The organism is Pseudomonas sp. 58 R 3 (assembly GCF_900006605.1).
GTDB lineage: Bacteria > Pseudomonadota > Gammaproteobacteria > Pseudomonadales > Pseudomonadaceae > Aquipseudomonas > Aquipseudomonas salomonii.
The window spans coordinates 1-55,104 of sequence record NZ_CVTT01000083.1; the positions used below are offsets into that span (position 1 = coordinate 1).

At 61.1% G+C, this 55,104-nt stretch carries 52 protein-coding genes; 18 read left to right on the forward strand and 34 right to left on the reverse strand.

The features are described from left to right. Both BFP92_RS26350 and BFP92_RS26355 read left to right on the forward strand, forming a co-directional pair. On the forward strand, positions 1-1,940 hold a 1,940-nt coding region (locus BFP92_RS26350; RefSeq protein WP_170875874.1), incomplete at its 5' end, for an RHS repeat-associated core domain-containing protein. Beyond that, positions 1,937-2,347: a DUF6896 domain-containing protein gene (locus BFP92_RS26355; protein WP_065931761.1), complete on the forward strand. Its 411-nt coding sequence runs from the start codon at positions 1,937-1,939 to the stop codon at positions 2,345-2,347. The genes BFP92_RS26350 and BFP92_RS26355, both read left to right, overlap by 4 nt. A gap of 59 nt (positions 2,348-2,406) precedes the next feature. Here the strand turns inward: BFP92_RS26355 and BFP92_RS26360 are convergent, their stop codons facing one another. From BFP92_RS26360 to BFP92_RS26395, 8 genes are all read right to left on the reverse strand, one after another. After that, positions 2,407-3,939, reverse strand: coding sequence for a sodium:solute symporter family protein (locus tag BFP92_RS26360; protein ID WP_065931762.1), 1,533 nt, complete (start codon positions 3,937-3,939; stop codon positions 2,407-2,409). Further along, positions 3,939-4,190, reverse strand: coding sequence for a hypothetical protein (locus tag BFP92_RS26365; RefSeq protein ID WP_065931763.1), 252 nt, complete (start codon positions 4,188-4,190; stop codon positions 3,939-3,941). The genes BFP92_RS26360 and BFP92_RS26365 overlap by 1 nt, the downstream gene beginning before the upstream one ends. Before the next feature lie 133 nt (positions 4,191-4,323). Then, positions 4,324-5,259, reverse strand: coding sequence for a choline kinase family protein (locus BFP92_RS26370; RefSeq protein ID WP_065931764.1), 936 nt, complete (start codon positions 5,257-5,259; stop codon positions 4,324-4,326). Next, the gene (locus BFP92_RS26375; RefSeq protein ID WP_065931765.1) at positions 5,256-6,212 is read right to left on the reverse strand and encodes an aminoglycoside phosphotransferase family protein; all 957 of its coding nucleotides are present in this window, start codon (positions 6,210-6,212) and stop codon (positions 5,256-5,258) included. Before BFP92_RS26375 ends, BFP92_RS26370 begins: the two co-directional genes overlap by 4 nt. Before the next feature lie 8 nt (positions 6,213-6,220). Beyond that, positions 6,221-7,501, reverse strand: coding sequence for a Zn-dependent hydrolase (locus tag BFP92_RS26380; protein ID WP_065931766.1), 1,281 nt, complete (start codon positions 7,499-7,501; stop codon positions 6,221-6,223). After that, entirely contained in the window at positions 7,479-8,237 is a 759-nt protein-coding gene (locus tag BFP92_RS26385; RefSeq protein ID WP_017134612.1) for a DeoR/GlpR family DNA-binding transcription regulator, read from the reverse strand. Before BFP92_RS26385 ends, BFP92_RS26380 begins: the two co-directional genes overlap by 23 nt. 221 nt (positions 8,238-8,458) lie before the next feature. Next, positions 8,459-9,859, reverse strand: a complete 1,401-nt coding sequence (locus BFP92_RS26390) for an amidase (RefSeq protein ID WP_065931804.1) — start codon at positions 9,857-9,859, stop codon at positions 8,459-8,461. Between the two features lie 131 nt (positions 9,860-9,990). Continuing rightward, on the reverse strand, positions 9,991-10,428 hold the full coding sequence (locus BFP92_RS26395; RefSeq protein WP_017134614.1) for a DUF3995 domain-containing protein: 438 nt from the start codon (positions 10,426-10,428) through the stop codon (positions 9,991-9,993). 92 nt (positions 10,429-10,520) lie between these two features. On the opposite strand from BFP92_RS26395, the gene BFP92_RS26400 reads away from it, so the two are divergent. Both BFP92_RS26400 and BFP92_RS26405 read left to right on the forward strand, forming a co-directional pair. After that, complete coding sequence (locus BFP92_RS26400; RefSeq protein WP_065931767.1) at positions 10,521-10,910, forward strand: DUF2946 domain-containing protein; 390 nt, start codon at positions 10,521-10,523, stop codon at positions 10,908-10,910. 94 nt (positions 10,911-11,004) lie between these two features. Further along, positions 11,005-13,131, forward strand: coding sequence for a TonB-dependent receptor (locus tag BFP92_RS26405; RefSeq protein ID WP_065931768.1), 2,127 nt, complete (start codon positions 11,005-11,007; stop codon positions 13,129-13,131). Positions 13,132-13,273: 142 nt separating this feature from the next. Here BFP92_RS26405 and BFP92_RS26410 read toward each other — a convergent pair whose 3' ends face one another. Together BFP92_RS26410 and BFP92_RS26415 are read right to left on the reverse strand one after the other, a co-directional pair. Then, positions 13,274-14,293 carry an ABC transporter substrate-binding protein gene (locus tag BFP92_RS26410; RefSeq protein WP_065931769.1) on the reverse strand — a complete coding sequence of 340 codons (1,020 nt, stop codon included), beginning with the start codon at positions 14,291-14,293 and terminating at the stop codon, positions 13,274-13,276. A gap of 132 nt (positions 14,294-14,425) precedes the next feature. Further along, positions 14,426-14,875, reverse strand: a complete 450-nt coding sequence (locus BFP92_RS26415; RefSeq protein WP_050547738.1) for a hypothetical protein — start codon at positions 14,873-14,875, stop codon at positions 14,426-14,428. 407 nt (positions 14,876-15,282) lie between these two features. On the opposite strand from BFP92_RS26415, the gene BFP92_RS26420 reads away from it, so the two are divergent. The 3 genes from BFP92_RS26420 (at position 15,283) to BFP92_RS26430 (ending at position 16,227) form a co-directional block, all read left to right on the forward strand. Further along, positions 15,283-15,546, forward strand: a complete 264-nt coding sequence (locus BFP92_RS26420) for a hypothetical protein (protein WP_065931770.1) — start codon at positions 15,283-15,285, stop codon at positions 15,544-15,546. Positions 15,547-15,682: 136 nt separating this feature from the next. Continuing rightward, complete coding sequence (locus BFP92_RS26425; protein ID WP_065931771.1) at positions 15,683-15,913, forward strand: hypothetical protein; 231 nt, start codon at positions 15,683-15,685, stop codon at positions 15,911-15,913. A 77-nt stretch (positions 15,914-15,990) separates the two neighbouring features. Further along, positions 15,991-16,227, forward strand: coding sequence for a DUF2789 domain-containing protein (locus BFP92_RS26430; protein WP_065931772.1), 237 nt, complete (start codon positions 15,991-15,993; stop codon positions 16,225-16,227). 6 nt (positions 16,228-16,233) lie between these two features. Here BFP92_RS26430 and BFP92_RS26435 read toward each other — a convergent pair whose 3' ends face one another. The 14 genes from BFP92_RS26435 to iolC form a co-directional block, all read right to left on the reverse strand. Beyond that, entirely contained in the window at positions 16,234-16,437 is a 204-nt protein-coding gene (locus BFP92_RS26435) for a hypothetical protein (protein ID WP_017136429.1), read from the reverse strand. A 114-nt stretch (positions 16,438-16,551) separates the two neighbouring features. Next, positions 16,552-18,147 carry a methyl-accepting chemotaxis protein gene (locus tag BFP92_RS26440; protein ID WP_065931773.1) on the reverse strand — a complete coding sequence of 532 codons (1,596 nt, stop codon included), beginning with the start codon at positions 18,145-18,147 and terminating at the stop codon, positions 16,552-16,554. Positions 18,148-18,328: 181 nt separating this feature from the next. Then, on the reverse strand, positions 18,329-18,733 hold the full coding sequence (locus BFP92_RS26445) for a TraR/DksA family transcriptional regulator (protein WP_003191666.1): 405 nt from the start codon (positions 18,731-18,733) through the stop codon (positions 18,329-18,331). Positions 18,734-19,157: 424 nt separating this feature from the next. Next, the gene (locus BFP92_RS26450) at positions 19,158-20,180 is read right to left on the reverse strand and encodes an ABC transporter permease (RefSeq protein WP_026013640.1); all 1,023 of its coding nucleotides are present in this window, start codon (positions 20,178-20,180) and stop codon (positions 19,158-19,160) included. 31 nt (positions 20,181-20,211) lie between these two features. Beyond that, positions 20,212-21,765: a sugar ABC transporter ATP-binding protein gene (locus BFP92_RS26455; protein WP_065931774.1), complete on the reverse strand. Its 1,554-nt coding sequence runs from the start codon at positions 21,763-21,765 to the stop codon at positions 20,212-20,214. 65 nt (positions 21,766-21,830) lie between these two features. Then, complete coding sequence (locus BFP92_RS26460) at positions 21,831-22,760, reverse strand: sugar ABC transporter substrate-binding protein (protein WP_065931775.1); 930 nt, start codon at positions 22,758-22,760, stop codon at positions 21,831-21,833. Between the two features lie 48 nt (positions 22,761-22,808). Next, the gene (locus tag BFP92_RS31860) at positions 22,809-22,985 is read right to left on the reverse strand and encodes a hypothetical protein (protein WP_163005443.1); all 177 of its coding nucleotides are present in this window, start codon (positions 22,983-22,985) and stop codon (positions 22,809-22,811) included. Positions 22,986-23,112: 127 nt separating this feature from the next. Continuing rightward, positions 23,113-24,141: a Gfo/Idh/MocA family protein gene (locus BFP92_RS26465; RefSeq protein WP_065931776.1), complete on the reverse strand. Its 1,029-nt coding sequence runs from the start codon at positions 24,139-24,141 to the stop codon at positions 23,113-23,115. Positions 24,142-24,299: 158 nt separating this feature from the next. Continuing rightward, positions 24,300-25,310, reverse strand: coding sequence for a bifunctional inositol 2-dehydrogenase/D-chiro-inositol 1-dehydrogenase (locus BFP92_RS26470; protein ID WP_056859439.1), 1,011 nt, complete (start codon positions 25,308-25,310; stop codon positions 24,300-24,302). Positions 25,311-25,328: 18 nt separating this feature from the next. After that, positions 25,329-27,260: a 3D-(3,5/4)-trihydroxycyclohexane-1,2-dione acylhydrolase (decyclizing) gene (gene iolD, locus BFP92_RS26475; RefSeq protein WP_065931777.1), complete on the reverse strand. Its 1,932-nt coding sequence runs from the start codon at positions 27,258-27,260 to the stop codon at positions 25,329-25,331. A gap of 88 nt (positions 27,261-27,348) precedes the next feature. Further along, on the reverse strand, positions 27,349-28,170 hold the full coding sequence (locus BFP92_RS26480) for a TIM barrel protein (RefSeq protein WP_058421811.1): 822 nt from the start codon (positions 28,168-28,170) through the stop codon (positions 27,349-27,351). A gap of 26 nt (positions 28,171-28,196) precedes the next feature. Then, complete coding sequence (gene iolB, locus BFP92_RS26485) at positions 28,197-28,985, reverse strand: 5-deoxy-glucuronate isomerase (protein ID WP_017136421.1); 789 nt, start codon at positions 28,983-28,985, stop codon at positions 28,197-28,199. Beyond that, entirely contained in the window at positions 28,985-29,875 is an 891-nt protein-coding gene (gene iolE / locus BFP92_RS26490; RefSeq protein WP_065931778.1) for a myo-inosose-2 dehydratase, read from the reverse strand. Before iolE ends, iolB begins: the two co-directional genes overlap by 1 nt. Before the next feature lie 122 nt (positions 29,876-29,997). Beyond that, positions 29,998-31,935 carry a bifunctional 5-dehydro-2-deoxygluconokinase/5-dehydro-2-deoxyphosphogluconate aldolase gene (iolC, locus tag BFP92_RS26495; protein WP_065931779.1) on the reverse strand — a complete coding sequence of 646 codons (1,938 nt, stop codon included), beginning with the start codon at positions 31,933-31,935 and terminating at the stop codon, positions 29,998-30,000. On the opposite strand from iolC, the gene BFP92_RS31545 reads away from it, so the two are divergent. Both BFP92_RS31545 and BFP92_RS26500 read left to right on the forward strand, forming a co-directional pair. Beyond that, a complete protein-coding gene (locus BFP92_RS31545; RefSeq protein ID WP_139114125.1) occupies positions 31,934-32,137 on the forward strand; it encodes a hypothetical protein in 204 nt (67 codons plus the stop codon). The genes iolC and BFP92_RS31545 overlap by 2 nt on opposite strands. An 82-nt stretch (positions 32,138-32,219) precedes the next feature. Then, positions 32,220-33,128 carry a MurR/RpiR family transcriptional regulator gene (locus BFP92_RS26500; protein ID WP_017136418.1) on the forward strand — a complete coding sequence of 303 codons (909 nt, stop codon included), beginning with the start codon at positions 32,220-32,222 and terminating at the stop codon, positions 33,126-33,128. Between the two features lie 53 nt (positions 33,129-33,181). Here the strand turns inward: BFP92_RS26500 and BFP92_RS26505 are convergent, their stop codons facing one another. After that, the gene (locus BFP92_RS26505; protein WP_065931780.1) at positions 33,182-34,603 is read right to left on the reverse strand and encodes a MocR-like pyridoxine biosynthesis transcription factor PdxR; all 1,422 of its coding nucleotides are present in this window, start codon (positions 34,601-34,603) and stop codon (positions 33,182-33,184) included. A 94-nt stretch (positions 34,604-34,697) separates the two neighbouring features. On the opposite strand from BFP92_RS26505, the gene BFP92_RS26510 reads away from it, so the two are divergent. Continuing rightward, positions 34,698-35,927 carry a multidrug effflux MFS transporter gene (locus tag BFP92_RS26510; protein WP_065931781.1) on the forward strand — a complete coding sequence of 410 codons (1,230 nt, stop codon included), beginning with the start codon at positions 34,698-34,700 and terminating at the stop codon, positions 35,925-35,927. A gap of 156 nt (positions 35,928-36,083) precedes the next feature. Here the strand turns inward: BFP92_RS26510 and BFP92_RS26515 are convergent, their stop codons facing one another. Next, positions 36,084-36,989 (reverse strand): hypothetical protein, encoded by a 906-nt coding sequence (locus tag BFP92_RS26515; protein WP_065931782.1) that lies wholly within the window; start codon positions 36,987-36,989, stop codon positions 36,084-36,086. Between the two features lie 411 nt (positions 36,990-37,400). Here BFP92_RS26515 and BFP92_RS26520 point away from each other — a divergent pair, with 411 nt between their 5' ends. Both BFP92_RS26520 and BFP92_RS26525 read left to right on the forward strand, forming a co-directional pair. Continuing rightward, complete coding sequence (locus BFP92_RS26520; protein WP_003219726.1) at positions 37,401-38,084, forward strand: response regulator transcription factor; 684 nt, start codon at positions 37,401-37,403, stop codon at positions 38,082-38,084. Beyond that, positions 38,062-39,456, forward strand: a complete 1,395-nt coding sequence (locus tag BFP92_RS26525; RefSeq protein ID WP_065931783.1) for a sensor histidine kinase — start codon at positions 38,062-38,064, stop codon at positions 39,454-39,456. Before BFP92_RS26520 ends, BFP92_RS26525 begins: the two co-directional genes overlap by 23 nt. Positions 39,457-39,586: 130 nt before the next feature. Here BFP92_RS26525 and BFP92_RS26530 read toward each other — a convergent pair whose 3' ends face one another. From BFP92_RS26530 to BFP92_RS26540, 3 genes are read right to left on the reverse strand one after another with little or no spacing between them, the layout of a single operon-like run. Continuing rightward, positions 39,587-39,997, reverse strand: coding sequence for an SRPBCC family protein (locus BFP92_RS26530; protein ID WP_065931784.1), 411 nt, complete (start codon positions 39,995-39,997; stop codon positions 39,587-39,589). Positions 39,998-40,024: 27 nt separating this feature from the next. Next, positions 40,025-40,822: an SDR family NAD(P)-dependent oxidoreductase gene (locus BFP92_RS26535; RefSeq protein ID WP_065931785.1), complete on the reverse strand. Its 798-nt coding sequence runs from the start codon at positions 40,820-40,822 to the stop codon at positions 40,025-40,027. Between the two features lie 17 nt (positions 40,823-40,839). Beyond that, entirely contained in the window at positions 40,840-41,844 is a 1,005-nt protein-coding gene (locus BFP92_RS26540; protein WP_065931786.1) for an aldo/keto reductase, read from the reverse strand. A 114-nt stretch (positions 41,845-41,958) separates the two neighbouring features. On the opposite strand from BFP92_RS26540, the gene BFP92_RS26545 reads away from it, so the two are divergent. Beyond that, on the forward strand, positions 41,959-42,849 hold the full coding sequence (locus tag BFP92_RS26545; protein WP_065931787.1) for a LysR substrate-binding domain-containing protein: 891 nt from the start codon (positions 41,959-41,961) through the stop codon (positions 42,847-42,849). Positions 42,850-42,965: 116 nt separating this feature from the next. Here the strand turns inward: BFP92_RS26545 and BFP92_RS26550 are convergent, their stop codons facing one another. From BFP92_RS26550 to BFP92_RS26560, 3 genes are read right to left on the reverse strand one after another with little or no spacing between them, the layout of a single operon-like run. After that, positions 42,966-44,258, reverse strand: a complete 1,293-nt coding sequence (locus BFP92_RS26550) for an NAD(P)/FAD-dependent oxidoreductase (protein ID WP_065931788.1) — start codon at positions 44,256-44,258, stop codon at positions 42,966-42,968. After that, positions 44,255-45,343 (reverse strand): polyamine ABC transporter substrate-binding protein, encoded by a 1,089-nt coding sequence (locus BFP92_RS26555; RefSeq protein WP_065931789.1) that lies wholly within the window; start codon positions 45,341-45,343, stop codon positions 44,255-44,257. The genes BFP92_RS26550 and BFP92_RS26555 overlap by 4 nt, the downstream gene beginning before the upstream one ends. Before the next feature lie 23 nt (positions 45,344-45,366). After that, positions 45,367-46,725: a glutamine synthetase family protein gene (locus BFP92_RS26560; RefSeq protein WP_065931790.1), complete on the reverse strand. Its 1,359-nt coding sequence runs from the start codon at positions 46,723-46,725 to the stop codon at positions 45,367-45,369. Positions 46,726-46,863: 138 nt separating this feature from the next. On the opposite strand from BFP92_RS26560, the gene BFP92_RS26565 reads away from it, so the two are divergent. Together BFP92_RS26565 and BFP92_RS26570 are read left to right on the forward strand one after the other, a co-directional pair. Beyond that, a complete protein-coding gene (locus BFP92_RS26565; RefSeq protein ID WP_065931791.1) occupies positions 46,864-47,760 on the forward strand; it encodes a helix-turn-helix domain-containing protein in 897 nt (298 codons plus the stop codon). A 295-nt stretch (positions 47,761-48,055) separates the two neighbouring features. Then, complete coding sequence (locus BFP92_RS26570) at positions 48,056-50,200, forward strand: TonB-dependent siderophore receptor (RefSeq protein WP_065931792.1); 2,145 nt, start codon at positions 48,056-48,058, stop codon at positions 50,198-50,200. Here the strand turns inward: BFP92_RS26570 and BFP92_RS26575 are convergent. Beyond that, complete coding sequence (locus BFP92_RS26575; protein WP_065931793.1) at positions 50,190-51,320, reverse strand: MFS transporter; 1,131 nt, start codon at positions 51,318-51,320, stop codon at positions 50,190-50,192. The genes BFP92_RS26570 and BFP92_RS26575 overlap by 11 nt on opposite strands. Positions 51,321-51,419: 99 nt before the next feature. Between BFP92_RS26575 and BFP92_RS26580 the strand changes: the two genes are divergently transcribed. Next, the gene (locus BFP92_RS26580; protein ID WP_065931794.1) at positions 51,420-52,190 is read left to right on the forward strand and encodes an AraC family transcriptional regulator; all 771 of its coding nucleotides are present in this window, start codon (positions 51,420-51,422) and stop codon (positions 52,188-52,190) included. Positions 52,191-52,209: 19 nt separating this feature from the next. Here the strand turns inward: BFP92_RS26580 and BFP92_RS26585 are convergent, their stop codons facing one another. Continuing rightward, positions 52,210-52,680: an Lrp/AsnC family transcriptional regulator gene (locus BFP92_RS26585; RefSeq protein ID WP_065931795.1), complete on the reverse strand. Its 471-nt coding sequence runs from the start codon at positions 52,678-52,680 to the stop codon at positions 52,210-52,212. Between the two features lie 123 nt (positions 52,681-52,803). On the opposite strand from BFP92_RS26585, the gene BFP92_RS26590 reads away from it, so the two are divergent. Next, the gene (locus tag BFP92_RS26590; RefSeq protein ID WP_065931796.1) at positions 52,804-54,048 is read left to right on the forward strand and encodes a methionine gamma-lyase; all 1,245 of its coding nucleotides are present in this window, start codon (positions 52,804-52,806) and stop codon (positions 54,046-54,048) included. 232 nt (positions 54,049-54,280) lie between these two features. Beyond that, positions 54,281-54,958 carry a helix-turn-helix transcriptional regulator gene (locus BFP92_RS26595; protein ID WP_170875875.1) on the forward strand — a complete coding sequence of 226 codons (678 nt, stop codon included), beginning with the start codon at positions 54,281-54,283 and terminating at the stop codon, positions 54,956-54,958. The last annotated feature ends 146 nt before the right edge of the window (positions 54,959-55,104 follow it).

The following is a 55,104-nucleotide window of genomic DNA, read 5'->3' on the forward strand; positions in this document are numbered from 1 at the left end:
ACGGCAGCCACGTTAAGTATCGCTACGACAATGCGCGCCTGCTGCTGACCTCCATCGAAAACGAGGCAGGCGAAACCTACCGGCTCGATTACCATCCCAGTGGCCTGATCCGGCAGGAAATCGGTTTTGACGGCCAGCGCACGGCCTATGTGTATGACCTCAACGGCAACCTGGCGGAGAAAACCGAACACGGCGACGACGGCAGCCAGCTCGTTACCCGCTACGAGCGAGACCACGCCGGGCGCCTCGTAAGAAAAACACTGCCAGACGGCAATGTTGTCGACTATGCCTACGACGGCCAAGGCAATCTCCTCAGCGTCGACGACGGCCACTGGGCGCTCGCCTACGAATACGACCCACAAAACCGCCTCACTGCCGAACACCAAGGCTGGGGCACATTGCGCTATGCCTACGATGCCTGCGGCCAACTTAAAAACCTGCGCCTGCCGGACAACAACCGCGTTACCTTCAACCACAACAAAGGCGGCCACCTTTCCACCGTCGAACTGAACGGCGAAACCCTCACCTCCCACCTGTTCAAAACCGGCCGCGAGCACCAACGCCAACAAGGCCAGCTCCTGAGCCACTACCACTACGACGACCAGAACCGCCTGCACGCCCACGCCGTCAGCCAACAGCAACACACCCTCTACCAACGCCAATACGACTACGACAACGCTGGCAACCTCACCCGCCTGCTCGACACCCGCAAAGGCGAACACCACTACCACTACGACCCCCTCGCCCGCCTGACCCGCGCCGACCACTCGCAAGACGTACAGGAACGCTTCGGCCACGACCCGGCCGGCAACCTGCTCATGCAAGACCGCCCCGGCCCGGACATCGTGGCGGGGAATCGGTTGATGATCCAAGGCGATCATCATTACGACTACGACGCCTTCGGCAATTTGATCCGACAGCGGCGTGGCAAGGGTCATCAGCTCGTTACGGAATACCGCTACGACTGCCAGCATCGGTTGGTGGGTATTACTCAACCAAACGGGCAAACCGCCAGCTACCGCTACGACCCGTTTGGGCGGCGGATCAGCAAAACCGTTAACGACATAACCACGGAGTTTTTCTGGCAAGGCGACAAGCTGGTAGCTGAACACCACGCGGATCGGCATCGCAGCTATCTATACGAGCCAGACAGTTTTCGGCCGCTAGCACTACTGGAAGGTTTTGGCCCAGAAGACACCAAGCCCTTCCACTACCAACTCGACCACCTCGGCACGCCACAGGAACTCACAAACCCCAAAGGCGAAATCGTCTGGTCCGCGCACTACCGCGCCTACGGCGAAATTTCCCGCCTAGACGTCAGAAAAATCGACAACCCGCTGCGCTTTCAGGGCCAATATTTCGATGCGGAAAGCGGGCTGCACTACAACCGCCATCGCTACTACAATCCGGATATTGGTCGCTACCTGACGCCGGATCCGGTGAAGCTGGCGGGTGGGATTAATGCGTACCGGTATGTGCCCAATCCAACGGGGTGGGTCGATCCGCTGGGCCTAAGTACTTGCCCTGGTGAGGACGGTTGCAAACCACAGATCAGTGCAGACGACCCAATCCACGTAGCCGCAGTGGATGAAGGGCTTCCGTCGACTCCGCTTATTCATGGAGTTAACGCGACTACGTTAAATCGCACACACAGCATTGAAGGAAAACGCTCAACCAAACGAGTTGAAGATATCGCCCGTAGTATGCGAAGTAACGGCTATGACGTAAAAAAGCCCATTGACGTAGTTGAACATAACGAGCGGAGGTATATTGTTGATGGTCACCATCGAGCTTCAGCCGCAAGACAAACCCATACACCGGTAACCATTAGGCTGATCGAAAACATAAATAGTCACGAAAGCTCGTTTAGCAGCGCTAAAGATGTGATAGATGCCTCAAATGCAGTTGGACTTGATCGATTGGAGAAACCCAGACGATGAAAACCCAGACCCTGGAAAATTTGATCACCGAATATTTAATACAGGTAAAAAAAGCAACAGATTTGCTCGAACGCTCATTCGGAACTAAAAATCTGCTAAGCCTTTGGCGATCCAAGAAGATCCCGCAAAGAGGGAACGTCACCAATGATGTGACTTACGAGCTGCATGGCATTGGCTGTAGAGTTTACCTGTCCGAGATATGTGTCGACTTTGATTACGGTCCGAATGATCGGGTAGACGGCTTCGATCCCTGGCGGTTATATACATACGCCTGCGAAGTACCGCAAAAATATAAGAAATACACCAACCAAAACAGGCTCGAGCGTGAGTTCGATGAGTATTTGAAAGAAGGAAAGGCCATAAAAATCAATGACTCTGCGTCTGACTTATACTTTTTGCGCAAGTGACTGTATGAAAACCCGTCATAGGAAAGAACGGGGCCACTCACCGCAGCCCCTATCCATTCTCAACTCATAACCGGCGCACCCTCCACCTGCACCCCACGCCCACTCGCCGCCATCTCAAACAACCCCTCCACCCGCGCTTGCTCCACCGCGCTCGGCTTGATCACCAGCGCACACACCAGAAAAATCGCGGCATTCACCACCAGCCCCACAATCCCGCTGGTCAACGACCCCAGCGCGGGGATGTCATCCGGGTACAGTGTGGTCAGCACAATCGCCACTACAATCCCCGCCAACATGCCGGCAATCGCTCCTTGCTTGTTGCCACGGCGGCTGAAGATGCCGAAGAACAGCGGCACGGCCAGTTGAATGATGCCCTGGTAGGAGATCTGCGCGAGTAATTGCAGGCGCGAATAATCGAAGGTCAGGTAGGCCAGCACCGAGGCGGCGACGATAAACACCACCATGCCGGCCTTGGCCAGTACGGTGAGTTGGCGGTCGGTGCGTGGGGTGTTCCAGGTGGCCAGGTCGTTGGCGAACTGGGTGCCGCAGACCTGCACGCAGCCGTCGACGTGGCCGATGCTGGCGGCCAGTACGATGACAATGGCCAGCGCCAGCAGCCAGGGCCCGCCAATGTCGAACAGCGAGAGGAACCAGCCTTGTTGCGGGTGGGCCAGCACGTTGGGGTCCTGGCTGATGGCGGCGGCGAACAGCATGAGGATGCCGTAGAAGCCGCCTACCAGCAGCATGGTGTACAGCGTGCCCTTTTTCACCGCGCGCACGCCGCTGGCGGTGTAGATGCGCTGGAAGCTCATCGGCCAGCACATCGAGCCGATCACGCCGGTGAAGATCAGGCTGAACATGTACATCGGGCCATAACCGCTGCCGGTGGCGCCGGGGATTTGCAGCATTTTTTCCGGTAATTGCGCGAGGTTGGAAAACGCGGCCTGATCGCCGAACAGCAGGAACACGCAGACCCCGGCGCACACCACGTAGGCGATCAGGCCCTGGAACATGTCGGTCATGATCAACCCGCGCATGCCCATGCTCACGGTCCAGTATTGGCGGATCAGTACCACCGCCACGCCTGCGAACAGGCAGGTGGTGACGCCCCAGCGGCCAAAGCTGGCGAACTGGAACAGCATCGCCAGGGCCTGGATGCCCATCACCACCCAGGGAAACACCGAGATGATGCCGATAATCGAGGCGACCCGTTTGACCGCCGGGCTGCCGAAGCGCATGCCCAGCAGGTCCGGCTGGGTGCGCAGGTTGAAGCGTTTGCCCCAGGTCCAGGCGCGGCTGGCCATCAGGTACATCGCGGTCACGCCCAGGGTCGCATAGACCATGCCGTAGAAACCCAGGGCGCCGCCGACGCTCAGCGCAAAAAACGCGGTGAAGGTCGAGCCCGGCCACCAGGAGTTGGTGTAGCACATGGCGATATACCACGGCCCATAGGAGCGCCCGCCAACGGCGTAATCGGAAAAACTGGTGCTTTCGCGGTTGGTGGCATAGAGCACGGCGATCATCCCGGCCAGGAACAGGCAAATCACACCGAAGGTAATCAACAAGTGGGCATCGCTGCTGGTGCTGATCATCACACGCCCTCCTCGTCAGGAATGTCACCGGCCTTGAGTTCGGCCAGATACAACCCCCACACCCCAAGGGCGGCGAGTACGGCAATGGCGATCCAATAGAAGATCGGCAGCGGGATGCCTACCACCAAGGCGCGGCTGCCACTCACGCTCAAGTAAAACGGCGGGAATAACGCCAGCATCAACAACAGGAAAAAGTAGCCGCCAAAGATCTGGTTTCTCAGGCGTGCGGGTGACGCGCTTGCAGGTTTCATGATGAAGGGTGCTCCTTGAATTTCTGGATCGGTTTGTTGTGTGATCAATCAAAAAATCAAGCAGTGAAACGTCAGCGCAAACCAGCGCCAAAAGAGCTACAGGGTGACGCGTCGTTATTGTGCTGGCGCAGGCTCAGGCCTGTCTTAGCCAGGTTTCCCATTGCGAATCATTGATCACGCTACGGGCGCGCATGTGCTTCCAGGCACCGTATTTGTAGAAGTCGAAATCCAGCTGCGACACCGCGTGCTGGACCATCGCCCAGGTCGACCATTTGATGTCGGCCAGGGCCTTGTGCAATTTGATCCGCGCCAGGCGTTGCGGGGTGACCTGGCCGAAATAGTCTTCGATCAGCGCCAGTTCCATCTCGTCGGTGAAGAACATCTCGCCAAACCACAGCGCCAGTTCGTAATGACGGTCGTTGTTGGAAGCGTATTCAAAGTCCACCAGGCGAATCTGGCGTCGGTCATTGAGCATGAAATTGCCCGCCAGCGTGTCGTTCATGCACGGCGCCAGGTCGATGCCCGACGCTTGCAACGCGCCACGCGCGCGGTCGCACTGACGGCGCAGCCAGGCGTCATCACTGGGCGTGCAGCCGTGCAGTTCTTCGACCTGGCGCTGATGCTCGGCAATCATGTCGAACACGGTTTTGGTCTGGCACAGCGGCGACTGGTCGTTGAACGCCTTCAGCGCATGCAAGGCGTTATGGCGCACATCGCGGTCGAGAAAGTCCTGATTCGAAGAGGCTCGCCAGCCTTCCATGAACTCGAAGACCTCAACGCCGAACTCTTCGAGGAAGGCGAACACCGGCGCGCCATAGCCGGTTTGCGCGGCCTTGACGCTGGCGTCATGGGCGGTGCGCCGGTCGATAAACATCTCGGTGCCGGCACCGGGTACTTTGAAGAAGTAGGCGGTGTCGAGCCCGCTGACCTCGACCCGCCAGTTGCTGTTGGAGATCCCGCCGCTGACCGGCTCGTAACGAATGCCCGAACCGCCCCAATCGCGCACGCCGCGCACGGCGGCCTCCAATTGGCATTCCTGAGGCGTACAGGCCTCACCCATTGCTTTCATGCCTGCCCCTCCTGTACCTGCCGTAACCAACTTTCAAACCGCGGGTCTTGCAAGCTTTGCCGGCAACGCAGCAAGGTCCACTGCCCCACCTTGGAAAACTCCAAAGGCCGCGTCGAAGTCGCGCCGACCCACAAGCCCCACAGCGACCAGTACCAATCATTGATCAGCGCGTAGAGGCGGCAGCGGGCGTAATCGCACTCGCGACACTCACCGGCCCACGCCTTGATGCCGTCACGCCACTGGCTTTCGAAGGCATACAACTCGTTGAGGCTGAGGGCCACGTCGTACCAGGGGTCAAAGCAGCCCGCGTAGTCGAAGTCGATCAATTGCAGCGCGCCGCCGGGGCCGATCATCACATTGCTCGCCAGCCCATCGCCGTGCAAGGGCACGCAGGTGCCGGGGTTCAATTGCAGCGCGGTCCAGGCCAGATCGATGCAGGTTTCAATCCACCCATGATCAGCGGGCAAGCCCACGCCATCACGGCTGCACAGCTCACGCAGGCGCTGGATATCCTGCAGCGGCGAGCGGTTGAAGCCCGGTGAAGTGCCGACGTGCAACTGCCGCTTCAAGGCCCACAGCGCTTGCAGGCGCTGGGGTTGCAGCAACTCATCGAGCCGTGCCCAACGCCATTCGTGGGCCGGCAAGGCATCCAGCAGCAACACACCCGCGGCTACGTCCACCAGGCGCACGCCGGGGGTTACGTCACAGTCAGCCGCCAGTTGGGTGGCGCGGCCGGTGCGCTCGATGTCGATCAGCGCGCGCATGTCGTCGTGCAGCACTTTGGCGTAGCACCGGCCCCAGGGCGCCGTGAGATGAAAGCCGGTCCACTCGGTGGCCAGGCGTATCGGCGAGGCGATACCGGCCGTGCCGTCCATGACCTCGACATGGGCGGACAGGCCGGCGGACTCCAGGGCGCCCATCAGGCGCGACAGTGCATCAGTACGGTTGGACATGGCGTCCCTCACCGGTAAGCGTTGGGGGAAGTACAGGCGCAATGCAGCAGCGCCGTCAGCATCTGCAGGCCGGTGCGCATGTCGCGGTCGTGGGTGAACTCCGCCTCGTTATGGGACACGCCGTTGCTGCTCGGAATGAACAACAGGCACGCCGGGTAATGCCGGCCGAGGCTGATGGCGTCGTGGCCGGAGACCGTAACACTGTTGCCGACGGCCAGCCCCAGCTGTTGACCGACACCGTAGGCCAATTCGGCAAAACCAGGGTGCAACGTGATCGGCGCACGCAAGGCTCGGCTTTCGACTTCGTAAGTGGTTGCGGTCGAGGCGGCGACGGCCTTGAGGCTGGCATCCAGCCGATAACCGGCAACCGCCAGCAATGCCGTGTCCGGCGAGCGGTATTCCACATGCAGGGTGACGCGCGACGGCACTACGTTGGGCGAGTTGGGGTAAATTTCCAGGCGCCCTACCGAGCTGTGAAACTGCAGCCCGTGCACGTCCGCTTCGGCGCGCACGGTGGTTATCGCATGGGCCGCCGCGAGCAAGGCATCCTTGCGGGCGGCCATCGGGGTTGGGCCGGTGTGGTTCTGTTCGCCGTCGAAACGGATACGCTGTTTGAGCGCCGCCCAGGTTTCACGCACTACGCCGATGTCCAGGCCTTGGCTTTCGAGGCCATCGCTTTGTTCAACGTGGATTTCCACGTAACCGGCCACCTTCAATTCAACCAGGCCGTCGCCCAGATAACCGATCGCTTGCAGCGCATCCTTGAGGCGAATGCCGTCGCCGTCGCGGCATTCCCAGGCGTCGTGCAGCGCCAGGTCGCCGGTAAACACACTGCTGCCGATCAGGCTGGGTTGAAAGCGCGCGCCTTCTTCGTTGGTCCAGTTGACCACCGCCAGGTTGCACGCCGGGGTTTCGCCGCGCGCGTGCAGTTGGCGCGCCAGGCTGGCGACGGCCACTGCGCCGGCCAACACCCCATAGATACCGTCGAAACGCCCTGCGCTGGGCTGGCTGTCCAAGTGTGAGCCGCACAGCACATAGGGAGCGTCCGGGTTGAAGGTGATCAGCCCGAACAGATTGCCGATGGCGTCTACCCGCACTTCGAAACCGCGTTCGCGCAGCCACGCACTGAACAGGTCACGCACTGCGCCGTCTTCGGCCGACGCGGCCAGGCGGTGCAAGCCACCTGCCGGTGTCGCGCCGATGGCCGAGCTGTCGCGAAACAGCGTCTCGAACGCCTCGATGTCCGCCTCACTGGGAGACAGCCACTCAGGGGTAAAGGATGTCGACATGGGCGTGCTCCAGGCAGGTCGCAAACTCCGCGGACGGAGGGCGATTGGTGACCAAAGTGGTGATGGCGCTGAACGGCAGAGTGTTGATGAACGTGCGATGGCCGAACTTGGCGTCGTCCGCGAGGATGACGCTGCGCAGGCAGTGCTGGGTCAGGGTGCGGCGCAGCAGCGCCTCGGGCTCCTGGTAGTCCATGAAGCCCAACTGCAGGTCCACGGCGCCGATGCCCATGAAGGCGATGTCGTAGTGGAACTGGCGGACGAATTCCAGGGTGTGGGCGCCGATCAGCGCGTTGTCATTACGGCGCACATCGCCGGGCACCACCAGCACCTGGTTACTGCTTTGCTGGGTGATCAACTGCGCGATGTCCAGCGAGTTGGTGATGATGCGCAGTTGGCTGAAACCGATCAATTGCTGGGCCAGGGCCAAGGTCGAGGTGCCGGTATCGAGAAACAGCACCATGCCCTCGCTGACCAGTTTGGCAGCACAGACAGCCATGCGCGTCTTGGCCTGGGCCTTGATGCGGGTGCGCACTTGCAGCGGTTGTTCTTCGTTCAGCCTGGGCAGGATCGCGCCGCCATGGATGCGACGCAACTTGCCGGCCTCCTCCAGGTATTTGAAGTCGCGCCGAATGGTTTCTTCGCTGACAAACAGCGCTTGCGCCAGGTCCGACGCCTTGACGCGCTGATGTTGGGTGAGCATGAGCATGATTTCGTCGAGACGTGGCTGATTGAGCATAAAGGGAGCATTCCAAGGCAAATTCGAGCCGCCAGTATCGCGCGCTTTGCGCCCACCACGGTACGCGGCATGCACCGCTCCGGCAGGGAGAAAAGCACGATTGACGGCGGTTGATCGGGTCACGGGTACCTCTCACTCATAACGGTGTGAAAGGGCAGAAACACTACAAAAGGATCTGTCCAGGGCAGGCTTCTAACGAGCCGGCTCCACGGGTAATCAGGTCAGGACAACAAAGGAGGCAGGTGCTGATCCCAAGGCGCAATGGCCTCCACTGCAGCGCAGAACTGCAACACCTGGGCGTCGGCAAAGCGCGGGCCGACCACTTGCAGACCAATCGGCAAGCCGCTCGGGCTGAAGCCGCAAGGCAAGCTCGCGGCGGGGTTGCCGGTGATATTGAACGGGTAGGTAAAAGGCGTCCAACGTGCCCAGGGCACCGCGCCGTCTGCGCCCGGCCAGCCGTCGGGCGCCACCTGGTCGGCGGCGAACGGCAGGGTTGGCAGCGTCGGCAGTAGCAACACGTCGTAATCGTTAAACAGCGCGTGCACCTGGTTGGCGAACTGCGCCCGCTGCTGCACGGCCTTGAGGTAGGCACCGAGGTCGTACTCGCCCGCGCGCTGGATCAACGCGGCAAAGCCTGGGTCCAGTTGGTCGAGGCGATCGGCCAGGGCTTTGCCGTAGGCAATACCGCGCCCGCCGACCCATAGGGTTTCGAACGTGGCGAGAGGGTCCTGCCAGTCCACTTCCAGGGTGGTCACGGTGACCGGCAAACGTTCCGCCAGGTTGTACACGGCGGCCTCGACGCTAGCGGCGATGACCGGGTCGACCGGGGTGTTGAACAATGTCGGGCAATACGCCACCCGCAGCGGCCCCAGTGGCTGGTCGCAGCGTGCCAGGCAGGATTCGGTCAAGGCCGGCAAAGCCTGGTGATCCAGCGGGTCTGGCCCGGAAAGAATGTCGAATAATAAGGCGCTGTCGCGCACCGTGCGCGTGATCGGCCCGGCATGGCTGAGCATTTCGGTGGCCGACCATGGCCAGGTCGGAATGCGGCCCAAGGAGCCCTTCATCGCGAACGCTCCGCAGAACGCGGCCGGAATGCGCACCGACCCACCGCCATCGGAGCCCAGCGTGCCTGGCACCATACGTGCGGCCACGGCAATCGCCGAGCCGGAGCTGGAGCCGCCGCTGGTGAGGTGTGGGTTCCAGGGATTGCGGCCGTTGCCGAACACGCGCGACGTGCTGGCGCCGGTCCAGCCGAATTCGGTGGTGGCGGTTTTGCCGAGGATAATTGCGCCGGCGTCCTTGAGGCGGCGAATGATCGGCGCATCCTGGCTGGGCACGTGCTCAAGCCCCGTCAACGAGCCTCGGGTGGTGCGCAGGCCGGCGGTGGAAAACAGGTCCTTTATCCCAAAAGGCACGCCGTGCAACGGGCCACGCAACTGCCCTGCCCTGGCCTCTTCGGTCAGCGCCTGTGCTTGCGCCAATGCCGCGTCGGCGTATACGTCGCCAAACGCATTGAGTGTGGGATTGTGGATTTCGATTGCGTGCAGGCTTTGCTCGACCAGGTGTACCGCAGACAGCGTGCCCGAACGAATGGCCTCGGCAGCGGCGATCACAGTGGGCATCAAGAGGTCGGTGTTCATTGAGTATCCTGGGCCGTCTGCACATGAGTCCGGTGGGTACGTCAATAAACGCCCACGCCTGGTGGCGTGTCAAGTGGGTTTTGTTGAGTATGTGGTTTTTGTGTGTTTTGTTATCAATTCCACGCCACGATCAACAAACCCGCACCCAATACCAGGCACAGGGGTGAGTAGAAGTAGGTGTCCAGACGGGCAAATCGCGAGCCGCTCACCTTCTTGAAAAAGCCCACCAGTTCCGAATCGCCAATCGCCCTCGCGAACATTACCAAGGCAATCGCACTGATGCCCCATTGCAGAGCGCCGTGGGACACCGGCGAAAAATACAACCCGGCCCGCAGGCACACCAGCAAGGCAATCGCCACCAAGCCCATCGCCACCAGAAACGTGCCCAACGCCGATGGTTTGAACGCCGGCCGCGGCCCCTGGGCAAACTCGCCGGGCAATTCGGGGATGGCGGCCAGGCTGCCGAGCTTGCCGCCGGCGGCCCAGTACAGATGCACCATGCTGATGCAGGTAAAAATCGCGACGATCCAGCGTGCGACGAAAAAGCTCATGGCAGGCGCTCCCTTAAATGTGCGAATGAGGATAGTCGGCCTGAGATTTTTTGTAGGCATTTCGTCGGCGGCTGATGGTAAAGTGCCGCCCCATGAAAATCGCCCGTGCCGACCGCTCACTCATTGCCTGGATGCTGTATTGCTGCGTCCTGTTCAATGTGTTCGCGTGCAGCATGGGTCATGGGCAGATGCTGGGCATGCAGCTCAACGGCATCGGCGGCCAGTTCTGTACGGTCGACCCGCGCACCCAGGCGCCTGCGCAGAACACCTCCACCGACGAGAACCTGCCGACGCTGTCCAAAGCGTTCGGCTGCCCACTGTGCTCGACCGGCGGCATGGGCCCGGCACTCAGTTCCAGCCTCAATATAGCGGTGTTGCCGCAACCCCACGCGCCACCGCCGGCGGTGGTGCTTGCCGCTGATATTCCTGCCCGCTTCACCTGGCCCACGGCCAACCCGCGCGCGCCTCCCGCTTTCGCCTGATTCCTGCGCTTTCTGATCTGCACTGGCCAACGTTCCCAACGGGAATACGTGCGGCTGTGCGTTGTTTTCAAGCCAAGATTTTCAGGATTCAACCATGAAACATTTACCCTTGTTGGCGGGCCTGTTCGGCTGCCTGCCGGTCTGTGCCTGGGCGCTTGAGCTGGCCCCCACCACCATTGATGGCGAACAAACCGGCGAACCGGGCCTGGCCCTGGACCAATCCAGCGGCACGGCCTCACGCCTGGGTTTAAGCCTGCGCGAAACCCCGGCGTCGGTGGCCATTGCCAACCGCAACGACATTGAGCGCCATGGCGCCAAGACCTTCCGCGATGCGGCCAACACCTTGCCCGGCGTCAACGCCAGTGCGCCGCCGGGGTTTGGCGGGTTTGTGTCCTATCGTGGTTTTACCAGCAGCCAGATCACCCAGATGTTCAACGGTATCAACGTCGCCACCGGCCTGGCGCGACCGGTGGATGCGTGGATCTATGACCGAGTGGAGCTGGTCGGGGGTCCGTCCTCCCTGATCAACGGCGCCGGCTCCGTGGGCGGCTCGCTCAACTACGTGACCAAGCTGGCCACCCGTGAGGAACAAGCCGCCGAAGGCCAGCTCAGCTATGGCAGCTACGACACTGCCGGCATGGCCTTTGGCCTCAACCACGCCCTGACCGAACCGGGCGCCGAGGTGCAGCACTACGCCCGCCTGGATGTGAGCCGCAATACCAACCACAGCTACATTGACCGCGACCAGCGCGATGCCTGGAGCCTGGCGTTTTCCTTGCTCAGCGACCTCACCCCCAACCTGTCCCACACCCTGGCCCTGGAATACCAGGATGAACATGAAGACAGCCCGTATTGGGGCACGCCGGTGCTCAACCCCAAGGCGGGTGAGTTGAAAATCGACAAGCACAACCGCTTCAACAACTACAACGTCGCCGACGGTCGTTACGAGCAACGCACGCTCTGGGTGCGCTCGATCATCGACTACCGGATCAACGACAGCACCACACTGAAAAACACCCTGTATCACCTGGACAGCCAGCGCGACTACCGCAACCTGGAAACTTACCAGTACAACGCCGACAACAGTGCGGTAAACCGTTCGACCGCCTACCAGGTGCGCCATCAGGGCGAGCAGCATGGCAACCAGTTCGAGCTGCGCCATGACGCCAGCGTGTTCGGCCTGTCGACCACCTGGTCCGGTGGTTTCGAATACAAGGTCAACAGCACCACCAACAACCCTTTGAATGTACCCGGCAACAGCACAGTGGACCCGAACAGCTACAACCCCGGGCACTTCTATGACATTCCGGGCACCAAGCCAGGTTTTGTCAAAGACAAGACCAACGAGGTCACCACCAAAGCCTTGTTTGTGGAGAACCGTCTTGGGCTCACCGACAAGCTCTCGCTGCTGACGGGCCTGCGTTACGACGCCATCGACCTGGACGTGACCAACCATCGCGTGATCACCGCCACCAACCCACGGCACTTCAAGCGCAGCTGGGAACCGGTGACCGGCCGCGTGGGCCTGACGTATCAGTTCATCCCATCGGCCAATGTGTACGTGCAATACAGCACCGCAGCGGAGCAGCCCTCCACTACAACGCAAGTGTTCGACGTGTCGACCGGCAAACAGTGGGAAGTCGGCAGCAAGTTCGACTACCTCGACGGTCGCGGTTCGGCCACCGTCGCCGCCTACAGGATCGAGCGCAAGGACTTTGCCGTCACCGACCCGCTGGACCCGAACAACAGCATCCCGGTGGGTGCACAGACCTCCAAGGGCATCGAGCTGGCCAGCTCGTTACGCATCACGCCACGGCTGCTGGCCGAAGGCAACGTTGCCTGGGTGGACGCCGAGTACGATGACTTCAACGAGAAAATCGCCAGCGGCGCGGTGGTGTCGCGCAAGGGCAATACGCCCACCAACGTGCCCAATCGTGTGGGTAACCTGTGGCTGACGTATGATTTTGCCGAGGATTGGCAAGGCGGTGTGGATGCGCGGTATGTGGCCCAGGTGTATGCCGATAATGCCAACACCCAGACGGTGCCGGCCTATACGCTGTTCGGCACGTTCCTGCGTTACAAGGTGGATTCACATACCTCGGTGACCGGGCGGGTGCGTAACCTGACCAATGAGGTGTATGCCGAGTTTGCGCATGTGTCGCCGGCTTACTATTTGGGCTCGCCGAGGACGTTTGAGTTGGCCGTACAAACCCGATTCTAAACCTGCAATGCAATAAAAAATGTGGGAGCGGGCTTGCTCGCGAATGCGGTGGTTCAGTCAATCTATCCAGTGACAGACACACCGCATTCGCGAGCAAGCCCGCTCCCACATTTGGATCTTTATACGATAGAAAGAGCTGCGGTTACTTCAGGCTCGCCTCAACCTTCTGCGCCACCTCCGGCGTCAACCACGCTTTCCACACTTCAGGATGTTCCTTGAGGAACACCTGCGCCACCTCACGCGGTGCCGTGTGATTTTCACTCATCGCCGCCAGGGCTTTATTCAACGGTTCGATCGGGAACTGCACCTTGGTAAAGAACTCGGCAATCTGCGGCTGCGCCTGCTGGAACGGTGTCGACACACCGATGCTCAGCTTGGACGCCAACGAGCGGGTCGGCCGTGGGTTGGGGTTGTCTGCATCGGTCAGGGTCTTCCAGGCATCGGCGTCAAATGGCGGTTCTTCCAGCTGGATCAACTTGTAGCGGCCCATCAAGGGTGTTGGCGACCAGTAGTAGAACAGCACCGGCTTGCCCCGGCGAATCGACGACGCAATCTCCGCATCCAGCGCCGCACCCGAGCCGCTGCGGAAGTTCACATAGCTGTCGTTCAAGCCATAAGCCTTGAGCTTCTGCGCATTGACCACTTCCGAGGTCCAGCCGATCGGGCTGTTGAGAAAGCGCCCTTTGCCGGGCGACTCCGGGTCTTTGAACACGTCCTTGTAACGCGCCAGGTCCTGCACGGTCTTGAGGTCCGGCGCCAGCGGCTTGAGGCCTTTGGCCGGGTCGCCCTTGACCACGTATTCCGGCACCCACCAACCTTCGGTGGCGCCCTTGACCGTATCGCCCAGGCCGATGACTTTGCCTTCGGCTTCGGCCTTGATCCACACCGGGCTGCGGCCGGCCCATTCTTCGCCGATCACCTGGATGTCATTTTTCGCCAGCGCGGTTTCCAGGGTGATGGTGGTACCGGGCAACGTATCGGTGGGCAGGTCATAGCCCTTTTCGACGATAAAGCGCAGCACCTCGGTGATCAGGCTGCCGCTTTCCCAGTTCAGGTCGGCAAAGTGCACCGGCGTTTGCGCAGCCGATACCGGCAACGACAGACTCATGGTCGTCAGCGCCGCAGCCGCAGCCGCAACCACCCGGGTTCTCAATCCTTTCATGCCTTTGCACCTCGCATTTTCACAGCCATAGCGGGCGGCTTTGCTGCGGATGCGCGAAGCCTCTGAATAGTTAAGTCAACTCAACTGTAGTAGAGGTTCCGGAGGAGCAAAAATACACAGAGTGTTTAGCAGTTACTCACTGGCCTTGAACGTCACCAGTTCACCCTTGCGCCATTTGGCGGCCTTGCCGGTCACGGCCTTGAGGGTTTTGGTCAAGCCTTCCTGCAACTGTTCATTGGCGGCGAACACCAGCATCACGCTGTGGCCTTCCTTGAACACGATGCCCTGGCCTTCGGTCGACGAAACAAAGGCGTAATCGCCCAAGCCATACACCGTCAACTTGATGTCGCGAAACTTCAATTCGAACTTGCCGCCTTCACGGCTAGGCAACACGGCGGCACGAAAATGGTCACCGACCTTGAGTTCCAGGCGCGGCTTGTCATCCACGACCAGCGCCGATTCGGTATCGATCTCGGCGATGTAAATGCCTTCCGGCGTCTGTTCAGTGATGTAAACGAAACGGGATTGAAACTGCTTGACCAACTTTGCGCGCAAATCACCCAGCACGAATAACGCGTGCATATCCAGATTACTGACTGCCAAGGAAACGCCCCCACATCAAAAAAGGCACTGACCGCCGGAGCGGGCAGCACAAAAAAACGGCCGTTACGGCTCGATCACACATTCGTAAAAAGCTGAAGAAAACCTGCCGCCACGCCATAAGACTAGTACAGAGATGCACGATGGACCTTATGCAAGGTCATCAGGCGACACAGCAAATCACAGGTTCAGCCGCCCGAGAACTCGGACCGACCCACTTCAGAGAATAACCCGGTTAAAAACGCGATTTCCGACAGCCTACACATTACATAACACCCGGAATGGAACCAGGCATCGGCTGCCAACGACAATACTAAAACAGCAACCCGGTTCAAAACCACTCGAAACGCTGCTGGCAAGTCCACAAGATCGATCGACAGGAGCTGAGCATGCAACCACGTCAACACGCCGTTATGTCGTCCCGCACTCGTTCATCATGTCCCGACGAGCGCCAATACTACTGCTTACATAACCCCAACGGGTACTCCAATTGCGTTCTTTACCAAGTAGTACCGGCCGGGCGCAATTTCTTTCATATCCTGGAAGTGACCAGCGGCAGGATCAAAGGCTTTCGCAGCACGCACTCGAAGGCCTGTGAATTGGCCAAACAGCTCGAAGCCAGCCTGAATGCAATTCACGGCGCGATGGTTTAGTCACCCGCGTGACTTTACTGCGCCGCCGCCCTTCAACTACTGCCATACTGACCCGCCCATTGAAATGTGTCCCTTGCGGGTCGCAATTCATCAGTGCAGTGACCTTGATGCAGTTAACTTGAAGGGAAGGCAACACGTGACGGAATTTGATATTGGCGAATTTTTCATCCATGGCGATGCGCGGGAAGTAGACGGTGAGTTTCAAGCGGTGATCATTATGCGAGCCAAACCACCGTTGACCGCGGTCACCACGCATCAGGTCGAAAAAGATCGTTGGTTCAAAACCGCCGACGCTGCGGCCATTGCCGGCAAAGATGCCGCCAAGGCGCTGAAGTCCGCCGTGGATTCAGGTGCACTCAATTCCTGACCTGTGTAAATCCTGAACTCTGTCGCGTCCAAGGCCTCACATGCACAACATCCCTCACCTTGCATGGAGATCCCACCATGGACGCGCCAATCCCAACGCTTGAAACCCTGTTTGAACAACTCGGCCTGGACTCGACACCCGAAGCCATCGACGCGTTTATCGTCGCGCATCCGCTGCCTGAAGACGTGAAGCTGATCGACGCCCCCTTCTGGTCGCCACAACAAGCGGCGTTTCTCAAGGAAGAACTGCGCGACGACGCCGAATGGGCAATTGCGGTGGATGAGCTGAACCAGCGCCTGCACCAGCCCCAATAACACGCCTCAATGCAGGCTGTCTGACTGTTCCAGGTGCATCAGCGCCTGCCAGGCAGCCCTGCACTCCTCGGCTTCACTGCGGCTGGCGAATGCCGTGCCGCGTTGCTCGCCGTTGAGCAACACCACCCAGCAGGCTTTCTGGCCCAGCGCACGCAGGGTTTCGGGAACACCGCTGCCGATCATTACGGCGACATCGACCTTGTTTTGCATGGAGCTTCTCCGCAACATTAGTTAGCTACCTAACAATGTTGGCCATGCTACGGTTTTATTCCCGTTGGAAAAAGCTATCCCCGGAATAGCTCCATTGCATAAACAGTAACAATCCTAATGCCCAGCCTTGGCCCCTTCCGGTTTATAGCCCAGGCGCAAGCCACCCCAATGCCGCCCCTTGACCATGATCGGCACCGACAAATCGTGCATCAGTTCCCCGGTGTCGCGGGTATAGGTCTGCAACAGCACCGCTTGCTGATGGCTGCCGCAACGAATGCCGGTACGGTCGTCAAACTTGCGTTTGGTACGGTTCTGCACGGCGTCAACCTGTGCATCGCCGGTCAGGGCGTGGGAGAACGCCTTGTTATGCGTGGGCACATAGCCCTGCGGTGTGCAGGCAATCGCGAACACCAGCCCCTCATGACGCGGCAGCAATGCCTCCTGGATCGCCGGCAGCACTTGGTCGGTATAGCCATCAAAGCGCGTGTGGTATTTGCTCGGTTGGGTGTTGGGGATGGGGGTGTAGCTGCGGTCGAACAGGTCTTCCAGGCTGATGCGGTTTTGCAGGATGTCAGCCTCGAATTGCGCACCAATACGGCTCGCCCCTTCACGGGCCAGGTCGTAGATGCGCTGGTGATAGTCATCCAGCCCGACTTCAGCCAGGCGTTCACTGATGGTTTCGGCCTGCCCTTCCATCTGCACCGCGACCTCGGCCAGTTGCCGCGTCTGCTGGTCGCTCACCGATAGATCGCTGCGCATCTGCTCGACCGCGTGAAACAGGCTGTCAAGTTGCGCGCGGTTGGTGTCGGTGCCTTGGGCGATCTCGTTGACCTGCCCTTCTACGCCAGCGGCCAGGCTGGCGATATTTTCCAGGTGCTCACCCGCCTGCTCCACCTGCTCGACGCCGATGTGCAAGTCGGCGGACAGTTGACGAATCTGCTCCACGACCTGGGCGGTGCGTTGTTGAATATCGGCGACCATCACGCCGACCTCATCCGTCGCCGTGGCCGTACGCCCGGCCAGGCCACGCACTTCATCGGCCACTACGGCAAAGCCGCGCCCGTGCTCACCGGCGCGCGCCGCTTCAATGGCGGCGTTCAGCGCGAGCAAGTTAGTCTGGCTGGCAATGGACTGGATCACCAGGGTCACACGCTGGATCTCTTCACTGCGCTGGCTCAGCGCTTCGATCAACTCTCGGCTGGCATTGGCGCGCAGGCGCAGTTGGTGCATGCGGGTGATCGATTGGGCCAACACTTCGCGCCCTTCCGTGCTGCGCTGGTGCGCCTGGCTGGCCGCGCCCAAGGCCTGCCGGCTGAGTTCAGAGGTGACTTGCTCGGTGTCGATCATCACTTCGGCGCTGCTGACAATTTGCTTGGCGGCGCCTAATTGCGATTGCACGCGCGCGGCCAGTTGCTTGACCGAATAGGCCACGCCGGCAGCGGAAAGCGCGTTATGACTGGTGGTGTAGGAAAGATCGCGAGTCAGCTCACCCAGTGCATCAATCGCCAGGGGCGGCGCGACACCCGGCACTCGGGCTTTGAGCGCAGGCAGCCAGATCACCAGCAAAGCCAGTGGCAGGCAAAGGTACAGCGGCAAACCGGCAAACGAGAGGCCCAGCAAAACCAGCACCAGCGCGGTGCTCTGCATAAGCGGCGTCAGCCAGCCGGGCAGCACACGCACCACCGATTGCGGTGGCGCTGCTGCGCCCATCAGAGATCCGTCTCCAGCCATCGTCGTCACCCCACTGTTTGTCGTTATTGTTGCTGCATTAAACGCCACTATAGAGCCATTATCCATGGGCCTTTCGTGGGGGGCTTGCAGCAGATCAATAGACAGGGGCGTAACGGGTGTTTCTTCGGGCATCACAGCTGCGATGCCCGACTTCAGCGGATCAGGCCTGGCGCTGGTGCTTGTCGATCTGCTCGTGGCGCTCTTGCGCTTCGATGCAGTATTTGGTGGTCGGGCTGATCAGCAGGCGCTTGAGGCCGATAGGCTCGCCGCTGTCATCGCACCAGCCAAAAGAATCTTCCTTGATGCGCTCCAGGGCACGCTCAAGCTGCGGCAGCATGCGCTGGTCGCGGTCGATGGCGTTTACCAGCCAGGTGCGCTCTTCTTCCACAGAGGCAGCGTCAGCCGGGTCCGCCGGGGTGTCCAGGCTTTCGATGGCGATGCGGTTCTGCTCAATGCGCTCGTGGTGTTCCACTTTCATGTCTTGCAGCAACTTCTCGAAAAAAGCGTGCTGTTCGGCATTCATGTAGTCATCCGCCGGCATGGCCAGCAACTTTTCCTTTGTCATTGATTTCTCTATAAAAAATACGTGCATTAAGGCGAATAAGGGAGCGTTCCGGCAGACCTTCGCAGGCCTCGGAAAGGCGCCGTCCATTTCAAGCGCCACCCGGCACTCAATTTACGAGGGGCGGCAGTCTAAGGCCGACTTGAGGGCTCAGCAACTGAAAAGACAGGCAATTTTTCCCAATTAACCCCCAAAGGCACCAGGACGGGCTTGGCGAACGGTTATCGGAGTGCGTTTATAGCAAGAAATTCAGTGCTGTGGAGCTATATAGAAGACAAACGGTTAGAACTGATGCGTACAGATCCAAATGTGGGAGCGGGCTTGCTCGCGAATGCTGAGTGTCAGGCAGTACACCTGGCACTGATACACCGCCTTCGCGAGCAAGCCCGCTCCCACATTTTGCTTCTCTGCCAGCTGCAAATCCGCTTCAGCGCTTGAGCTTGCGCTTGTTGCGGTACTGGTCGATCACCACCGCAATCACGATGATCAAGCCCTTGATGATGTCCTGGATATACGCATCCACCCCCACAAAGGTAAACCCGCTGGCCATCACCCCGAGGATCAGCGCGCCGATCACGGTGCCGGTGATGCGCCCTACCCCGCCTGCCAGGCTGGTGCCGCCGATCACGGCCGCCGCAATCGCATCCAGCTCATAGGACATGCCCATGCCGGCCTGGCCGGTGGCAGCCCGTGCCGAGGCCACCACACCGGCCAGGCCCGCCAGCAGACCGGCGATGCTGTAGACGATGATCAGGTGACGCTTGACGTTGATCCCCGAGGTGCGCGCCGCCTGCATGTTGCCGCCGATAGCGTAGGTGTACTTGCCGTACTTGGTGTAACGCAGGGCGATATGGAAGATCACCGCCACCACCAAAAAGATGATCACCGGCATCGCACCATGACCGATGGCCGTGTACGAATCCGAGAGCATGCTCACCGGCTGGCCTTCGGTGTAGTAGCGCGCCAGGCCACGGGCCGAGACCATCATGCCCAGGGTCGCAATAAACGGCGGAATGCCGGTCACTGCGATGATACTGCCGTTGATTGCCCCCGCCAGCAGCCCGACACCCAGGCCCATGGCCACCGGAATCCACACCGGCAAGTCGGTCAGGCTGGGAAACACCGCCCGGGAAAAGTCCGAGGTTTGCGCCAGGCTGGCGGCGATCATCGCCGATAACGCCAACACCGAGCCGGACGACAGGTCGATACCGGTGGTGATGATCACCTGGGTCACGCCAATCGCCAGCAGGCCGATGATCGACACTTGCAGAATCATCAGCACCAGACGCTGGGAGTTCATCAGGAAGCTCTGGTCGCGCACGATCCAGCCGAACAGTTCAAACACCAGGCCGATGCCGATCAACACCAGGAAGATACTCAGCTCGGTGGGTAAACGCCGACGGTGCTTGACCGGTGCCGTGGCAGGCTTGTTGTCTGTTATTGCGTTCATAGCCAATCACCTTCTTATTCTGTGCGGTTCGTCAGTGGACTACGGTCATACCGGAAGCCAGCTGCATGACTTTTTCCTGGGTCGCATCGGCGCGGTCCAGGGTGCCCATCAGTTCGCCTTCGTGCATCACCATCACCCGGTCGCTCATGCCCAGCACTTCCGGCAGCTCCGAGGAAATCATGATCACCGCCATGCCTTCGCTGGCGAGGAAGGAAATCAAGCGATAGATCTCGGCCTTGGCGCCCACGTCGATGCCGCGTGTCGGCTCGTCGAGGATCAGCAGGCGCGGGTTGGTCATCAGCCAGCGCGCCAACAAGGCTTTTTGCTGGTTGCCGCCGGACAGGGTGTCGATGCACTGCTCCAGGGACGGGGTTTTCACCCGCAGCTTCTTGCACATGTCTTCGCACAGCGCGCGCAGGGCTTTCTGCTGGATAAAACCGTTACCCGAGTAATGCGGCAACACGGCCATCTCCATGTTCTCCAGCACCGACAGGCACGGGAACAGGCCACTGAGCTTGCGGTCCTCGGTCAACAGCGCAAAACCTTTCTCGATGGCCATGTGCGGGTCGGTGATGCGCACCGCTTTGCCGTCAAGGGTGATCTGGCCGCTGGAACTTGGCGTGATGCCGAAAATGGTCTCCGCCACGTTGGTACGCCCCGAGCCCATCAACCCGGCGATGCCGAGAATTTCACCGGCATGCAGGTCGAACGATACGTCCTTGAACACGCCGTCCAGGCTCAAGTCGCGCACCGACAAGAGCAAATCGCCGATGGGCGTCTCGCGCACCGGGAACAACTGGCTCAGTTCGCGACCGACCATCATCGAAATCAGGCTATCGCTGTTCATGCTGTCGGCACGCTGCAGGCCGATGTACTGGCCGTCGCGGAACACCGCCACTTCGTCGGCGATGGCAAACACTTCGTTCATTTTGTGCGTGATGTAGACGATGCCTTTGCCCTGAGACTTGAGGTCGGCAATGATCGAAAACAGGTGGGCCACTTCCTTTTCGGTAATGGCTGAAGTCGGTTCATCCATGATCAGGATGTCGGAGTCGTAGGACACCGCCTTGGCAATTTCGACCATCTGCCGCTCGGCGATGCTGAGGTTGCCGACCTGTTCTTCCGGGTCCAGGTTGATGCGCAAACGGGCCAGTAACTCGGCGGTGCAGCGGTGCATTTCGCGGTGGTTGACCATGTGCAGGCTGTTAAGCTGCTCGCGGCCGATCCAGATGTTCTCGGCGATGCTCATGTGCGGCATCAGGTTGAGCTCCTGGTGGATCATCGCGATCCCGGCCTTCTGCGCCGCCAGCGGTGTTTCAAACACAATCGGTTTGCCGCGCAGGCGGATTTCACCGGCGTCGGGCTGGTAGATGCCGGCGATGATTTTCATCAACGTCGACTTGCCCGCACCGTTCTCGCCCATCAGCGCCAGTACCGAACCGGGGCGCACGCGCAGTTGCACATCGGCCAGGGCCACGACGCCGGGAAAGCCTTTGCTGATGTTGACGATTTCCAGCAGGTAGGGTTCTTCCGGCAGCGCGGGCTGGAGACCGGGGGGCTGCGAGACAGTGGCTTGAGCGAGCATAGAAAAGTACCTCGACTGCAGGGCGACCGTGGCCGCCCTGCCGGCTTATTGTTGTTGTGTGCGGGCTACTTGAAGTCTTTGACGTTGTCCGGCGTGATCAACTGGAACGGGATCACCACGTTCTGCTCGATGGGCTCGTTTTTAGCCATCTTGCGCGCGGTCTCCACCGACTTGTCGGCCTGGCCTTTGGCGTCCTGGAAGGCCGACACGGTCATGTCACCCTTGGTGATCGCATTGAGACCGTCCGGGGTGCCGTCGACGCCGGCGATCAACACGCCTTTTTTGCCCGCCGACTTCAGCGCCATGGATGCACCGATGGCCATCTCGTCATTGTTGGCCAGTACCGCGTCAAAATCGCGGCCCTGGGTCAGCCAGTCGTTGACCAGGGTCATGCCCTTGTCACGCAACCAGATGCCGGTCTGTTCCTGCTCGATCTTGATGCCCGGGTACTTGGTCAACACTTCCTTCACGCCCTTGGTGCGGTTGGTAGTGGAGTTGTTCGCCAGGTCGCCCAACAGAATCACAATGTTGCCCTTGCCGCCGAGTTTTTCGGCGATGTATTGCATCTGCAGTTTGCCGGCCTCGACGTCATCGGACACCACTGCTGCCACGCCTGGGGCCAGAGTCGGGCTGTCCGGGCGGCGGTTGACGAACACCAGCGGGATTTTCGCCGCGGTGGCGGCCTTGATGATGTTGGCGGTCGATGCGGTGTCCACCGGGTTGACGATAATCGCGTCGACCTTCTGGCTGATGAAGTTTTCGACCTGGCTCAGTTGCTTGACCACGTCGGCGCGGGCATCTTCAAACTGCAATTGCACACCATCGCCCTTGGGATAGGACTTGGCTTGCTTGTCCATGTCCTCACGCAGATAGGTCAGGAAGGTGTCATCAAAGGCGGACATGGTCACGCCAATCTTGAGGTCGGCGGCCGAGGCAAAACCACTGGCCAGCAACATGGACAGGGCCAGCGCGGTAAAACGGATCGGGGTCTTCATGAACGGTCTGTCTCCACTTTCTTGTTGGTTTTTTGGACGTTGCGTTTATCAGCGTTCGGCAGGCAGTCGAACCACCGGTGCCCCCGGGATGCAGCAGACCAGCGCGCCGTGGTTTTCGACACACAGCACATTAAGGAAGGAGAAGTAGAACGGCCGGGCGCGGGGCAGACCGCGTGGCGCTGAGGCAGGGCGTAAAACTCGCAGTACAGCGTTGAAGATTTTCATCTGACGGTACCTGGTTGTTTTTGATCTTGTTTTTGTTGAGCCGTGCGAATCGAGTTCGAACGTACTTTATGCAACCTGGAAAAGACTGTATTAGAAAATAATTTCCATATCAACCTGTTTTAGAATTTTATTCTATTTTTGTCGAAACCACCTGCTGGCGCTCGGCGCTGAGGCGTGCGGCGTCCAATATACGAGTGGTTTCCAGCGCATCATAGGCGCTGACCGGCAGCGGCCCCTGCCCATGTACGGCCAGTTGCAACTGGCGATAGAACTGCGTCCAGCAGCCCTTCTCGGACGGCACCCGCTCGCGTTCTTCACCTTGCTCAAACCAGCCCCAGCGTCGATGCTCCTCGGCGCCCCAGTGCTCGCCTTCGGTTTTCGGTGACTTGCCGGCCATCAGTGCGTCTTCCTGGCCGTCCAGCCCATCGACGGTGTAACACCCCAGGGTGCCGCTGACGCGAAAACGCGGGGCCTGGCTGTTTTGCAGGGCGTTACCCCACAAATGGGAAATCACGCCATTGGCGTGGGTCAGGGACACAAAGAAGCCGTGATCGAGGGTCGGGTGTTCAGGGCTGAACTGCAATTGCGCGAATACCCGGTCCACCGGGCCGAACAATTGCAGCGCCTGGTCTACCAAGTGGCTGCCCAGGTCACGCAACCAGCCGCCGCCGCTGGCGTTGCCGACGGCCTGCGGGCTGTAGCGTTCGACGCGGGATTCAAAGCGTGTGATCTCACCCAGTGCACCGGCGTCGATCAACTTGCGCAGGGTCAGGTAATCCGAATCCCAGCGGCGATTCTGGTAGACGCTGAGCAGCGAGCCCTGGCGCTCGGCGGCGGTAATCAGCGCCTGGGCCTGTTCGGCGTTACTGGCGAAGGGTTTGTCGCTGACCACCGCCACGCCGTGCTCGATGGCTTCCAGCACCAGCGCCGGGCGGCCTTTGAGGGTGGTGGAAATCACCAGCGCATCCACGCCGGCTTCGACGATCTGGCCAATACTGTCAAAGGCCCTTACGCCCGGAAGGTCGGCACTCAATTGCTGGCGGCGCTCCGCTGAACGGGTCACCACGCCAACAAAAGTCGCACCGGGCAAGGTTGCAATCAGCGGCGCATGAAAGAAGCGCCCTCCGTGGCCGTAGCCGACTAGTCCGATTCGCATAGTTCACTCCTTAATATGAAGTGCAAACCCAATCAAAAATGTGGGAGCGGGCTTGCTCGCGAATGCGGTATGTCAGACATAAATGCTTTAACTGATACACCGCATTCGCGAGCAAGCCCGCTCCCACACTGACTGCATTCCACCCGTCAGATTGTGATTCAGCCGTAAAAGTGCGGACGCTCCGGCAAGCTCACCTTCACGATCTGCTCACTGTTCTGCGCCTCGATGCACGCATCCGCCGCCACTGCCGCCGCAAACCCGTCCCAGGCCGAAGGCCCGCCGACCTGGCCGGCACGCACGCTGTCGATAAACGCCTGCAATTCCACGTCGTAAGCCCCGATAAACCGGTCCTTCCAGTCCATCAAAATGGCATTCGACAGCTTCGCGCCACTGCGCATTTGCACCTGCGAAGGCTCCGGCAGTTTGGCAATGCCAGTCTCCCCCACCACTTCACACTGGATGTCGTAGCCGTACTGGCAGTTCACGAACACTTCCACATCGATGCGCGTGCCCTTGGCGGTTTCCAGCAGCACGATCTGCGGGTCGCGCAGGTGGGCCAGGGCTTTGCTCGATTTGCGCGGGAACACCACCTGCACCGACACATAGTCATCGTTGAGCAACCAACGCAACACATCCAGCTCGTGGATCAAGGTGTCGGTGATCGCCATATCGGTCTTGTAGTTCTCGCCCACCGTCGGGTTGCGGTGCGCGCAATGCAGCATCAGTGGCTCGCCGATCTGGCCGCTGTCGATCACGGCCTTGAGGGCGCGATAACCCTCGTCATACGGGCGCATAAAGCCCACTTGCACCAGGCGCTTGCCATAGGCCAGTTCAGCGTCGACGATCTTGCGGCAACCTTGCGCCGTCACCGCCAGCGGTTTTTCGCAGAACACCGGCTTGCCGGCGGCGATGGCGGCCAGTACGAACTCTTCGTGGCTCGGCCCCCAGGACGTGACGAGAATGGCTTCAACCTGCGGCGAGTTGATCAGCGCGTGGCCATCGGCGTAGACCTCGGCGGCAAGCTTCAAATCAGCGACGACCTTGGCGGCTTGCTCAAGGTTGATGTCGGTCACCGCCACCACCTGGCTATTGAGCAAGGTCTGGCTGCAACGACGGATATGGTCACGGCCGATAGCGCCAGTGCCAATCACTCCAAGCTTTAACGACATACACAACTCCTCTTGTTATTAGTACTGCCGGGCCTTGGCCAGCTGTTCATTGAGTTTTTTCGCGGCGGCATTCGTGCGTTCACTGGTGGACACTTGCGCCACGCCCACACGCCACCACGACAGGTAGCCGTGGACCATGGTTTTGGGCAGAACCTTGATATCAATCAGCGTGGACACCGTTTGCGTGCGCGCATCGGCCAGGGCCGCTTCTAGCTGCTCCACGCTGCTGACCTTGTAGGTCTTGCAACCATAGGCTGCCGCACTCATGGCGAAATCCACCGGCACCAGGCCGCCGTCGAGCTTGCCGCTCTCGGGGTTACGAAAGCGGAACTCGGTGCCGAAGCTGTCCATGCCGTTGCCGATCTGCAGGTTGTTGATGCAGCCGAACGCCATGTTGTCGAGCAGTATCACGTTGATCTTGCGTCGCTCCTGGATCGAGGTGGCCAGCTCCGAGTGCAGCATCATGTAGGAGCCGTCGCCAACCAGCGCATACACCTCCTTGCTCGGCTCGGCCAGCTTCACACCGAGGGCGGCGTTGATCTCGTAGCCCATGCACGAATAGCCGTATTCGACGTGGTAGGTGTTGACGCCCTTGCTGCGCCAGGCGCGTTGCAAGTCGCCGGGCAGGCTGCCGGCGGCGGCGACGATGATCGCATCGTCGGCCAGGGTGTCGTTCAACACGCCAAGCACACGGCTCTGGGTCAGGCACGAACCGGTCAGTTCGATAAATTCGCGCAATACGGCGCGGTCCAGATGGTCATCCACCTCGGGCACAAAATCGTCGCCGTGGTATTGCACCTGGTGCACGCGATCCACTTCCGCGTCCAGTTGCGCCTTGGCGTCACGGACCTGCTCGCCCCAGCCGGCACGGTAGTCGCCCAAGGCATCGGCCAACGCTTCGAGGGCCACTTGGGCATCGGCCAGCACTTGCACGCCGTCGAGTTTCAACGCGTCGCACGGGCTGATATTGAGGTTGAGAAACTTCACCTCGGCATGCTTGAACAGCGACTTGGACGAGGTGGTGAAGTCGGTATAACGCGTGCCGATGCCAATGATCAGGTCCGCCTCGGGCGCCAACAGGTTCGCCGCCAGGCAGCCGGTTTCACCGATGCCACCGACGTTCAATCGGTGGCTGGACACCACCGCACTCTTGCCCGCCTGGGTTTCGGCGAAGGGAATCTCAAAACGCTCGGCAAACGCTTGCAGGGCCGCATTCGCGCCGGAGTACTTCACCCCGCCGCCACAGATGATCAGCGGCTTGCGCTTGCCCCGGAAGGCCGCCAGCGCATCACTGATCATCGCCGCCGTCGCCGGCCGACGTTCGATACGGTGCACACGCTTTTGCAGGAAATAATCCGGGTAGTCCCAGGCTTCGGCCTGCACGTCCTGCGGCAGCGCCAGGGTCACGGCGCCGGTTTCGGCCGGGTCTGTGAGCACGCGCATGGCATGGATCGCCGCCGTCATCAGTTGCTCAGGGCGGTTGATACGGTCCCAGTATTTGCTCACGGAACGGAAGGCATCGTTGGTGCTGATGCTCAGGTCGTGGAATTGCTCGATCTGCTGCAACACCGGGTCCGGCTGGCGGCTGGCGTACACATCACCGGGCAACAGCAGCAGCGGAATACGGTTGGCCGTGGCGGTGGCCGCCGCGGTGAGCATATTCGCCGCACCGGGGCCTACCGAGGCGGTGCACGCGTAAATCCTGCGGCGCAGGTGCTGCTTGGCGAAACCGATGGCGGCATGGGCCATGCCCTGCTCGTTACGGCCCTGATGCACCACCAGGTCGCCGCTGTCCTGCTCCAGCGCCTGGCCCAGGCCCAGCACATTGCCGTGGCCGAAAATCGTGAACACACCGGCGACAAACTTGCTCTGCACGCCATCGACTTCGATGTATTGGTTATCCAGGAACTTCACCAGGGCCTGGGCCATGGTCAGTCTTGTTGTGGTCATCACTTGCACCTTGTGTGAATGCAATTGGGTTGATTAACACTGCTTCAATGTGGGAGCTGGCTGGCTTGCTCCCACAGGTTAATCGGCGTCAGGTTCGGGGGTTTTGCAGGTGGGCGATACTGGCCCCGATGGCCTGCTGGATATCCGCCAACCCATGCACACTCTCGGCAAACGGCTCAAACGACAGGTAACCGCCGTACCCGCTGCTGAGCAACGTGTCGATCTGCGCGGCGTTGCCGAGGATATCGCCCTCGCCCACCAGCACACGGTGGCCGTCACGTATCGAATTGAGCGGCGCTTCGGCGTCTTCTACCCCGGAGATATGCACCAGCCCGGTCAGTTGCGGGAAGAACTCCTGCTCGCTGGCCAAGTGGTGGTGGAAGGTGTCATGCACCAGCCGGAACACATCCAGGCCGCCAATCGACTGAATGGCGTCCACCGCCACGCGCTTGCGGCGCAGGGCACATTCTTCAAAGCCCAGCGGCTCGATGAACCCGAGGATGCCGTACTCGCGCAGGATCGGCGCCAGCTCGCTCAGCGCCGTGCGCAAACCGGCGGCACGCTGGGCTTCGTTGCGCGTATCGCCGCGTTCATTCAACGGGCACATCACCAGGCCCTGCGCGCCGCATTCACGGGCATAAGTGGCGAGTTTGATCGCCTGGGCGCGACGCTCGTCATTCCACACGTCAAACGGGTACAGCGCATTGATCGACAGCACCGTGATGCCCTGCACCGCGCACAATTCACGCACGCGGCTGGCCGGGGTGCCGTATTCGATTTCATGGCCTTTAAGGTCGTTGCGAATCTCGATGGCATCGCACTTGAGGGCCGCGGCCAACTGGATAAAGTCCGGCAACGACAGGTTGGGGGCGACCATGCGGTTAAGGGCAAAACGTAGCGGCGACTTCATTGTTGTTGTTCTCCGTCCAAAACCGTTTAGAGGTCCAGCAGCCAGCTGTGCTGCGGGTCGTTATGGAAATGCCAGGCGCGTTTTGGCCCGGCCATCACGTTGAGGTAATACGATTCATAGCCATACGGCACGCTGACCGGGTGATACCCCTTGGGCACCACCACCAGGTCGCTGTTTTCCACGGCCATGGCCTGGTCGATGCTGCGATCGTCGGTGTACACGCGCTGGAACACAAAGCCCTGCGGCGGGTTGATCTGGTGGTAGTAGGTTTCTTCCAGAAAGCTCTGGTGCGGCAGGTCGTCGGTGTCGTGCTTGTGCGGCGGGTAGCTCGACGAGTGCCCGGACGGCGTGCGCACTTCCACCACCAGCAGCGAATGGGCCGGCTCGCTGTCGGGCAGGATGTCGCACACGTAGCGGGTGTTGGCGCCTTTGCCACGCACGCTGCGTTTGCACTGCTCGGGGCGAATCAGGCGCGGCTCAAAGCCCGGCGCACCGGGCGCGGCACAGACGGCAATCTGCACGTCGCTCAAGGCGGTAATCTGCGCATCGGTGCCGGGCGGCAGGTACGCGGCGAACGGGGATTTGTCTTCGAACACCGACTGGCGGTCGCCGAGGTTCTGCCAGTTAAAGCCTTCGCCTTCGATATTGACGCGACCGCTGAGCAGCACCAGGCACAGCTCTTGGTCCCCGGCGGTGACCGGCAGGGTTTCGCCCAGACTCAGTCGATAAGCGGAAAAACCCACGTACTCCAGGCGCCCTGCTTCCAGGGCCACCATGGTTTGCCCGCGTTTGCTGCTTTTGACCAACAGGCTCATCACTTAGTCCTCTCGTTGAGCAGCGCGCGCAGGGTGTCGTAGCCTTTTTTGGCATAGATATAGCTGGGCGCCACGGCCGGATCCTGCTCGGCTTCGACCACCAGCCAGCCCTTGTAGTGGGCAGCCAGCAGCACATCGAGCAACTCGGCAAAATCGATGTCGCCATCGCCGGGCACCGTGAACGTGCCGTTGACGATGCAGTCAGGGAAGCTCCACATCTGGTTGCGCGCCAGTTGCACCACCGGCTTGCGCACGTCCTTGAAATGCACGTGGCAGACGCGGTCGATGTGTTTACGCAGGACCTCGAGGGGTTCGCCGCCGCCCATGTAGCAATGGCCCGAATCGAACAGCAGGCCGACTTCCGGGCCCGTTCGTTTCATCAACTGGTCAATGTCTTCAGGGGATTCGACGTAGGCGCCCATATGATGGTGATACGCCAGGCGCACGCCTTGGGACAGGGTGAAACGCGCCAGCTCCGTGAGCTTGTCGGCGTAGTCCTGCCAGGCCTGTTCGCTGTGAAAACGCGGGCGTTCGATCAGGCGCACCTTCGAGCCCTGGATCGAGTCGGCGACCTCGCCGTACACCAGCACGTTAGCGCCATTGAGTTTAAGCAGTTCGACATGGCTGGCGATGGCTTCGATTTCTTCGGCCACCGAACGCCGCGCCAGGCGGCTGGAATACCAGCCGGAGACCAGCGCCAGGTCATAAGGGCGCAGCACATCGCCAACGCCCTTGGCGTCCTTGGGAAACTTGCCGTTGAGTTCAAAACCTTCGTAGCCGATCTCCTTGCCTTCGCTGAGTGCTGTGCTCAGCGGCGTTTCACCGCCCAGGGCCGGCAGGTCGTCGTTGCTCCAGGAGATCGGGTTGATGCCAATTCGGATTGCGGGCATGGCTGCACCTTTTGTTTTTATCTGACTTAAGCCTGGTTAGATCTGCTTAATGTGGGAGCTGGCTTGTGTGGGAGATGGCTTGCCTGCTCCCACAAAAAGCCAGCTCCCACATTTGACCGTGTTTAATTTCTGGAACTGCGCCAGGCATTGATAAGCTGCTCGAACGTGGCCTGCACCTGCTCAATCAACCCTTCATCATCAATCTCCCCCGCCATCCACGCACGGCTTGGCTCCTGGAAGATCGTACGGCCCACCGCGAACCCACGGCAGGTGGTGCTTTGGCTGGCTTGCTGAAAGCCATCGGCCAGAAACTGCGCCGAAGCATTCAGACCCAGCAGCACCACGCCACGGCAATACGGATCACGCTCGTGGATCAATTCGTCGAGCTTTTTCCAGTCTTCGGCCGACTGCGCCTCGATCTTCCACCACGCCGGGTAAATGCCCAGGTTGTACAGGCGCTTGAGGCTGCGATAGAGCACATCGGGATAGGTCGACGGGTGATCCTTGGGCGGCACGACTTCCAGCAGCAGTTCATGGCCGCTGACCAGGGACGCCTCGTACACCGCCTTGAGTTGCGCCTCTTGCTCCAGACGCAGCATCGGCTCGTCGTCGGGGTGGAACTGCACCAGGCACTTGATGATTTGCTCCTGGGGCCAGGCAATCAGGTTGCTGCCCACCGAGCGGCCATGTTCAAACGCCAGCGGCCGCGAGTTCTGCACCTCGACCGGGCGGGCGATCCACCAGCCACGGCCGCTGGCGGCATTCAATGCGTCCTGGCCGAAACGCTGGTCGGCCAGCAGGCCCACATCGGCTTCGATGCCCTGCTGCGCCAGCTTGGTTTCCACACGTTCGATGGCCTGGATAAACAGCTGCTTGATGTCGCTGATGCGGGTCAGGTCCTGGCCGCCTTTTTGCGCCAGGTCCACCAGTTGCCAGCGGTGGTCGAAGGCAAACACAAACAACTGTTTCCAGGTTTTGCGCGGCACCGTGACGCGGTGCAGGCGTTGCAGGGTCACGTCCTGGTCCGGCCGGGTGATGGGCACCGGGCTGTTGAACAGGTAATCCAGTTCGGCCGGCGTCGGCATGGCCGGCGCACAGGCGTGGCGGGACACGACCAGGCCGCCGCAGGCGTTGGCCAACTGGCTGCAACGCTCATCGCTGGCATCATTGATCCAGCCACTGAGGAAGCCGGACATGAAGGCGTCACCGGCACCCAGCACATTCAGCACTTCAACCCGCACGCCGGGGTAAATCGCGCCGTCTTCCAGGCGCGCCGGGATGGCGCCGTGGATCACCGTGCAGCCTTGCGGGCCGAGCTTGACCACCAGGGTCGCCGGGGTCAGTTCACGCACGGTGCGCAACGCCGTCAGCAGGTCTTCACTGCCACCGGCGATCAAGAACTCTTCTTCAGTGCCGACGATCAGGTCGAAACGCGGCAGGATGCTCTGCACATGCTGGCTGACGTTCTGGTCGGCAACAAACCGCGTTTCGCCATCCGCCTTGCCCGCCAGGCCCCACAGCACCGGGCGGTAGTCGATATCCAGCACACGCTTGACGTTGTGCTTGGCGGCGTAATCCAGCGCCTGGATGCTGGCCTTGTACACGCCATCGGTGGAGAAATGTGTGCCGGTGATCAACAAGGCTTTGCTGGAGGCGATAAAGGCCTCGCTGATGTCTTCGGCGCGCAGGGCCATGTCGGCGCAGTTTTCGCGATAGAACACCAGCGGAAAGGTTTCGCGGTCTTTAAGCCCCAGCAATACCAGGGCGGTGAGGCGTTCCGGGTCGACCTTGATACCGCTCACATCACAGCCTTCACGGGCCAGGGATTCGAGCAGGAACCGACCCATATGGTCATCGCCCACCCGGCTCAACATCGCCGACTTGAGGCCCAGCCGCGCCGTGCCGAAGGCGATGTTGGCGGAGGAACCGCCGAGGTACTTGGCAAAGCTGGACACGTCCTCAAGCCGCGCACCGACTTGCTGCGCATAGAGGTCGACGCCCAGGCGCCCGAGGCAAATCAGATCCAATTGACGCCCACTGGCAAAACGAGTCTGGCCCATGCTGGCTCCTGTTATTTTTATCAGCCTGCGTGGTGCCGCCATGGTGACGACACACGCTCTTGGTGCAAGCAGACTAGAACGTCCGGCGGCGGCAATCAATATTTATTCCATAATTATTTTTAGTGGAATATTTTTTCCAATAAGCCAGCATAATGGCATGCCAGCCGCCGTGCATCGTTTCAGCAGCCCACGGGCGCCGTGATGCCGAGGTATTTTTTTGCGCCTACCCTGTAGACTTGCGTCACCCATCAGCGCATCAGACGAACACGCCAGAAGGATTGCCCATGTCCCGCACCGATCCCGAGACCACCCTGGAAGATACGATCGCCAGCCCTCCGATCAATGCCGAACGCCTGTTGCAGCTGATCACGGACGAATACGAAAGCCTGCCGCGCCAGCTCAAACGCATTGCCAGCTACATGAGCCAGCAGAGCGACCGCATCATGGTCGACCGCATCAGCGACATCGCCCGCGAATGCGAAGTGCACCCTTCGGCCATCGTGCGGTTTTCCCAGCGCTTCGGTTTCAGTGGGTTCAGCGAGATGCAGGCGCTGTTTCGCGAGGCCTACACCCACAAGACCACGCCGGTGCAGAACTACCAGCAGCGCATCCGCAGCATGATCGCCAACAAGTCGCAGAAGGCCAGTGGCGGCGACCTGGCGCGTGAGTGCGTGAATGCCACCCTCTCCGGCATTGAGCGCCTGGGGCTGGAGCTCGATGATGTGGCGTTCGAGAAGGCGGTGGACCTGGTGGTCAACGCCGACAATATCTACGTGGTGGGTGTACGCCGCTCGTTTGCAGTGGCCGATTACCTGGTCTACAACCTGCAGCACACCAACAAGCGCATCCACCTGATCTCGGGCCTGGGCGGCAGTTATCGCGAGCAGATGCGCAGCGTGCGCGCCAACGACCTGGTGATCGCGATCAGCTTTACGCCCTACGGCAAAGAGACCCAGCATTGCCTGCGCATTGCCCAGCATCATCAGGCCAAGACCCTGATCATCACCGACAGCAACCTGTCGCCCCTGGCCAAGCGGGCGAACGCGGTGTTGTTGGTGAATGAGGGGTCGTCGTTTGCCTTCCGCTCCTTGAGCGCCACGTTGTGCTTGTGCCAGGCGTTGTTTATTGCCGTGGCGTATCGGTTGGAGTTGAAGGTGGATGAGATTCATGAGCAGGTCGGCTTCGACGACTGACCCGCCGGCAACACGGGTCTCCTGTGGTAGCTGGCTTGCCTGCCAAGCGGCAATCAAGCCCCCTTTAACAATGTCGCCAGAACCCGACCGTGAAAGCGGATCTGCGCCAGGGTCAGCGCGGTGTAGCCGATGATCACCGCCGGCGGCAGGCTGGCCTCATCACAGAACTTGCCCAACGGCTGCAAGGTCAGGCCGACGGCGGCAGCGCGGCTGCAAAAGTCCGCCTCGCCGACGCCCGTCGGCAACCACAGCACAAAATGCAACCCGGCCTGCTGGCCGCTGAGCGTGCAGCCCTGCGGCAGGCAGGCGAGCAACGCATCGCGGCGTGCCTGATAGGCTTGGCGTGAAGCGCGCAAATGCCGCACGAACGCCCCGCTGCCCAGGAACTCCACCAGGCCCAACTGATCCGTAGCGCCCACCGAATGCCCGGTCAATTGTGAGGTGCGCAACAACCCGGGCCGCAGCGCCCTGGGCACCACCATGAAGCCCACACGCAAGCCGGGAAACAGGTTCTTGTTGAAGCTGCCGCAGTAGATCACTCGGTCGCCGGAATCGAGGGATTTGAGCGCGGCCAGTGGCGCGCTGTTGTAGTTGTATTCGCTGTCGTAATCGTCTTCGACCACCCAGGCGTCAGCGCGGGCAGCCCAGTCCAGCAATGCCAGGCGGCGCGAGACCGACAGTGTCATGCCCAACGGCGCCTGGTGCGCAGGCGACACGTAAGCCAGCCGCGCCGTGGCTGGGAGCTGGGCGGTGTCGAGGCCGTCGGCTGTGATCGGGATCGATTCAACCCGCGCACCGGCCAGGCTGAACAGGCGCCGAGCGGGCTTGTAACCTGGGTCTTCGACGCACGCCGTGTCGCCGAGCTTGAGCAAGGTGCGCGCGATCAGGTCAAGGGCGTGACGAATGCCCGTGGTCACAATCACTTCATCCGCCTCGCAATGCATGCCGCGGTAACTGCGCAGGTAGTCGGCGATTTGCTCGCGCAACGCCGGCAACCCGGCCGGGTGGGCGGCCTCCAGAGCACCCGGCCCCGCCGCCAGCAAACCTCGGGAAATACAGCGTGCCCAGGTTTTCAAGTCGAACAGGCCGGCATCCGGGCGCCGGGCCACAAAGGGCACGTGGCTTTGCACGCCTGCATCGGACTGATCAGGCACGGCCAGGCGGCGTAGGTGGCTGCTCGGCGTTGGGGCCGCAATGAATTGCTCAGGGATCACCGCACTCACCCGCGTACCGGAGCCCGCCACGCGCTCTACGTAGCCCTCGCTGTGCAGGCGCTCGAACGCCGCTTCCAGGGTGCCACGCGATACCAGCCAGCGTTCGGCCAGGCTGCGGGTCGACGGCAAACGGCTGCCCGCCGGCAACTGCCGGTTGAGGATGGCGGCGCGCAATGCGTCGTAAGCGCCCTGCTGTTTACCGGCGTCCAGGGAGTCCGGGCGCGGCAGGTCGAGGCTGGCGGCGGTTTTGCCTCGGGGCATAAGTGGTCCAGTGCTTTAAGCCATAAGTGGCTCAAAGGATTAAACCACAAAGTCGTTAGAGTTCAGGCTCTACTCGTTAGTGAAGAAGCTTCCCATGACTCAACGCGCCCTCTCCACCGGGTTTTGGCTGGTCCTGTTGACCGTGCTGATCGCCCTGCCCCGCCTGACCCTCGACCTGCACTTGCCGGCCCTGCCCGCCATGGCCGACTACTTCCACAGCAGCGACAGCCAACTGCAACTGACCCTCACGCTGTACACCCTCGGTTCGGCGATTTCCCTGCTGGTCAGCGGCCCGTTGACCGACCGTTTCGGTCGGCGCCCGGTCTTGCTGGCCGGGCTGCTGCTGTACGTGGTGGCGACGGTGACCTGCGCCCAGGCCGACAGCCTCGGCGTGCTGGTGATCGCCCGGCTGTTCCAGGCCCTCGGCGGTTGCTGCACCACGGTGATCGGCCGCGTGATCGTGCGCGATTACTTCGATCGCCACGAACAGGCGCGCCTGCTGGGCTTGATCTCCATGGCTATGGCGATCTCGCCGATGGCCGCGCCGGTGCTTGGCAGCCTGATGCTGCCCTTGATCAACTGGCGTGGCTTGTTTGTGCTGCTGGCCATGATCGGCGCCGTGCTGTGCCTGGTGGTTTACCGCCGCCTGCCGGAAACCCGCCCGACCGAAGTTGCCGCTGCGCCGCCGAGCAACCTGCTGCGCGTGTATGGCCAACTGCTGCGCGACCGCTATTTCCTGCGCTACGCCCTGGCCATCGGCTGTGTGTACAGCACGTATTTTCCGTTTATCAGCGAGTCGTCTTCGCTGTTGCAGCGCGGCTACCAACTGACGGCCACGGAATACGCGCTGGTATTCGCCGCGACGATCAGCGGCTACATGCTCGGGGCGAACCTGTTTCGCCGTTTGGTATTGCGCTTGGCGCCCGACCGCTTGATCAACGCTGGGATCGGCCTGAATGTGCTGGGCAGCGTTTTGCTGGCGATGGCGACCCTCGCGCTGCCGGGAGAATGGCTGGCGATTGTGCTGCCGATGGTGGTGATCATGGTGTCGGTGGGGATGGTGATTCCGGCCTGCCAGCTGTCGGTGCTGCAGCCCTATGGCGCGATTGCGGGGACGGCGTCGGGGTTGTTCTTCTTTATCCAGATGATCCTGACGGCGGTGAGCAGTTGGGTGACGGGCTTGATGTCGAATGGCACTTCACTGCCCTTGGTGATCATGACTTCAGTGGCGAGCGCCCTCCTGATCACAAGCTGGCTGACACTGCGCAAAACCCAATGTGGGAGCGGGCTTGCTCGCGAAAGCGGTGTATCAGTCAGCTCATGAATAGCTGAAAGACCGCCTTCGCGAGCAAGCCCGCTCCCACAGGGGGGACCGAGCTTGGCTCAGGTTTTAGTGCATAAAGATCGCGATCAGGATGATCACCGGAATCGGCACGCCGAGGAACCACAGTAGTAATGAGCGCATGATGTTCTCCTTGAATTAACGAACGTAGTTTTCGGTTTCGACGTACACCACAGCATCCCGACGACGACCGCCGAAGGTAGCCGCGAAGCTGGCAAAGAACGCGCCGATCAACAGGGCCACAAAGGTCCACAGCGAGGTGTAGGCGGCGACTTTGGCGGCTGTGTCGGCCGCTTGCTTGGCTTTGAGCTTGGCGTCTTCGATAGCTTTACGGGCTTCGCCGTAGACCTTGTCGATACGCGCTTCGGCATCGGCCTGGCTGAGGTTGGTGCGCTGGCTGATCAACTGGGCCAGGTAGGTACGGTCTTCCGGTGCCAGTTGGCCGTCGTTGCTCAGGGTGCGGGTGAGGATGCGTGCAACCACGCCGTGTACCGCGTCATCGCTCACAGCCGCTGGACGGTCATCGCGGAACAGGCTGTCGACGTAGTAGTCGAAGTCGCCGCTGTTGGCACCCTTGGTTGCGCTGCCGGCGGCCTGACTGATGCCGCTGGCGGCACCTGCCGCCACACTGGCACCGGCTTTCACGCCGCCGCTGACCACGCTGCTGACCGAACCGACCACCAGGACCGCGGTGACCAGGGTTGCGACGGCCCAGGCGAGGAAACCATGGGCCGTGTCGCGAAAGTACACTTCATCGCCATGCATGTTCGCCCACTTCACACGCAACCGGCCGGCAATGTAACCGCCCAGGCCCGAAGCGACGATTTGGGTGAATGCCAGCCAGATAATCGTGGAAATACCCAGCCCCTTGGCGCTCATGCCACTGTCGGCCCACGGCGACACGGCCGAAAAGCCAAGGCCGAAGCCCAGCAGCACCAGGATAAGCGACAGTGCAGCCGCCGCAGCGGCTCCGGCAAAGATTGCGCCCCAGGAAACCCCAGAGCGCGCGCTTGACTCTTGCAGCGTGGATGACGATGTGATCATTGTTGTTTTGCTCCCGGCAGGAAAAATAGTGTTACAAGTCTCAAAACAGACAGTGCAGGCAGCGTGCCAGTCGGGTCTAAAATTAAAGTTCTTTTATTTCAACAGGTTAAGTAATTTGAACTTCCCATGACCGTGCAACTTGCAAGAAACAACAGTCGCAGGCGTGCTTTATGCAATCTCACGGCAAACCCGCTCACTGTGTGAGCTGGCTTGCCTGCGATAGCGGTCTTCCAGGTTGATATTTTGTGTCTGATACACCGCCATTACAGGCAAGCCAGCTCCCACAGTGGAGGTGTGCAACCCGGATATTTGTGGTGGTTTTGCCAAGATGAAGTTTAATTTAGGAAACATTCAGCTACTTCTTGGCAAAATGACCCCACTTCTAGTGTGAATCGCTCACCAGGTAATCCTATGACCCGTATTTTGACCATCGAGGATGACGCCGTAACAGCCCGCGAGATCGTCGCCGAGCTGAGTAGCCATGGACTGGATGTGGATTGGGTGGACAACGGCCGCGAAGGCCTGGTCCGCGCTGTGAGTGGTGATTACGATCTGATCACCCTCGACCGGATGCTGCCGGAGCTGGATGGCCTGGCCATCGTCACGACCCTGCGCACCATTGGGGTGTCGACGCCGATCTTGATGATCAGCGCCCTCTCCGATGTCGACGAGCGCGTGCGCGGCCTGCGGGCCGGTGGCGATGACTACCTGACCAAGCCGTTCGCCTCCGACGAAATGGCCGCCCGTGTCGAAGTCCTGCTGCGGCGCAAAAGCACGGTCAAGGAATTCGAAACCGCCCTGCGCGTGGCCGACCTGGAACTGAACCTGATCAGCCGCGAAGCCAGCCGCGCCGAGCAGCCGCTGAGCTTGTTGCCCACCGAATACAAACTGCTTGAGTTCCTGATGCGCAACACCGGGCAGATCCTGTCGCGGATGATGATCTTCGAGGAAGTCTGGGGTTATCACTTCGACCCGGGCACCAACCTGATCGATGTGCACATCGGTCGCCTGCGCAAGAAAATCGATCCACCGGGCCTCACGCCGCTGATCCGCACGGTACGAGGTTCCGGTTATGTCATTGCTGAACCCCTCTAAGGGCTGGCGCTCCTCCAGCAGCCGCTTGCTGGCGCTCTACAGTTCGCTGTTCGTGGCCTGGAGTTGCATCCTCATGGGGGTGCTGTATTTCGAAGTGTCGGGTTACCTGGGCGACCTGTCCCGCCACTCGTTGATGCAGCGTCAGCACTTGTTTCAGCGTTTCGACGGCGAAGAACTGGTGGAAGCCCTGACTACCAGCATGACCTTCGACATGAAGGGCGTGGACGCCTATGGCCTGTTCGATGAGCAATTTCGCCCCTTGAGCGGGCCGATCCGCGCCGTGCCGCCGGATTTGCCGCTGGACGGCAAGATCCACGCGCTGGCCAATTGCGTCGAGTCCGACGACCCCAAACTGCCCAAAGACAGCTGCGACGCCGTCGCCACCCACACCGAAGACGGGCGTTGGCTGGTGCTGGTGCGGGCCAACGGTTCGCTGTTCGGCGTCACCCGGATCATCTGGCATGCCCTGCTGTGGGCGCTGTCGCTGACCATTATTCCGGGCGCGGCCGGCTGGCATTTGTTGCGCCGCCGCCCGTTGCGGCGTATTCGCGGGATCCAGGCGAGTGCCGAGGCCATCGTTGCCGGTGACCTGACCCACCGCCTGCCGCTGTCGAACCGGCGTGATGAGCTGGATATGCTTGCGGCCATCGTCAACGCCATGCTCGACCGCATCGAGAAGCTGATGAACGAGGTCAAGGGCGTGTGCGACAACATCGCCCACGACCTGCGCACCCCGCTGACACGCTTGCGCGCGCAGCTGTACCGCATCAAGCAGGAAGCCGAGGAGAACTCGGTGTACGCGGTGAAGCTCGACGACGCCATCGCCGAGACCGACACGCTGATGGCACGCTTTCGCGGGCTGTTGCGCATCTCCGAGCTGGAAGACCACCAGCGCCGCTCGGGTTTCCTGGTGATGGACCCGCTGCCGCTGCTGCGCGAACTGCATGACTTTTATCTGCCGTTGGCCGAAGAAGGCGAATTGCAGCTGCGCCTTGAAGTGCCCGAAGCGCTGCCGTGGATCACCGGCGACCGTGCGCTGTTGTTCGAAGCCTTGGCCAACCTGCTGAGCAACTCGATCAAGTTCTCCCCCGCCGGTGGCGAGGTGATCTTGCGGGGTGTGAATGACGGCGGCAGCACGCGCATCGAAGTGCACGACTCCGGGCCGGGTATTCCGGCAGCGGAACGTGATGCGGTGTTCCAGCGGTTTTACCGTGTGGATGAAAGCGACCAGCAAGGCGGCTTCGGTTTGGGCCTGTCGATTGTGGCGGCGATTATCAACTTGCATGGGTTCAAGCTGGAGGTCGGCAGCAGCCAGAGCGGCGGTGCGCGGTTGATGCTGGAGTGTCGGCAGCAGTTGATGCCCGAAGCCTGATCGCTGATCGTTCCCACGCTCCGCGTGGGAATGCAGCCCAGGACGCTCCGCGTCCCACAGCGTGACGCGGAGCGTCACAGGAGGCATTCCCACGCGGAGCGTGGGAACGATCAACGGCTTTGCCTGTTAGTTAGAAGTTGGCGCGCAACGCCTCGAGGCCGTCGCCGTACACACCGGTGAACAACGCTTCCACCGCCGCATCCGTGGTTCCGGCTGCCGGGGTGAACACGCCGGACCAGGTCACTTTCGCCGAGCTGTCGGTGAGCGCCTCAACCTGCAAGGTCGCAAGGTAGGCACTCACCGGAAACGGCGACTGCTCGATGGTGTAGCTGTAGCTGCGCGCTACGTTATCAAAACGCTGCAAACGCTCGACCACCACACCGCCATCCGCGGTTTGCAGGTGGCGCACGCGCCCGCCCTCGCTCGGCTCGCTCTTGACGATAAACGGCAGCCAATCCGGCAGCGCGTTGAAGCCACCGACCAATTGCCAGACCTGATCGGCCGACACCGGAATTTCAATCACAGAAGAAGCTGTCGCCACACTAAATACCCCAGAAAAAACAAGATTTCAGATCGCCATGCTGTCGACCACACCACCGTCGACCCGCAGCGCAGCGCCTGTGGTTGCAGAAGACAGCGGTGAAGCAATGTACGCCACCAGGTTCGCCACTTCATCCACATTCGCCGCGCGCTGGATGATCGAGGTCGGCCGCGCGTTACGTACAAATACGTCGGCCTCGTCCCGCGCACTGCGCCCGGACTTTTGTGTGGCGTCCTTGAGCATCTGCTCCAGGCCGTCGGTAAAGGTCGGCCCCGGCAGCACTGCGTTAACCGTCACGCCGGTGCCCGCCAGGCGCTTGGCCAGGCCATGGGAAACCGCGAGGTTGGCGCTTTTGGTCACGCCGTAGTTGATCATGTCGGCCGGTGTGGCCACGCCGGACTCCGACGACAGGAAGATCACCCGCCCCCAGCCCTGCTCGACCATGCCGGGCGTGTAATGCCGTGCCAGGCGTACGCCGGAGATCACATTGACCTCGTAGAAGCGCGTCCACTCGCTGTCGGGTGCGTCGAAGAAATCCACATCGTTGAAGATGCCCAGGTTGTTGACCAGGATGTCGGCACGCGGTTCGGCGGCGAACAGTGTCTGGGCGCCTGCGGCGGTGCCGAGGTCGGCCACCAGCCCGCGCAGATCAGCGCCCGGCACCGCCTGGCGAATGCTTGCCAGCGCGTCGTCGACCTTGCCCGATTCGCGCCCGATCACCACCACGGTGGCGCCACAGGCTGCCAGCGCCTGGCTGATGCCCAGGCCAATACCGGCGGTGCTGCCGCTGACGATGGCTACTTTGCCGCTTACATCAATGTTCATCGGTGGTACTCCTGAAGTTAGAGCGGCAGAGGCGCACGGGCCGAAATCAACCGGGCATCGCGCAGCGCCTGCCAGAAGGCTGCCGGGATCTTCTCTGACAACGCCGCAACGTCTTCGGCAATCCGCCCCGGACGACTGGCACCCGGAATCACCGCCGCCACGGCCGGATGCGCCAGGGAAAATTGCAGGGCTGCGGCTTTTACGCTGACCCCGAACGCCTGGGCAATCGCCTTGATCTGCTCGACTTTATCGATGATCGCGGGGCTCGCCTGCTGGTATTCGAAGTGCGCGCCACCGGCCAGAATGCCGGAGCTGTAAGGCCCGCCGACGACAATCTCGACATTCTGCGCCAAGGCTGCGTCCATCAAACGCTGCAAGGCACGTTCGTGGTCCAGCAAAGTGTAGCGGCCGGCCAGCAGGAAGCCATCGGGCTGGGCGTCGCTGAGGTCCAGGGTCAGCTCGCAGGGTTCAACGCGGTTGACGCCCAGGCCCCAGGCCTTGATCACGCCTTCTTCGCGCAAGCGGGTCAGCACTTTGAAGGCACCGGTGCGCGCCTGGTTGAAGTAGTCCAGCCATTGGTCGCCGTAGAAATCCTGGGCGATATCGTGAATCCACACGATGTCCAGGCGATCGGTTTGCAGGCGCTTCAGGCTGTCTTCGATGGACCGCAAGGTGGCGTCGGCGCTGTAATCGTTGAGCATCTTGTTGGGACGGCCGTGTTCGAACACGCCGCTTTTTTCGCCGAGGTCGCGGGCGCTTTCTTCGACTTCATCGAGAATCACCCGGCCCACTTTGGTGCTGAGCACGAAGTCATCGCGGTTGTACTGCGACAGCGCCTGGCCCAGGCGGATTTCCGACAGGCCCGAGCCGTAGAAGGGAGCGGTGTCGAAGTAACGCACGCCATGGTTCCAGGCGGCCTCGACGGTGGCCTGGGCTTCGTCTTCAGCAATTGCGCGGAACATATTGCCCAGCGGTGCAGTGCCAAAGCCCAGCGGGCCGGGCAGTTTGTCTTTCAAGCTCATGGTGGATCCTCAATCGGTTGTGGGTCGCTGTGACCGTTGAGCAGATCCTAGATTGCAGAGATCGGACCGTCCAAGACATACTGCGACCAACTTGAGTCCTGCAAGGTCTTACACATGATTGATCTTCGCCAACTGCGCTACTTCGAAGTGGTCGCTGAAGAAGAACACGTCGGCCGTGCCGCCGAGCGCCTGCATATCTCGCAGTCGCCGCTGAGCCGGCAGATCGCCCAGCTGGAAGAGCGCCTGGGCCTGACCCTGTTCGAACGCAGCCAGCAGCGCATCCGCCTGACGCGCGATGGCCAGACGTTCCTGGCGGAAACCAAGGCGCTGTTGACCCACGCCAATCGCCTGGAGTCCCTGGGCAAGCGCCTGGGACGCGGCGAAGAAGGTGGTTTGTGCATCGGCTACATCGAAAACGCCATGCATGCCGGCGTGCTGCCCAATGCGTTGCGCGTATTGCGCGATGACCGGCCCACCGTGCATATCAAGCTGTACAACTTGCCGTCGCTGGAACAGCTCGAAGGCTTGCGTCAACGCAGCCTCGACATTGCCCTGGTCGGCGAGCCACCAGCCACCGATGACCCGGACCTGACGGCGCTGCAGGTGCTGGACGACCCGATGCTGCTGGCGCTGCCGGAGCAGCATGCATTGGCGCACCACAGCGAATTGCTACCCGAGCATCTGGCTGATCAGGAGTGGATCGGCGTGCAACGCAAACCTGGCGCCAACCCGGCGGACGACTTTGTGGCGGCGTGCATACGTGCCGGGTTCACGCCGCAGATTCCCATGGAAGCCAGTGAGCCGTTTACCGCCCTCGGCCTCGTCGCCTCGGGGTTGGGTGTGGCGATGGTGCAAAAGGGGTTGAGCCGCAATGCGCCGCCTGGGGTGGTGTTGCGCGAGTTGCCTTGGCTGAGTTACACCACACCGTTATGGGCGGCGTGGCACCGGGTTAATTTGCGGCCGCTGGTGGAAACGTTCAGGAAGGTGCTGACGCAAACCCTGTAAAGGCCAGCGCAACGGGTGGCCTCATCGCCCCGGCCATACTCGATCCAATGTCAGCCACTCATGCCCTTGCCTCAATCTTTTCCCCTCAGGCTCATCCGGTTAAACGCGGCTGGCGGTCAGCGCATTTCCCGCAACCGGTACCACAGCATCCCCAACGCCAGCAGTGGTGAGCGCAAGGCCTTGCCGCCGGGGAAGGTCATGTGCGGCACTTGGCTGAAGATATCCAGGCCGTGGCTTGCGCCGGCGTGAATGCCTTCGGCGAGCAGGCGCGCGCACCAATGGGTCACGTTCAGGCCATGCCCGGAATAGCCCTGGGCATAGAACACATTCGGGTATTGCTTGAGGCGCCCGACCTGGGGAAAGCGGTTGGCGGTGATGCCGATCTTGCCGCCCCACTGGAACTCGATGGCGGTGCCGGCCAACTGCGGGAACACCTTGAGCAACTTGGGCTGCATATACGCGGCAATATCCGCAGGGTCACGCCCCGAGTAATGGCAGGCGCCGCCGAACAGCAGGCGCCGGTCAGCCGAGAGCCGGTAGTAATCGAGCCCGACTTTCTGGTCGCACAGGGCGAGGTTTTGCGGGATCAATTGCTGGGCCCGTTCGACCGACAGCGGCTCGGTGGCGATGATGTAGCTGCCCGCCGGCAGCACCTTGCCGCTCAAGCGCGGTTCCAGTTCCTCCAAATGCGCGTTGCAGGCCAGTACCAGATTAGCCGCACGCACCGTGCCGCCGGCGCAACGCACCTGCACCGTATCGCCGTGCACCAACTCCAGCACCGGGGTCTGTTCGAAAATCTTCACCCCCAGCGACTCGGCCACCTGCGCCTCGCCCAGCACCAGGTTCAACGGGTGCAAGTGCCCGGAGCCCATGTCCACCAGGCCGCCAGCGTAGACGCTGGAGCCCACCACCTGCGCCATGTCTTGCGGGCCGACCAGACGGGTTTCAGGGGCATAACCCAGCGCTGCCAGGCCCGCCTGCTCGCCCTTGAACGCGGCAAACTGCGCCGGGGTGTTGGCCAGTTCGCAAAAGCCCCAACGCAAATCGCAGTCAATGCTGTGCTGGGCAATGCGCTCGCCCACCAGCGCCACCGAGTCGATCCCGGCGCGCTCCAGGTAACGCACGCCCTCCTCGCCCACATACTTGGCGAAGCCCGACACGTCATGGCCGATGCCGCGAATCAGTTGCCCGCCATTACGCCCACTGGCGCCCCAGCCGATGCGCCGGGCCTCCAGCAGGATCACCGAGAGCCCGCGCTGGGCCAGTTCAATCGCGGTGTTGACGCCGGTTAACCCGCCGCCGATCACGCACACATCAGCGCTCAGGTCGGCGCTCAGCGACGGGCGCTCCGGCATGGCGTTGGCCGAAGCCCGGTAGTAGGACCGGGCGTGGTCATTGGACTGGATCATTTGTTGGTCTTCACTTTGCTCCAGGCGCGGGTCATCAGGCGCATGGTCGCCGGGGTCGGCGTGGTGGAAATATACAGTTTGTCGAGCACTTCCTGGGGCGGGTACACCTCAGGGTTGTTCACCAGCTCCGGCGCCATAAAGGGCTTGGCCGCCGGGTTGGCGTTGGCATAACCGACCGCGGCACTGACCTTGGCGATCACCTCAGGATCGAGCAAATAATTGATAAAGGCGTGGGCCTCTTTCGGGTTGCCGGCATCGGCTGGAATCGCCAGCAGGTCGAACCACAGGTTGGAGCCTTCCTTGGGAATCGAGTAGGCGATATTCACGCCGTTCCTGGCTTCCCTGGCGCGGTTGGCGGCTTGAAATACGTCGCCTGAATAGCCGAAGGCCACGCAGATATCGCCGTTGGCCAGGTCGGAGATGTACTTGGAAGAATGGAAATAGGTGATGTACGGGCGCAGCGTCAGCAGCTTGGCTTCGGCCTGTTTGTAGTCCTCGGGGTTTTCGCTGCGCGGGTCTTTGCCCATGTAGTTGAGGATCGCCGGGAACAGCTCATCCGCCGAATCCAGGAAGGCTACGCCGCACTGGTTGAGCTTCTTGATGTTCTCCGGCTCAAACAGCACCGCCCATGAGTCGATGTGGTCGATGCCCAGCACTTGCTTGACCTTGTCGACGTTGTAGCCGATGCCATTGGTGCCCCACAGGTACGGCACCGAGTGCGCGTTGCCGGGGTCGTTTTTCTCCAGCAGCTTGAGCAGTTTGGGGTCGAGATTCTTGAAGTTGGGCAGCTGCGAGCGGTCGAGTTTCAAGAACGCGCCGGCTTTTACCTGGCGCGCCAGGAAGTGGTTGGACGGCACCACCACGTCATAGCCGGTGCGCCCGGCGAGCAACTTGCCTTCCAGGGTTTCGTTGGAGTCGAATACGTCATAGGTCACCTTGATCCCGGTCCTGGCCTGGAAATCGGCCAAGGTGGTCTCGCCGATATAGTCGGTCCAGTTATAGACGCTGACCGTCTGGGCGGCCTGGCCGCTGCTGCTGAACGCCGCGACGAGAGCCAGCGGGAGAAGCTTTTTCACAAGACGCATATCGACACCCCTTTATTGGTTTTTTAGACGCTCAACAGCAGGAACTCACGCTCCCAGGAACTGATCACCCGCTTGAAATTTTCGTGCTCGGCGCGTTTGACCGCCACGTAGCCACGCACGAACTTGTCGCCCAGGTACTGCTTGACCGTGTCGCAGTCCTCCATGCGCGCCAGGGCATCTTCGAGGGTGAACGGCAGGCGCAGGTTGCGGCGCTCATAGGCACGGCCTTCCACCGGCGCGCTCGGTTCAATCTGCTCGATCATGCCCAGGTAGCCGCACAGCAAGCTCGCGGCAATCGCCAGGTAGGGGTTGGCATCCGCGCCCGGCAGGCGGTTTTCCACGCGCATCGCGTCGGGGCTGGAGGTCGGCACACGCAGGCCGACGGTACGGTTTTCTTCGCCCCACTCCACGTTGACCGGCGCCGAGGTGTCCGGCAAAAAGCGGCGGAACGAGTTCACGTTCGGCGCAAACATCGGCAGCAGCTTGGGGATGTACGTTTGCAGGCCACCGATGTGATGCAAAAACAGTTGGCTCATCTTGCCGTCGGCGTCGACGAACACCGGTTTGCCGGTGGCGATATCCACCACGCTCTGGTGCAGGTGCATGGCGCTGCCCGGCTCGTCGGCCACCGGTTTGGCCATAAAGGTCGCGGCCACATTGTGCTTGAGCGCGGCTTCACGCAGGGTGCGCTTGAACACGGTGATCTGGTCGGCCAGGTCAAGGGCATCGCCATGGCGGAAGTTGATTTCCATCTGCGCCGGGCCGTCTTCGTGGATCAGTGTGTCGAGGTCCAGACCCTGCAGTTCACACCAGTCATAGACGTCTTCGAACAGCGGGTCGAATTCGTTGGCGGCGTCGATGGAAAACGACTGACGCCCGGTTTCGGCCCGGCCCGAACGGCCCACCGGGGTTTTCAGCGGCAGGTCCGGGTCTTCGCAGCGCTGGGTCAGGTAGAACTCCATTTCCGGCGCGACAATCGGCTGCCAGCCTTTGTCGGTGTACAGCTGCAGAACTTTTTTAAGCACATTGCGCGGCGACAACTCGATGGGGTTGCCCTGCTTGTCGAAGGTGTCGTGGATCACAATCGCGGTGGGCTCGATGGCCCACGGTATTACATACGTGGCGTTGGACACCGGGCGGCAGATCATGTCGATGTCGGCAGGGTCGAGCAGGTCGTAGTAGATATCGTCGTCGACAAAGTCCCCGGTCACCGTTTGCAGCAGCACACTTTCCGGCAGGCGCATGCCTCGCTCATGCAGGAACTTGTTGGTGGGCGCAATCTTGCCGCGTGCGATGCCAGTCAAATCACTGATCACGCATTCGACTTCGGTAATTTTGTGTTCTTTCAGCCAGGCGGACAGCTGATCGAAGGGGGCGTTCATAAGGACCTCGTCATGGGTTGGATGCTGCGCCGACTTGTACTCCCGGCGCATTGAGGTCTATCTTGGGCCAGCCTTGAAACAGCATCTATCCACTTTGCACCAACCACAACGCACCAATAGAGTGCGCCCAGGTTACCCATGACACAGGCAACAGCTTTGCGCGTACAGGCCTTCACCACCGGTGATGTGGCCACTCAATGCAGTGCGACACCCGGTTGGGTGCAGCAGTACCAGCAGATGTCCCCGGGGCATTTTGCCGGGCAGATCCGCTACCTCGACCTGCACGGCGTCGAGGTCTACGAAGAGTGCATGAACACGCGCGTCGAACAGCATTTCAACGCGCCTCCCGGCTCGCTGGCGTTCTGTTTCGATGGCAGCGACAACGCGCTGTACATGCTCAATGGCGAAAGCCGCAACACCTGGATCACCCCGGAAAACTACCGCGAAGTGGCGGTGGTATTCGGCCCGCAGTTTGTGCAGCGCCATGGTTTGGATGTGGCGAAACTCGAGGGGTTGTTCATGGCGCCGCTGACCTGCCAGCAGAACGCGCTGTTCAGCCGTTGGCTCAGTGGCACGCTGACGCGGCTGTCCGCGCTGACGGACCCTATCGGCCGTGATGCTCTCACCCAGCAACTGCTTGATGACTGCCTGTTTATTCTCGACAACGCCTGTGTGTGCCTGGACCGCAGCTCGTTGCAGCGGCGCAGCGACGAGCGCCTGTTGATGGCGCGCATCGGCGAATGGGCGGCGGATGCGCCGGATGAAACCGTCAACCTGCTGGAACTGGCGCAGATTGCCGGTGTGCCGTTGCGTCAATTGCAGCAAGGCTTCAAGACTTACACCGGGATGAGCCCGGCGCAGTGGTTGCGCTTGCGCCGGTTGAACGGGGCGCGCCGTGAGTTGTTGAGCTCGACTCGGGCCACGGTGGCTGAGGTGGCGATGAACTGGTCGTTCTGGCATTTGGGGCGGTTTTCGCAGAGTTATCGGGCGTTGTTTCGGGAGCTGCCCAGTGAGACGCTCAGGCGCTTGGGTTGACGTGTGTTTTTGGTACTGACCTGGGGGGCCGCCGACTTCGTCAGCGAAAAGGATGTAAGGGCCAGAGCAACAGCAACAGGCGACTTCATTTTCAAAGCTGCATGCGATCAACTGTGGGAGCGTGTTGCATCAGGTAGATAGGCTTTTGCTTTGCAATTGATCTGGCTCTTGATTCAACCACTCAGGTCGGCTTTACACAAAACAACCCAACACAACCCTTCTCAATAGCTTGTAAATCCCGGCACATCCCCCTAGCTTATGCGCCCCCCGCCCCGCGCATTAAGGCCCTACCCCCATGGTTGTGCGTTTTCGTCCCGTCGTTACCTCACGTTTCGCCCTCGGCCTGTTACTCAGCGGCAGCCTGGGCAACAGCATGGCCGCTGAAATCGAACTACCGGCGGTAAACGTCCAGGGCCAGGACGAATCCGGCTATCGCACCAACAGCGCCTCGGTGGGCGGCTTCAACGAAGCGCCGTTGCTGGACACTCCGACATCAATCACCGTAATCAACGCCGAACTGATCAAAGACCAGCAAGCGCGCCTGCTCAGTGAAGTGCTGCGCAACGACGCCTCGGTTGGCGACAGTTATGCGCCCATCGGTTACTACGAAAACTTCGTGGTGCGCGGCTTCTCGCTGAACGCAGCGAGCAGCTACAAGATCAACGGGCGCACCATCACCGGCGAGCAGAACGTCGCCCTCGAAAACAAGCAGCAGGTCGAGGTGCTCAAGGGCCTGGCGGGTTTGCAAAGCGGCATTTCCGAACCCGGCGGCGTGATCAATTACGTGACCAAGCGCCCGGAGGATGTGCGTTCGGTCACCGTGTCCACTGACGACCGTGGCAGTGGTTATGTCGCCACCGATGTGGGTGGCTGGTTTGGCAGCGAGCAACAGTTCGGCCTGCGCGCCAACGTTGCCCACGAAGACCTCAATTCGTATGTCGAGCACGCCGATGGCCAGCGCGATTTTGTGTCCCTGGCCTTCGACTGGAACATCAGCCCCGACGCGGTGCTGCAACTGGACGCGGAATACCAGAACAAGCAACAGCGCTCCGTGCCGGGTTATCAACTGCTGGGCGGCACCGAAGTGCCCCATGACGCGTCACCGAAAAAGTTGCTGGGGCACCAGAGTGGCTCCCATCAGGTGGGCATCGATTCGCTGAACCTCAATGGCAAGTTTGAATACCGTTTCAGTGATCAGTGGAAAGGCAGCCTCAGTGCCGCCCACAGCAAAGTGGTGATTGATGATTACAGCGCGTTTGCCTGGGGAGGCGCCACGACCGGCGTAGGCAACTCCTTCACGCCGGACGGCAACTACGACATTTACGATTACCGCAGCCCCGACGACACGCGCCGTGATGATGAAGTGCAAGCTGCAATGACCGGGCTGTTCGACACTGCCGGACTGGGCCATGAACTGACTGTCGGCACCAGCGCGTTTCGCCGGGTGATCGACAAGCGCAAGTCCGTCAACGAGTGGATCGGCAGCGGCAACATCAACCAGGACGCACCGACCTTCGAGCCTGCCGACAAGCCGCTGAACCCCAGCCACCGCACCCTCGACAGCCGCCAATACGGCCTGTTCGTCACCGACCGCATCCGCTTCAACGAGCAATGGCAAACCATCATTGGCGGGCGCGAAGTGCGTCTGGATGAAAAAGCGTTCGATGACCAAGGCAACCAGGCGCGCCACACCCAGCAATACGTATTCCTGCCTCAAGCTTCGTTGATCTATAAACCCGTGGAAAATATCTCGCTGTACACCAGCTACAGCAAGGGCTTGTCATTGGGCGGCACGGCACCGTGGTTTGCGCAGAACGAAAGCGAAACCCTGGCCCCAACCGTGTCCCGGCAAATCGAAGCTGGCGTGAAATACGACTGGCGCCGCATCAGCTTCGCCGCCGCCGTGTTCCAGACCCGCCAGGCCTACCAGTATTCCAAGCCGGATGGTGCCGGTAACTTCACCTACGTCCAGCAAGGCGAACAAAAAAATACCGGCCTGGAACTCTCCGCCAACGGCTGGGCCACCGACCGCCTGCAGATCGCCACCAGCGTGGCGGCGATTCGCGCCCGCGTGACCAACAGCGGCACGCCGGACTACGAAGGCCACCAGGCCATCAACGTACCCAAACTGCGCGCCAGCCTGTATGCCGATTACGCCCTGCCGTGGATGAATGGGCTGGCCGTGCTGGGCGGCGTGCAATACAGCGCCAGGAAGTACGCCGACCGCACCGGCAATGTGCAGGTGGGCGACTATGCCGTGGTGAATGTCGGCAGCCGCTACACCACCAAAATCGACGGCTATGAAACCGTGTTCCGCCTCAGCGTCGACAACCTGTTCGACAAACGCTACTGGCGCGATGCAGGCGAATACATGGGCGATGATTACCTGTTCCAGGGCGCGCCCTTGACCGCGCGCCTGAGCGCTTCGGTCAACTTCTGAGCCCGCGCGGCGCTGCCAGCCACAGCGCCGCCAAACCACAGACCAACAGGCTCCAACCCAGGTCCTGGGCCCAGGCGACCAGGGTCAACCCGGCGCCGATCACCAGGTAATACAACAAGCCAAACAGCGCGGCGGCCGTGCCCAGGCGATCCTGATAAGCCACCAGCGCGGCCCCCAGCACATTGGGAATGGCCATGCCAAACGCCAGCACCACCAGCAGCATCGGCCAGACAAACATCCAGCTGTGTTGCAGCAGCACGACCAGCAAGCCGTCCAGCACCGCGACACCGGCGGCGATCAGTACTAATTGCTCGCCATTTATTCCACGCTTGAGCAGCCGTTTGTTCAGCCACGCACCAAACCCCGAGCCCAGCGCCAGCCACACGCCGCTGTAGCCGAAGTCGGCGGCAGACAAACCCAGCCGCGAAAAGATGAATGGCCCCAGGCTGTAATAGCTGAACAGCGCAATGTTGAACGCCGCCACCAACCCCACCGATCGCCAAATCCCGGCATCCCTGAGCAGCAACCGCAACGTCTCGCCAAGCGCGGCGGTCGGCAGCGAGGCTGGACGTGTCTCCGGCAACGCCCATAAGCACACTGCCCACAAGGCCAGCGAGAGCAGCAACAAGCCACTGAGCACCCCGCGATAACCGAAGGACTGCACCAGGCTGGCGCCCGTGAACAAACCCACGGCCGGGCTGGCGGCCAGGGCAATGCCCATCAGCGAAAATACCTGGGCCAATTGCACGCCCTGGAAACGGTCACGCAGCACGGTCTGCGTCACTACCGAGCCGACCGCCGCGCCAAACGCCGCCAACGCCTGGGCCAGCAGCAAACCGTTGAAGCTGGTCATGCCCAGGGCCAGTACCGTGGCCGCCACATACAGGGCCAATCCGGCCAGCATGACCGGCCGCCGCCCCCAACGATCACACAGTCGGCCCCACACCACCACACCAAAAGCGAACGCCAGAAAGTACACCGACAACGTCTGCCCGGCCCGCTCCGGCCCCACCGCAAAGGCCCGGCCGATATCTCCCAGCGCTGGGCTGTAAAGCGTTTGGGCCAGTTGCGGGAACATCAGTAACGCCACCGTCAGTGGCAAAAAAATTCTAATCTTCATTCCCCAACTCCTTTGCTTGAAACAGCGCAAGAAGTGTAAGAACTACGGAGTGGGGTATTATCCAGACTTTGACAATTTACCCATTAAATCGGACAACTTATGGCCTGGCTCACCGCCGACGCCCCTTTCGATCCCGACCACCTGGCAGCGCCGGTCATCGGCATCGCCGCCCTGCTCGGTGATCACGACTCCGGCCTGCACCGCCACCAGCGCGGGCAACTGCTGTTCACCCGCCGAGGGTGCACCCGTATCACCCTCGACAACCAACTGTGCCTGCTGCCGCCTTCGCGCGCCGCGTGGATCCCGTGCGGCGTGCCGCATCGCGCGGTGATGCACAAAACCGTGGACTATCGCTCGGTGTATCTGAGCCCGGCACTGGCCGATCAATTGCCCCCGCAGGTTGGGGTGATCGAGGTCAGCCCATTGCTGCGTGCAGTGCTGGAACCCATAGCGATGGCGCCCTTCGATACCGATTGGCAAACGGGCCGCTACGCGCATTTGCTTGCGCTGTGCCTGGATGAAATCCAGGCGGCCACCGCACAACCGATGCTCCTGCCCTTGCCCCATGACAAACGCCTGGCGCCCTTGCTCGCGGATCTGCAAAGGTTACCGCCGACCCTGCAAGCCCTGGAGCAACAGATAGGCGCCAGCACCAAGACCATCGGCCGGATATTCCTGCGGGAAACCGGCCTTGGTTATCAGCAATGGCGTCAGCAATGGCGCTTGATGCGGGCCATTGAACTGCTGGCCATCGGGCGTAACCTCGGCTACTGCGCGTTCGAGTTGGGCTTTGCCAGTGACAGCGCGTTGATCGCCTTCTTCAAAAGCATGACCGGCAGCACGCCACGCGGGTATATGAAAGTCGACTGAGGGCGTGCTTGAGACCGCTTCAGCCCAGTAACGGAATCACCCGCAAAGGCCGCACCGACTTATAGGAAAAACTCGAGTAGATTTCTTTAACGCAGGGCAACGTCTGCAACACCTCGCGCGCAAACTCGCCGAACGACTCCAGGTCTTTGGCCACCACCTCGAGCAAAAAGTCATAGCGCCCCGACACGTTGTGGCACGCGACGACCTCGGGAATTTCCAGCAGCCGTTGCTCGAACGCCCGGGCGATTTCCTGGGTGTGGCTTTCCATCATGATGCTGACAAACGCCGTGACGCCATAGCCCAGCGCCTTGGGCGACAGAATCGCCTGGTAGCCGCTGATCACCCCGCTCTCCTCCAGGTTGCGCACCCGTCGCCAGCACGGCGAAGTGGTCAGGGCCACGCGGTCGGCAAGCTCGGCCACGGTCAAGCGGGCATTGCCTTGCAAGGCGTTTAAAAGGGCTTTGTCGGTGCGGTCCAGACTCACGGGCATAACGTGCCTCTATTTGTTGTTTTTGTCGATGATTCGCCCCGTAATCCGCGATTTTCCTGGGCTTTTTGCAATGTTCAACTGTGGTTATGAGCATAGCATTGTAGGAAATAAGGAGCGTGCGACATGAACAATAAACACACTACATTCGGTTTTTCGACCCGCGCCATCCACCACGGTTACGACCCCAAGGACCATCACGGCGCCCTCGTACCGCCGATCTATTTATCGGCCACCTTCGCGTTCCCGACTGCCGAATATGGCGCTGCCTGTTTTGCCGGGGACGCCGGCGGCCACTTCTACACACGCATTTCCAACCCGACCCTGGCACTGCTGGAATCACGCATGGCCGCTCTGGAAAACGGCGCAGCCGCCGTGGCTTTCAGCTCCGGCATGGGTGCAATTGCGGCGACGTTCTGGACCTTGCTGCGTCCGGGCGACGAAGTGATCGTCAGCCAGACCCTGTACGGCTGCACCTTTGCCCTGCTGCACCATGGCCTTGCCGAGTTCGGCATCCGGGTGCGACACGTCGACCTCACCGACCTGGCCGCCCTGCGCGCGGCATTGTCCCCCGCTACTCGCATGGTCTACTGCGAAACCCCGGCCAACCCCAACCTGCGCCTGGTGGACATCGCCGCCGTGGCCGAGCTGGCGCACCAGCAACCGAATATCACCGTGGTGGTCGACAACACCTACTGCACGCCCTACCTGCAACGGCCGCTGGAACTGGGAGCCGATGTGGTGGTGCACTCGGCCACCAAGTACCTCAGCGGCCATGGCGATATCACCGCCGGTATTGCCGTGAGCAACCAGGCCCTGGCGCAACGTATTCGCCTGCAAGGCCTCAAGGATCTGACCGGCGCGGTGATGTCGCCGCAGGACGCATCCTTGCTGATGCGCGGCCTCAAGACCCTGGCCCTGCGCATGGACCGCCATTGCAGCAACGCCCAGGCGGTGGCCGAAGCCTTGCAGGCCCACCCTGCGGTGCAGTGGGTGACTTACCCGGGCCTGCGCTCTTTCCCTCAATACGCCCTGGCGGCGCGGCAGATGAAGCAGTCCGGCGGCATGATCGCGTTTGAACTCAAGGGCGGCATCGACACCGGCCGGCGCTTCATGAATGCCCTCAACCTGTTCACTCGCGCCGTCAGCCTGGGTGACGCTGAATCGCTCGCCCAGCACCCGGCGAGCATGACCCACTCCACCTACACCCCCGAAGAACGCGCGCAGCACGGTATCAGCGAAGGCCTGGTACGCTTGTCGGTCGGGCTTGAAGACATCGCCGACCTGTTGGCCGATATCCACCAGGCCCTGGCCAAATGCACGCGTGCGGCACCGGGCCGCGCCGTGGTGGAAGAACACGCCGTGAAATAAGGCCTAGGTTTGAGGTAATCCTTTCCCACAGACGGTGGTCGGACTGGTCCGACCGCCGTTGTGCGTTTTAATCTGGTTTTTTTGCCGATTGGATCCCCCTGCTTTTCCCAGGCTGTACTAGCATAGGTGCTTGGCGGGTGCATTATCACTGCAGGTTATTCACTTCGATTACCTTGTTAAGCCCCGCCGTTATAAGGATGAATACCCGCACTCGACATTCATGGACGAACTGATGAACTCACACCTGTTTCCCCATATAGGCAAAGTCATCGCCAGCACCGGCAGCCGCCATTTCCCGCGCATGCTGCATGACTTGATCCTGACCCAACTGGCAGTGGACGCCACCCATATCACCCAACTGCAGGTCAGCGCCGAAGGGCACACCCGGCGCCGGATCAGCCCGGTCTACACCGACTCGGCGGCGGTGCTGGGCCAAGAACAACTCGCCGCCCAATTGCACCTTACGCGCCGCAAGGACGATGTGCGTTATGTGCTGTCGGTGTATCGCTCGCATCAATCGGAAAGTTTTTCGCCGCAGGAACGCAGCATGCTGCAGGATTTTTCTACGCTGCTTCTGCCCATGGTCGAGAAGCACATCACTGCGATCCAGCCGTGTCGCCAGGACGGGTCGCCTGTGGTGGCGAAAAATCAGGGGCTTGAAACCTTGCGTCGGCGTATTGAAGAGCGTCTGGTGCAATCGGGGTTGACCTTGTCCAACCGTGAGCTGGAAGTGTGCGTGGGCTTGCTGGCCGGGCGGACCGCACCGCAGTTGGCGGAGCAGTTGGCGTTGAAGGTCAACACTGTTGAAAGCTACCTCAAGCGGGCGGCGATCAAGCTGGGGATCAGCGGGCGGCATTCGTTGTTGCGGTGGATGTATGCGGGTGATGAGGGGGTAGCTGCGGATCTCTAGATCACAGCAGAGTTTTATTGGGTGGTTTGTCGGAGTACATATCCGTTATTTAGGTAACGGCGGCCTATGGTTCCGCTCTTACAGCGGCTCACTTTTTGAGGGACCAAAAAGTAAGCAAAAAGTCCTCGCCCCAACACTCGGTGCCT

Bases quoted from the DNA above. Each gene is read 5' to 3' on its own strand.
- BFP92_RS26355 (WP_065931761.1), top strand. From the start codon at position 1,937: ATGAAAACCCAGACCCTGGAAAATTTGATCACCGAATATTTAATACAG.
- BFP92_RS26360 (WP_065931762.1), bottom strand. From the start codon at position 3,939: ATGATCAGCACCAGCAGCGATGCCCACTTGTTGATTACCTTCGGTGTG.
- BFP92_RS26365 (WP_065931763.1), bottom strand. From the start codon at position 4,190: ATGAAACCTGCAAGCGCGTCACCCGCACGCCTGAGAAACCAGATCTTT.
- BFP92_RS26370 (WP_065931764.1), bottom strand. From the start codon at position 5,259: ATGAAAGCAATGGGTGAGGCCTGTACGCCTCAGGAATGCCAATTGGAG.
- BFP92_RS26375 (WP_065931765.1), bottom strand. From the start codon at position 6,212: ATGTCCAACCGTACTGATGCACTGTCGCGCCTGATGGGCGCCCTGGAG.
- BFP92_RS26380 (WP_065931766.1), bottom strand. From the start codon at position 7,501: ATGTCGACATCCTTTACCCCTGAGTGGCTGTCTCCCAGTGAGGCGGAC.
- BFP92_RS26385 (WP_017134612.1), bottom strand. From the start codon at position 8,237: ATGCTCAATCAGCCACGTCTCGACGAAATCATGCTCATGCTCACCCAA.
- BFP92_RS26390 (WP_065931804.1), bottom strand. From the start codon at position 9,859: ATGCCCACTGTGATCGCCGCTGCCGAGGCCATTCGTTCGGGCACGCTG.
- BFP92_RS26395 (WP_017134614.1), bottom strand. From the start codon at position 10,428: ATGAGCTTTTTCGTCGCACGCTGGATCGTCGCGATTTTTACCTGCATC.
- BFP92_RS26400 (WP_065931767.1), top strand. From the start codon at position 10,521: ATGAAAATCGCCCGTGCCGACCGCTCACTCATTGCCTGGATGCTGTAT.
- BFP92_RS26405 (WP_065931768.1), top strand. From the start codon at position 11,005: ATGAAACATTTACCCTTGTTGGCGGGCCTGTTCGGCTGCCTGCCGGTC.
- BFP92_RS26410 (WP_065931769.1), bottom strand. From the start codon at position 14,293: ATGAAAGGATTGAGAACCCGGGTGGTTGCGGCTGCGGCTGCGGCGCTG.
- BFP92_RS26415 (WP_050547738.1), bottom strand. From the start codon at position 14,875: ATGCACGCGTTATTCGTGCTGGGTGATTTGCGCGCAAAGTTGGTCAAG.
- BFP92_RS26420 (WP_065931770.1), top strand. From the start codon at position 15,283: ATGCAACCACGTCAACACGCCGTTATGTCGTCCCGCACTCGTTCATCA.
- BFP92_RS26430 (WP_065931772.1), top strand. From the start codon at position 15,991: ATGGACGCGCCAATCCCAACGCTTGAAACCCTGTTTGAACAACTCGGC.
- BFP92_RS26435 (WP_017136429.1), bottom strand. From the start codon at position 16,437: ATGCAAAACAAGGTCGATGTCGCCGTAATGATCGGCAGCGGTGTTCCC.
- BFP92_RS26440 (WP_065931773.1), bottom strand. From the start codon at position 18,147: ATGGGCGCAGCAGCGCCACCGCAATCGGTGGTGCGTGTGCTGCCCGGC.
- BFP92_RS26445 (WP_003191666.1), bottom strand. From the start codon at position 18,733: ATGACAAAGGAAAAGTTGCTGGCCATGCCGGCGGATGACTACATGAAT.
- BFP92_RS26450 (WP_026013640.1), bottom strand. From the start codon at position 20,180: ATGAACGCAATAACAGACAACAAGCCTGCCACGGCACCGGTCAAGCAC.
- BFP92_RS26455 (WP_065931774.1), bottom strand. From the start codon at position 21,765: ATGCTCGCTCAAGCCACTGTCTCGCAGCCCCCCGGTCTCCAGCCCGCG.
- BFP92_RS26460 (WP_065931775.1), bottom strand. From the start codon at position 22,760: ATGAAGACCCCGATCCGTTTTACCGCGCTGGCCCTGTCCATGTTGCTG.
- BFP92_RS31860 (WP_163005443.1), bottom strand. From the start codon at position 22,985: ATGAAAATCTTCAACGCTGTACTGCGAGTTTTACGCCCTGCCTCAGCG.
- BFP92_RS26465 (WP_065931776.1), bottom strand. From the start codon at position 24,141: ATGCGAATCGGACTAGTCGGCTACGGCCACGGAGGGCGCTTCTTTCAT.
- BFP92_RS26470 (WP_056859439.1), bottom strand. From the start codon at position 25,310: ATGTCGTTAAAGCTTGGAGTGATTGGCACTGGCGCTATCGGCCGTGAC.
- iolD (WP_065931777.1), bottom strand. From the start codon at position 27,260: ATGACCACAACAAGACTGACCATGGCCCAGGCCCTGGTGAAGTTCCTG.
- BFP92_RS26480 (WP_058421811.1), bottom strand. From the start codon at position 28,170: ATGAAGTCGCCGCTACGTTTTGCCCTTAACCGCATGGTCGCCCCCAAC.
- iolB (WP_017136421.1), bottom strand. From the start codon at position 28,985: ATGAGCCTGTTGGTCAAAAGCAGCAAACGCGGGCAAACCATGGTGGCC.
- iolE (WP_065931778.1), bottom strand. From the start codon at position 29,875: ATGCCCGCAATCCGAATTGGCATCAACCCGATCTCCTGGAGCAACGAC.
- BFP92_RS31545 (WP_139114125.1), top strand. From the start codon at position 31,934: ATGCTGGCTCCTGTTATTTTTATCAGCCTGCGTGGTGCCGCCATGGTG.
- iolC (WP_065931779.1), bottom strand. From the start codon at position 31,935: ATGGGCCAGACTCGTTTTGCCAGTGGGCGTCAATTGGATCTGATTTGC.
- BFP92_RS26500 (WP_017136418.1), top strand. From the start codon at position 32,220: ATGTCCCGCACCGATCCCGAGACCACCCTGGAAGATACGATCGCCAGC.
- BFP92_RS26505 (WP_065931780.1), bottom strand. From the start codon at position 34,603: ATGCCCCGAGGCAAAACCGCCGCCAGCCTCGACCTGCCGCGCCCGGAC.
- BFP92_RS26510 (WP_065931781.1), top strand. From the start codon at position 34,698: ATGACTCAACGCGCCCTCTCCACCGGGTTTTGGCTGGTCCTGTTGACC.
- BFP92_RS26515 (WP_065931782.1), bottom strand. From the start codon at position 36,989: ATGATCACATCGTCATCCACGCTGCAAGAGTCAAGCGCGCGCTCTGGG.
- BFP92_RS26520 (WP_003219726.1), top strand. From the start codon at position 37,401: ATGACCCGTATTTTGACCATCGAGGATGACGCCGTAACAGCCCGCGAG.
- BFP92_RS26525 (WP_065931783.1), top strand. From the start codon at position 38,062: ATGTCATTGCTGAACCCCTCTAAGGGCTGGCGCTCCTCCAGCAGCCGC.
- BFP92_RS26535 (WP_065931785.1), bottom strand. From the start codon at position 40,822: ATGAACATTGATGTAAGCGGCAAAGTAGCCATCGTCAGCGGCAGCACC.
- BFP92_RS26540 (WP_065931786.1), bottom strand. From the start codon at position 41,844: ATGAGCTTGAAAGACAAACTGCCCGGCCCGCTGGGCTTTGGCACTGCA.
- BFP92_RS26545 (WP_065931787.1), top strand. From the start codon at position 41,959: ATGATTGATCTTCGCCAACTGCGCTACTTCGAAGTGGTCGCTGAAGAA.
- BFP92_RS26550 (WP_065931788.1), bottom strand. From the start codon at position 44,258: ATGATCCAGTCCAATGACCACGCCCGGTCCTACTACCGGGCTTCGGCC.
- BFP92_RS26555 (WP_065931789.1), bottom strand. From the start codon at position 45,343: ATGCGTCTTGTGAAAAAGCTTCTCCCGCTGGCTCTCGTCGCGGCGTTC.
- BFP92_RS26560 (WP_065931790.1), bottom strand. From the start codon at position 46,725: ATGAACGCCCCCTTCGATCAGCTGTCCGCCTGGCTGAAAGAACACAAA.
- BFP92_RS26565 (WP_065931791.1), top strand. From the start codon at position 46,864: ATGACACAGGCAACAGCTTTGCGCGTACAGGCCTTCACCACCGGTGAT.
- BFP92_RS26570 (WP_065931792.1), top strand. From the start codon at position 48,056: ATGGTTGTGCGTTTTCGTCCCGTCGTTACCTCACGTTTCGCCCTCGGC.
- BFP92_RS26575 (WP_065931793.1), bottom strand. From the start codon at position 51,320: ATGAAGATTAGAATTTTTTTGCCACTGACGGTGGCGTTACTGATGTTC.
- BFP92_RS26580 (WP_065931794.1), top strand. From the start codon at position 51,420: ATGGCCTGGCTCACCGCCGACGCCCCTTTCGATCCCGACCACCTGGCA.
- BFP92_RS26585 (WP_065931795.1), bottom strand. From the start codon at position 52,680: ATGCCCGTGAGTCTGGACCGCACCGACAAAGCCCTTTTAAACGCCTTG.
- BFP92_RS26590 (WP_065931796.1), top strand. From the start codon at position 52,804: ATGAACAATAAACACACTACATTCGGTTTTTCGACCCGCGCCATCCAC.
- BFP92_RS26595 (WP_170875875.1), top strand. From the start codon at position 54,281: ATGAACTCACACCTGTTTCCCCATATAGGCAAAGTCATCGCCAGCACC.